The following is a 57,671-nucleotide window of genomic DNA, read 5'->3' as shown; positions in this document are numbered from 1 at the left end:
CGGCATCGTGGTGGCCAGCCCCGCGACCCTGGTCACCGTCGGCGACTTCACCAGCCCCGGCGTCGTACTCGCCGCGCTCTGCTTTATCATGATCGCCGTGCTGTCCTACTTCCGGGTCTTCGCCGCCATCCTGCTCAGCATTCTCGTCGTCACCGCCATCGGCGGCGCCTTCGGACTGGTCCAGTTCAATGGCATGGTGGCCATGCCGCCGAGCATCGCACCGACACTGATGGCCCTCGACATCGCCGGTGCGTTCGATGTCGGCATGATCAGCGTCATCCTCGCCTTCCTCTTCGTCAACATGTTCGACACCGCCGGCACCCTGATGGGCGTCGCCCACCGTGCCCACCTGGTCAACGAAAACGGCCGCATCGAAAACCTCTCCCAGGCCCTGAAAGCCGACAGCAGCTCCAGCGTCGTCGGCGCCTTCATGGGATGTCCACCGGTGACCAGCTACGTCGAAAGCGCCTCCGGTGTCGCCGCCGGCGGCCGAACCGGACTGACCGCCATCGTCGTCGGCGCCCTCTTCCTGCTCGCCCTCTTCTTCGCCCCGCTGGCCGGCATGATCCCCGCCTACGCCACCGCCGGCGCTTTGATCTACGTCGCGATGCTGATGATGGGCGGAATGGCGAACATCAACTGGAAGGAAAACACCGACGCCATCCCCGCCATCGTCACCGTCGTGATGATGCCACTGACATTCTCGATCGCCGAAGGGATCGCGCTGGGCTTTTTAACCTACGCGTTCTTGAAAGTGTTTACCGGGCAGTACAAGCAGGTATCGGTTGCGTTGTATGTGTTGAGCGTGTTGTTTATCGCGAAGTATATTTTTCTGTAACTTATAAAAGTAGGGCAGAAGAGCCGAAGGCGTTATCTGCCCTACCGATTACACAGTCCGCGTTTTCGGTTTTGGAGCTGCACGGCTTTCCGGCGGTTCCAAACCACAGCCCCGCAAAATCAACGCACTGACCTCATCGCCGATACGCTGAATATCCTCCGGCTCATACTCCTTGCGGTTCAACAACGTCAACACCTGAGCTTCGAAATCCGCATAATGCTGCGTCGTCGCCCAGATCATAAAAATCAACTGTAACGGATCCACCGACCGCATTTTACCGGCCTCAATCCAGGCCCGAATCACATCCGCCCGCTGTCGCACCCAGGGCCGCAACTCCTGGCGCAAATAATCACCGTGATGCGGCGCCCCCTGCAGAATCTCCATCGCAAAAATCCGCGACCGGCGCGGATTACTCACACTCTGCTGCAACTTATGTCGAATAAACCGATCCAACACCTCCGCCGGATCATCCTCCTCCGTCGCGTGCTCGAACACATCGTTCCACGTTCGCGTAATCCGACCCAGCACCTCCCGATACAACGCCTCCTTGGTCGAGTAGTAATACACCACATTCGCCTTCGGCACCCCCGCCGCCCGGGCGATATCCTGAAAGCTCGTCCCGCCGAAACCGTTCAGACTGAACGCCTCCTCAGCCGCATCCAGAATTCTTGCCTGAACCTCGGCGCGATTTTTTTCTCGTTTACTCATTACTCTTCCTAACTCACTTCAGGATTCTGGATCGAAAACACATTTATTACATCGAGCATGAAAAAGGGAACTGTGAAATATAAAGGGGCAACGAACCGAGCACCCTGGGGCCGGGTAAGACACTCCAGGGAAGTGGGCAGCATGGATGCTGCCGTCTAGCCTACATGGACGTATTCACGGCGACCCGGGAGGGTCTTACCCGGCTCCAGGGTGCGGACCATCACCACAAAACCCTAACCGACCGGTTCAAATTGTAACGCAAAAACCTCACAGGATGCTTGTATTGCACCCAGACCTGCCCTACCATAAAAACTAACCGATCGGTCAAACTTAACAATAAACAGACACCTTCGAACGTGTAAACACGAGAGTGCAATCACCATGACTACCAAAAGCCCCATCACCACCCACGTGCTGGACACCGTCACCGGTCGCCCGGCCGCCGGCCTGAACGTCACCCTCTCACGGCAAACCGGTGGCGACTGGACCCAAATCGCCCAGGGCACCACCAACAGCGACGGCCGCATCACCGACTGGCTCAGCGGACAATCCCGGGAAAAAGGCACCTACAAAGTCGACTTCGACACCGGTGCCTGGTTCGAATCCCAACAACGGCCTAAGTTCTACCCCCAGGTCAGCATCGTCTTCGCCATCGAACAACCGGACGAGCACTATCACATCCCCTTACTTCTGAGCGATCACGGATACACCACCTATCGCGGCAGTTAATATCGACCTTTTTTTATTGAGTTTGGTAAAGGCTAGCGACAGTTGGCGGGTGTGTTCCTGGAAGGGGCATCTGAGACAGGATGTCGAAGTTAAGCGCCCATGGATGGGTTCACAGCGGCCCCTGGAAGGAACACACCCGCCAACCGTCGCGGGTTCAACCCTCAGGTTTTAAACTTTCACCGAGGATAACAACAATGACATTGGCTTATTTTATGGACTGGCTGCAGATGTTTTTCCGCTGGTTCCATGTGATCGCGGGCATCGCCTGGATCGGTGCGTCTTTTTACTTCATCTGGCTCGACAACAACCTCGAAGAGCCACCGCAATGGAAAAAAGACAAAGGCATCAAAGGCGACCTCTGGGCCATCCACGGCGGCGGTTATTATGAAGTCGCCAAATACGCCCTGGGTCCCGAAGAGTCCCCCAAACACCTGCACTGGTTCAAATGGGAAGCCTACACCACCTGGCTCACCGGCATGGTCCTGATGATCCTCATCTACTACGTCGGCGCCCAGATCTACCTCATCGACACCACCAAATTCGCCTTCAGCACCGGCCAGGCCATCGTCCTGTCCCTGTTCTCCCTGGCCGCCGGCATGGCCGTCTACGAAGGCCTGCTGCGCACACCACTGCGCCACAACGGCCTCGCCTTCGGGCTCGTCCTCGCCGTCCTGCTGACCTTCTTCGCCTGGGTCATGTCCGCCCTGTTCTCCGGGCGCGGCGCCTACATCCAGGTCGGCGCCATGATCGGCACCATCATGGCCGCCAACGTCCTGCTCGGCATCATGCCCGCCCAGCGCGCCCTGGTGAACGCCGTCGAAAACGGCGAAGAACCGGATCCGGAACCCGCCAAGCTCGCCAAGCTGCGTTCCACCCACAACAACTACCTGACCCTGCCGGTCATCTTCATCATGCTCAGCAACCACTATCCGATGACCTACGGTCACGAATGGAACTGGGCCGTACTCGCCGCCATCGGCTGCATCAGCGCCTACGCACGGCATTTCTTCAACCTGCGCCACCAGGGTAAGGTCCAGCCGATGATCCTGGCCACGTCTCTGCTCGCCCTTGCCGTACTGGCCTGGCTGATGACTCCGTCACCGCGTCCGACCGTCGAATCCGCCAGCGCACCGGTTGAGCAAACCACGGATCAAACAGCTTCGGCGGAAGCGTCAGCAGCAGAGGAAGGTGGCGGCACTTCGGACAGCAGCGACTCAGTCGTCGCCGCCAGCGCGGACCCTAACGAATCGCAACGCGCCCACATGGACGAAATCCTCGAAACCCGATGCGCCACCTGCCACGCGCAACAACCGTCAGACACCATGTTCAACAGCCCACCGGCCGGTTTGATTCTGAACGACACAACCAGGGCGTTACCACTGGCCGACCGGGTATTGAACACCCTGCGCACCGGTTACATGCCCCTGGCCAACCGCAGTGGCATGACGGACGAAGAACGAGCCGACCTGATCGCCTGGCTGGAGGCCAATAAATAGCCCCTTCAAGACTGTCGGCGCTTCCCGTTCAGGATTGTCTCAGATAGGGATACTTGGCCAGGAAGTCGCCGATACGCTCGACGGCTTCGGCCAGGACGGGGATGTCGGCGGTGTAGGCGAAGCGGACCGCCGTGTGCTCGGTAGCACCGCCAAAATCGATGCCCGGCGTGACCGCGACGCCGGTTTCCTCCAGCAGTGCCTGACACCAGAGCGCCGCATCGTCGCAGACGCCGGAGACATCGGCGTACAGGTAGAAGGCGCCATCCGGTCGGGCGAGCAGGGGCAGCCCGAGTAATTCCAGTTCCGGTGCCAGGAAATCCCGGCGTTGCCTGAGGATATCCCGACGCGCGAAACACTCGGTTTCCACCGAGGGTTCAAACGCCTTCAGCGCAGCTACCTGAGCCACCGCCGGAGCGGACAGGTAGAGGTTCTGCGCCAGACGGGCAATCGCCGTCTGGGCACCCTCCGGCACCACCAACCAACCCAGCCGCCAGCCGGTCATGCCGTAAAACTTGGAAAAACTCTGCGTCACCCAGGCCCCGTCGTCGATTTCCAGAGCCGAGGGCGGCAGCGCTTCGGTAAAGGTCAGGCCGTGATAAATTTCATCGGCGAACAGCGCCAGATCGTGACGTCGGCAGAAGTTCGACGCCTGCTGCCATTCCTCGGCGGTTAACACCTGACCCGTGGGATTACACGGCGACGCGAGCAGCACACCTTGAGCGGCATCGCTGTAGGCCGCCTCAAGCGCGGTTTGCGACAGACGCAGACCGTCGTCGGCCAGCGGCACCGACACCGGCACGCCATTGATGACTTCCAGGAAATTTCGATTGCACGGGTAGCCCGGTTCCGGCAGCAGTACCTGCCGGCCGGGGTCGATGGTCGCGGCGAACGCCAGCAGCAAGGCGCTGGACCCGCCGGGCGTCACCACGATTCGATCTGGCGCCAGGTCCAGCCCGTGCCAGCGCCGATAGCGGTCGGCAATGGCCTCCCGCAGGGCCGGAATGCCGGTAGCCGCCGTATATCCGGTGTGTCCGTCGCCGAGCGCTCGCTGCCCGGCCCGGACGATGGCGTCCGGCGTGCCGAAATCCGGTTCGCCCACGTATAAACCGATCACCGACCGGCCCTCGGCCTCGAGCGCTTTGGCACGAGCCAGAATCTCCATGACGTGGAAAGGTTGAATGCGCTGAGTACGGGCGGCCAGTTTCATGGGCGTTCCTGTGGCTGGGCTTGAGGCCGGGCATAATGCAAAATGTGGGTTTGTTTGTGAAGCTGTCGGTGATAAAACCCTGACCATGTCTCAATACCCAGCCTACATCGGTCGATTCGCGCCCTCGCCCACCGGGCCGCTGCACCACGGTTCCCTGCTCGCCGCCGTTATCAGTTATCTGGATGCGCGCAAGCACCAGGGGCGCTGGCTGGTCCGCATCGAGGACCTGGACCCGCCGCGTGAACAACCGGGCGCCGCAGCATCCATTCTGCACAGCCTGGAAGCACACGGTCTGCACTGGGATGGGGAAGTTCGCTATCAAAGCGAACGTGGCGACGCTTTCGAGGCCGCTCTTGCCCGGCTGGCGGACAAAGGCCGGCTGTTCTGGTGCCAATGCAGCCGCAAGCAACTCGGTGGCCAACCCGTCTATCCGGGCACCTGCCACGCCTACGACCGGCCCCGGCCCGATTGCGCCATTCGCTTTCGGGTGCCGGACCGGGAAGATCGCTTCGACGATCTGTTGCAAGGCTGGCAGTCCGCCCACCTGGGCCGGGACTATGGCGATGTCGTTGTCAAACGCCGCGACGGCCCCTATGCCTACCAACTGGCGGTGACCGTCGACGATCTGGATCAGGGCATCACCGATGTCATCCGGGGCATCGACCTGCAATCCTCCACCTTCTGGCAACGCGCCCTGTTCGATGCCCTCGATGCCGAACCACCCCGCTACGGGCATTTCCCGGTGCTGATCGGACCGGACGGCCAGAAATTGAGCAAACAGAACCGGGCGCCGGCGATCGACGACACACGGCCGAGTCACAACCTGCACCAGGTCTTACGCTTTCTCGATCTCGATGTGGCCGAGGACCGACCCGACATCATGCTGGCACAGGCGGTGAATGCCTGGTCACGGGCGACGTTAATGAGCCGGGACGCCATTATCCCCTGATTTTAATCGGTCAAACGCCGTTAAACTGGCGAAGACCCGATGTCGGGTTTAGGCTTGAAGGAATGTAAAGACAGCCGACACACTCGCTATGCCCAGGTTCAACGCCTATCTTGCCAGACGCCTCTTGGTGGCCATTTTCATCGGTGTCGCGTTCGCGCTGCTGGCAACCGTTTTCATGCAGTACACCACCCTGACCCGCACCATGGAGGGGATGCGCGACCGGAACGTCGACGCCTCGCTGAGCAACATGATGCCGCTGATCAGCGAATCCATGTGGGCGTTCGATATCGACAGCGTGATCCGTGCCGCCGAAGCCCTGTTGCGCGACCCCTACATCTCCGGTGTCGCCGTTCGCTCGGTCGAGGGCGAGATCAGCCTGCAACTCGGAGACCTGAAGGACATCCCCCGGGAACGACTGCAACCGACTGATCAGCGACGGGAAGTCATGGACCAGGATTCGCTGATGCTGGCCACGCCCGTCAACCACATCTTCAACGAGGAACAGACCAACATCGGCTGGATTTACCTGCGCAGCGACAATCGCCTGATCAGCGATCAGGTCCGGCTGGTTCTCGGTGGCGTGCTGATCTCGGCGTTCGTCGCGCTGATTTTATTGCTGGCCGTGCTGTACGGCGTGGTCCAGCGACTGGTGGCCGAACCGATTCAGCGTTTCTCGGACTACGTCGACCGCATTGCCCCGGACGACTTTTCGCAGTGGACCGAATACCGCGACCCGCGTCTGGAACGGCGCGAAGACGAAGTCGGCCGACTCTACCAGGCCTTCAAGCGCCAGCACCACACACTGATAGAACGCGACAAGGCCCTGCAGGAACATCGCAACACCCTGGAACAGACGGTCGAGCAACGCACCCTGGAGTTACAGGAGAGCAACACAGAGCTGTCCGAATCACTGGAGAAACTCAAGATCGCCCAGCAGGAACTGCTGCAAAGCGAAAAACTGGCCTCGCTCGGCAACCTGGTCAGCGGCGTCGCCCATGAAGTGAACACGCCGCTTGGCATTTCCATTACCGCCGCCAGCCACCTGACCTCGGAAGTGCGGCTCGTGAACCGGGCCCTGAACAACAACAGCCTGAAGAAATCCGACCTTGAGCGATTCCTGGACGAATGCGGGGAAACCAGTGATCTGCTGTCCAGCAACCTCGACCGGGCCGCCCGCCTGATCAGTTCCTTCAAACAGGTTGCCGTGGACCAGACCAGCGAGGAAAAGCGTCGCATCAATCTCAAGAGCTATGTCGACGAAATCCTCGCCAGCCTGCGGCCGAAGTACAAGCACACCCCCGTTGAGGTCACCAACGCCATCGATCCGGAAGTCGAACTCATGCTCACCCCCGGCGCCCTGTCCCAGGTGATCACCAACCTGATCATCAATTCCCTGCTGCACGGCTTCGACGATGGCCAAGCGGCCGGCTCCATCCGCCTCGGGTCCGCGCAAGGCACCGACAGTACGATCCTGCTCACCTACGAAGACAACGGTCGGGGCATGAGCGAGGAAACCCTGAAACACATATTCGATCCTTTCTACACCACCCGACGCTCGAGCGGGGGTAGCGGACTGGGCATGAACATCGTCTTCAACCTGGTCACCGGAAAACTGGGTGGACGCATACAGGTGGACAGCCCGCCGCATCAGGGCTGCCACATCACGATACGACTGCCGCTGACCGAACCCGTGACCGAACCCCTGGAACCACAGACATGAGTGACGAACTGATTTTCGCCGACGAACAGGACAGTCGCGCCGAGCAACAGACACAGATCCCCTGGAAGATCCTGATCGTCGACGACGACGAGGAAGTGCACACCATCACCAAACTGGCCCTGCGCAACTTTCAGTTCGACGGCCGCCCTCTCGTCTTCCTGCACAGTCACAGTGCGCAGGAAGGGCTGGACATGATCCGCAAACACCCGGATGTCGCGCTGTGCCTGCTCGATGTCGTCATGGAAAGCGACCACGCCGGTCTCGACATGGTGCCGAAGATCCGCGACGAACTGCGCAACACCTTTGTGCGCATCGTCCTGCGCACCGGACAGCCCGGCCAGGCGCCGGAAGAAACCATCATCGCCGACTACGACATCAACGACTACAAGGAAAAAACCGAGCTGACCCGCGGAAAACTGCATACCCTGCTCTACTCCTGCCTGCGCAGCTACCGCGACATCCTGGCTTTGGAACGCAACCGGCAGGGGCTGGAGCGTATCCTGCTCGCCTCCACCCAACTGCAACAGAAAACCTTCGTCCAGGACTTCGCCCGGGGCATTCTCGAACAGATCTCCGCCATCCTCGCGCCCGACGAAGACGCCCTCTACGCCCAATGCGAAGGCGTCGCCGCGCACGAAGAATCCGGCCGGCTCACCGTCGTCGCCGGCACCGGAACCTACCAACACGACATCGGCAAGGCCGTCACCGACCTGTTACCGGACAGCGCCCACGCCTTTATCGCCGGCGTCGAAACCGGTTTTCACGCCCAACACCTCGACAGCGGCTATTTCTGTCTCTACCGCTCCAGCGAACTGCATCTGAGCCTGCTCTACCTGAAAGGCCTCACCGCGCGCAACGCCATGGAGAAGCACCTGCTCGAAGTGTTCTGCCAGAACGCCCTCACCGCTTTCGAGAATCTCTCGCTGCGCACCGAACTCGAAGACAGCCAGCGCGAAATCGTCTTCATCCTCGGCGACGCCGTCGAACACCGCTCACGCGAAACCGGCCAACACCTGCGCCGCGTCGCCGAAATCAGCTACATCCTCGCCAAAGCGAGCGGTCTCAGCCAACACCAGGCCGTCCTTATCCGCGAAGCCGCCCCGCTGCACGACCTCGGTAAAATCGCCATCCCCGACGCCGTCCTCAACAAACCCGGACCGCTCGACCCCGATGAATGGGCCATCATGCAGACCCACGCCCAACACGGCTACGACATGCTCCACCAGTCCGACAAACCCATCCTATGCACCGGTGCGCAAATCGCCCTCGACCACCACGAACGCTGGGACGGCAAAGGCTATCCCAACGGACTTGCCGGCACCGACATCAGCCTGGCCGGGCGCATCACCGCCATCGCCGACGTCTTCGACGCCCTCAGCAGTCGCCGTTGTTACAAGGACGCCTGGTCGCTGGATCAAGTGAAAGCCTTGTTCCAGAAAGAACGCGGCGCGCACTTCGATCCCGATCTTGTGGATTTGTTGATGGAGCGGTGGGATGAGATTGCGGACATCAAGGCGCAGTTTCCGGATCGGTAAGGGTAGGTTAACGAGTAGGTCGAATTAGACCCGAAGGGTCGTAATCCGACATTAAGCGAATACCTTATTGCCGGATCCTTGCTCACGGCCTGAATTGTTGGATTACGATCCTTCGGATCTAATCCAACCTACTCATCACTATTCAGCCTTCTCTGGTGGGCGGTGCCCACCCTACGGAGTCCAGGGGCATAGTTGCGAGTGCCCGGTGGCGGGGGAGGTCTCCAGGGGGAGTCGGCGGCATGGATGCCGCCGTCTAGCCTACATGGATGTATTTACGGCGACCCCTGGAGACCTCCCCCGCCACCGGGCGCGGACCCAGGCACAATTCCAATCAACGAACCACGGGCACAAACCAAAACCTTACCAAAGCCGCTAACACACAGTAACATGACGCCCGCATTGTAACCCGACCCAACCATGTCCCTGTCGCTACTGCTTAAACTGCTGATCATGCCGGTCTACCTCCTGTTACCGTTCACCCTCGAACTGAACGGCAGTCCGACCGCTTGGATCCTCCCGTTCCTCATCTGGGCCACCCTCATCCTCATCAACGGCCTGGCGGAATACCTGAGGAGCAAGCGATGATGGTGTTCAACTGGGAATGGTTGCTGGCCGCCGGCCTCGGCTACCTGTTTCTCCTGTTCCTGACCGCCTATCTGGCCGAAAAGGACTGGATGCCCAAGGCCCTGCTCAAGCACCCGCTGGTCTATATCCTGTCCATCGGCGTCTACTGCAGTGCCTGGGCCTTTTACGGCAGCGTCGGCATGGCCTACGAATTCGGCTACGGCTACCTCGCCTATTACGTCGGCGTCTCCATCGCCTTGCTGTTCTCCGCCGTCATCCTGAGGCCCGTTCTCGACCTCGCACGCAGCTACCAACTGGCCTCACTGGCCGATCTGTTCGCCTTCCGCTATCGCAGTCGCTGGGCCGGTCTGCTCACCACCGTCGGCGTCCTGTTGGCCATGCTGCCGTTGCTGGCCTTGCAGATTCAGGCGATCACCGACGCCATCACCTTGCTCGACCCCAACACCCGCGCCTGGCTGGTCGCGCTGCTGATCTGCGCCATCCTGCTGCTGTTTTCCGTGCTGTTCGGCGCCCGCGACGTCGCGCCCACCGAACAACACCCCGGCCTGATCTTCGCCCTGGCTTTCGAATCGCTGTTCAAGCTGGTGGCGTTGCTCATCCTGGGCGGCGCGGCGCTGATCGAGGTCTTCGGCGGCTGGCCGGAGCTGAACCAGCTCACCATCCCGTTGCCGGAACACCTGACCGAGGCCACGCCCGATTTGATGCCGGTGCAGTGGTTTTCCCTGCTGCTGATGTTTCTCTCCGCGCCGCTGGTTCTGCCGCATCTGTTCCAACTGCTGTTCCGGGAAAACACCGAGCTGCCGCGTCTGCGACTCGCCTCCTGGGCCGTACCGATCTACCTGTTGCTGATGGCGTTGCCGGTCATGCCCATCCTCTGGGCCGGTTTGTCGCTCGGCAGCACCGTGCCGCCGGAATATTTCAGCCTGGGGCTGGGTATGGCGCTCAACAAACCCTGGATGGTCTGGCTCGCCTTTCTGGGCGGTCTGTCCGCCGCCGCCGGCATCACTGTCCTGGCCTCCATCGCCCTGGCCAGCATGGGGCTGAACCACCTGGTGCTGCCGTTCTACAAGCCGCGCTTCGATGCCGACGTCTACCGCTGGCTGCTCTGGGTCCGACGCGTCCTGATCGGTGTGGTGATTGGCCTGTCCTATTGCCTGTACCTCTTTTTGAATCAGGTACAGAACCTGTCGTCGCTCGGCATCACCGCCTTTACCGGCCTGCTGCAGTTGCTGCCGGGCATTCTCGGCCTGCTGTTCTGGTCCGGCGCCAACCGCAAGGGTTACATCGCCGGGTTCCTGGTGGGGCTCGGCGTCTGGGCGACCAGCCTGCTGATTCCGATGCTGGCCGACAGCTTCAAGCTCGGTTATCGCCTGCCGCTGCAGTTCGCGCTGAACCGTGACCAGTGGTCGATGACCACCCTGCTGTCACTCGGTCTGAACACCCTGGTGTTCATCCTGGTGTCGGTGTTCACCCGCACCAGCCGGGAAGAACAGGAAGCCGCCCAGACCTGTGTCATCACCTCCGTCGACCGGCGCCACCGCCTGCCGTTGAAGGCGCGCAATGCCGGCGAGTTCATCGAAGCACTGAGTCGCCCGCTCGGCCGCATCATGGCCGAACGCGAGGTCAAACGGGCGCTGAAATCCCTCGGTTTCCCGGTCGGCGAATACCGGCCGTACGCCCTGCGCCGGTTGCGCGACACCATCGAGGCCAATCTGTCCGGCCTGATGGGCCCCAGCGTGGCCCAGGCCCTGGTGCAACGGTACCTGCCGTACGACCGGCAGGAGTCGATCGACCGCGATGACATCCACTTCTTCGAACAGCGCCTGGACGGCTACCACCACCAGCTGACCGGCATGGCCGCCGAACTCGACCGGTTACGCCGACACCACCGGGAGACGCTCTACAACCTGCCGATCGGCGTCTGTTCGCTGGCCAGCGACGGTGAAATACTGCTGTGGAACCGCGTCATGGCCGAAATGACGGGCATCAGCGAGGAGGAGGCCATCGGCGCCCGACTGGATTCACTGCCGGCCAACTGGTACGACCTGCTCGACAGCTTCCTCAAGGGCACGTCCAACAAAATGACGGTGGAACAACCGAATACCGAAGGCCACGGCAAGCGCTGGTTCAGTCTGCACCGCAACCAACAACCGGTGCGCGGCGAAACACCGGCCGAAGGCCATGTCATCCTGCTCGAGGACGAAACCGAACATAAAATGCTGGAGTCCGAGCTGGTTCATTCGGAGCGGTTGGCATCCATCGGCCGGCTGGCGGCGGGTGTGGCCCACGAAATCGGCAACCCCATCACCGGCATCGATTGCCTGGCGCAAGACCTCAAATACGTCTCCGCCCCCAACGAACAGCAGGAAATCGCCGACCAGATCCGGGAACAGACCAACCGTGTCACGAAAATTGTACGCTCGTTGGTCAATTTTGCGCACGCAGGCCAGGAAGACGGTAAAAACGACCACCAGCCCTGGCCGCTGCGACAGGTGGTTCAGGACGCCATCGACCTGCTGTCACTCTCGCGCAACGCCAACCCGGTCATCTTCGTCAACGACGTCGGCGAGGACCTGGTGCTGCTGTGCGAGCCGCAGCGCCTGAGCCAGGTGTTCATCAACCTGCTCGGCAACGCCCGCGACGCCAGTCCGGCCAACGAAATCGTCCGCATCAAAGCGACCGCCGAGGGCGAAAGCGCCCTGGTCGAGGTCATCGATCGGGGCAGCGGTATCAACCCGGCCGATATCGATCACATCTTCGACCCCTTCTTCACCACCAAGGAAGTCGGCAAGGGCACCGGGCTGGGGCTGTTCCTGGCCTACACCATCGTGGAAGAGCACTACGGCCACATCACGGTGGAAAGTCCTGCGTTCACTCAGGAGGGCATTGGCACTCGTTTCTTAATTCGGTTACCCTTGCACACCCTGTTACCTGAGGTAACATCGTAGGTGTGCGTGAGTGTCCGCCGTTGGCGAGCGCCACGACGCAGTGACGGGGTTCCGGCCCCGAGCCAAGACGTAAACCCAACACCGATGCGCCCCCATGCGGACGCTGCGGTGACGGAGGCGATCCATGAGTGACATTCTCGTTGTTGAAGACGAAAGCATCATCCGCTCCGCTCTGAAACGACTGCTCGAACGACATCAATACACTGTCACCGAAGCCGAATCTGTTACCGAAGCCAGCCAGCACGAACTCAACCGTTTCGACCTCATCATCACCGACCTGCGCCTGCCCGGGGCTCCCGGCACCGAACTGATCGACATGGCCAAGGGCATACCGGTGCTGATCATGACCAGTTACGCCAGCATGCGCTCCGCCGTGGACGCCATGAAAATGGGCGCGGTCGACTACATCGCCAAACCCTTCGATCACGAGGAAATGGTTCGTACCGTCGGTCGCATCGTGGACGCTCAGCGCAAACAGAAAGTCCGCATCGAAGGGGACGACACCGAGGAAGGCGACGAACACCAGCCGCATTCAACCCTGGGTGACCTGGTGGGCAGCTGCGAAGCCATGCAACGTCTCTACCGTCGCATCAAGCGGGTCGCCCCGGCGGATGTGACCGTCCTGATTCACGGTGAATCCGGTACCGGCAAGGAACTGGCCGCTCGCGCCATCCATCAGCTCAGCCCGCGCCACGACCAGGCCCTGGTCAGCGTCAACTGCGCCGCCATTCCCGAGAGCCTGATCGAATCCGAACTCTTCGGCCATGAAAAAGGCGCCTTCACCGGCGCCACCGCCACCCGTCAGGGTCTGGTGGAAGCGGCCGAGGGCGGCACCCTCTTCCTCGACGAGATCGGCGAACTGCCGATGGAAGCCCAGGCCCGTCTGCTGCGTGTACTGCAGGAAAACGAAGTGCGCCGCGTCGGCTCCGTCCACGCCCGCACCGTCGATGTCCGCCTGATCGCCGCGACCCACCGCAATCTGAAACAACTGGTGAAAGAAGGCCGCTTCCGCGAAGACTTGTACTATCGCCTGCAGGTCATCGAAGTCACCCTGCCGCCGCTACGCGAACGCGGCCAGGACGTCATTGAAATCGCCGAACACCTGCTCGCCAAGCATTCCCGCCGCCTGAAAATGGAACACCCCGTCGTGCTGACCAAAACCGCCCGCAAGGCGCTGGTGAAGTACGACTGGCCGGGGAACGTGCGCGAGCTGGAGAACGCCATTCAGCGTTCGCTGATCCTCTGCGACAACGGCGAAATCGGCACCGAGGAACTCGGCGTCGACCAGGGTGACTGGCAAATTCCGGACACCCTGGTCAACCAGGACACCGACACCCCCGAATCCCGAGCCGCCAACGGCAGTAACAACACCGCACCCGACACCGACGAACTCTCCCTCGAAGATTACTTCCAGCACTTCGTCCTCGAACACCAGGACAGCATGTCCGAAACCGAACTGGCCCAGAAACTCGGCATCAGCCGAAAATGCCTCTGGGAACGCCGCCAGCGACTCGGCATCCCCCGCCCCAAGAAAAACGCCAACGGCAGCACCGCAAACGCCACCCAATAAACCTCACGGCTGGCGGGTAGGTTGGATCGGCCGACGCTTCGGTCGGTCCGCAGGTTCCTAATCAAACATCCCCCCGGCCTCTCCCGTGGTTATCGGACAATCCCGCTGTTGGCAGGCAGAACCAAACAGTCGCGCACAACCGACACCGGGGAACCGGCCCAAACGACCGGTCCAACCCACTCAGAACCCGATAACAGACGTTGTTACCGCTAACCGCACATTCGCCGGTAACACTTATTCTGCCGTCGTAACACCGTCATTCCCCGCCAGCCCCAACCTGTTACGTAACAAACCCCAAACATTCGTAACAAGCCTGACACCTTAGGTAACAAGAGCCCGTTTACCAACTGTTTACAGATTAACCACACCTTTATAACTTATTGTTTTTAAAGGATTTTCTATTTCTGGCACACCACCTGCAATCATAAGCGCGCAATGCAGGAACGGCCCTCAACAAAAACAACAACGGGCCACTAAAAAAGCACCCCCGCCCAAAAACAAAAACAAGGGGGTAGCATCACCAAAACCGGGCAATGTATTGAAGAATAAAAAGAACAAGAAGAAGAACAATAACAACAAGAAAAAAAGCAACTAAATAAAAAGCGCAATAACAAACAACAAGAAGAATAAGCCCACATTCCTGTAGTCATGCTGCTAAGAGCCGGCCCCGAGCCGGCTTGCTCGTCTTTAACCTCCCAGTTTTCCCGCTTTGCCCCTCTCGCTTGTACCTCCAATGGGTTTTTTACACCCAAGCCGGATTACGCCTGCGGCTACCGAGACCGGGGTGCCGAACCAGACGTACCATTCCGACCTACGAACTATGTATGTGATTGATGGCTTTGTACCGGTGCTACCACGAATGGCTAGTGTGGGCGGCCAGGGGGTGCTTTGGAAGGGACATCTGAGGCATGGATGCCGAAGCTAAGCGCCCATGGATGGGTTCACAGCGGTCCCCGGAAGAGACTCTCCTGGCAGTCCACACGGGTTAAGCCACAGGTCATACCCCACGAACGTAGAGAATCCGAGCCTCTTCCGCTAAACTGCGCGCTTTCGAACCAAAGCGAGACACAACAATCACCATGGTAGTGGAATGGATCAAACGCTGGTTACCCCAGAGAGCGAACGGCTCCGCTCTGGTATCCATCCCTCGGGACAAACACAGCATCTCCCGTAAGGACATCAGCCACAACGCCCTCAAGGTCCTCTATCGCCTGCAAAACGCCGGCTACGAAGGCTACCTGGTCGGCGGCTGCGTACGGGACCTGCAACTCGGCCTGAAACCCAAGGACTTCGACGTCGCCACTGACGCCACCCCCGAACAAGTCCGCAAACTGTTCAGCAACTCCCGGCTGATCGGCCGCCGCTTCCGCATTGTCCACGTCACCTTTGGCCGCGAAATCATCGAAGTCACCACCTTCCGTGGACGCGCCGACGACGGCGAAGCCGACCCCAACCAGCAAAAACAGTCCGACGAAGGGTTGCTGCTGCGCGACAACGTCTACGGCAGCCTCGAAGAAGACGCCGAACGGCGCGACTTCACCGTCAACGCCCTGTACTACACCCCCAAGGATTTCAGCCTCCAGGCCTACGGCACCGGTCTGACCGACCTCGATAACCGCATCCTGCGCATCATCGGCGACCCGGAAACCCGCTACCGCGAAGACCCGGTCCGCATGATGCGAGCCCTGCGCTTCGCCGCCAAACTGGATTTCGACATCGACCCGGCCACCTGTAACTGCATCCCCGAGCTGGCCCCCCTGCTCAGCCACGTGGCTCCGGCACGCCTGTTCGACGAAGTGCTGAAAATGCTCATGTCCGGGCACGGCCTGTCCACCTGGCGGAAGATGCGCGAATACAACCTGGTCGAACCCCTGTTCCCCGAAACCTTCGCCGCGCTCAAGATCGACAGCGACCGCTACTTCGAAGGCTTTATCGAACAGGCTTTGATCAACACCGACGACCGCATCAACCGGGGCAAACCGGTCACCCCCGCCTTCCTCTACGCCGCCCTGCTCTGGCCGGCCGTGCGCGAGGACGCCGAACACCGCATCGACATGGGTACGCCCGAACAGCCGGCCTGGCAGCAGGCCATGTCCCAGGTCGTCAGCAACCAGGTCCGCAGCATCGCCATCCCCAAGCGCTTCTCCATCCCCATGAAGGAGATCTGGGAACTGCAATTGCGCCTGCCCAAGCGGACGCCCAAACGCGCCGAACAACTGCTCGGCCACCCGCGCTTCCGTGCCGCCTACGACTTCCTGCTGCTGCGCGACAGCGCCGGCGAGAAGCTCGGCGACCTGGCCCAATGGTGGACCGACTACCAGGAACAAAACCCCGACAAACGCGCCACCATGGCCAAGGATGCCAGCCCCAAACGACCAAGACGACGCCGTCGCCGGCGCGCACCCACCGAGGACCAACCGTGACCCGGGCCTACATCGCGCTCGGCAGTAACCTCGGAGTCCCCGAAGACCACCTGAGCGGAGCCCTCGATGCCATCGACGGGCTCCCCGACACCACCCTGGAACAGACTTCTCGCTGGTACCGCACTGCCCCCATCGGCGGCCCGCCCGACCAGCCCGACTTTCTCAACGCCGTCTGCCAAATCGATACCCGGCTCGCCCCTTACGATCTGTTGCACGCCCTACAGCGCATTGAACAGGATTTTGGTCGAGTACGCCTCGAACGCTGGGGACCGCGCACACTCGACCTCGACATCATCCTCTACGGCGACCGGATCCAGAACGACCCCGAACTCACCCTGCCGCATCCCCGGGCCCAAGAGCGAGCGTTCGTGCTGGTGCCATTGGCCGACCTCGATCCGACGGCGGCCATTCAGGGAAAGCCCGTCACAGATTGGTTCTCCAAGGTAGCTGACCAGGCCATCACCCCCATTATTGCCTGAACCTCAAAACTGACACCCGATCACACCCTCAAACCCCACCTCCAACTTGACTTACCCCCACCAAATGGCAACCATTCGCCTCCACCGCGAGAACAGAGCGAGCGAACATGGCCAACACCAAAACCGTCGCAACCATCCAAAAACAGGTTGCCGAAGGAAAGAAGTTCACCGTCCTCACCGCCTACGACGCCTCCTTCGCCCACTGCTTCTCAAAGCTTGGCGTTGACGTATTGCTGGTCGGCGACTCCCTCGGGAACGTCATCCAGGGCCAGGACACCACCCTGCCCGTCACCATGGACGACATGGTCTACCACACCGCCGCCGTAACCCGCGGCAACCAGGGCGCCCTGATCATGGCCGACCTGCCGTTCAACAGCTACGCCAACCTCGACCAATGCCAGGAGAACTCCGGACGCCTCATGCGCGCCGGCGCCCACATGGTCAAACTCGAAGGTGGCGCCTGGCTCTGCGACAGCGTCATCGCCCTCGGCCGGGCCGGCATCCCCACCTGCGTCCACCTCGGCCTCACTCCCCAGTCCGTCAACAAATTCGGCGGATTCAAGGTCCAGGGCCGCGACCAGGACGCCGCCCAGCAAATGATCAACGACGCCATGGCCCTCAGCGACGCCGGCGCGGACATACTCCTGCTGGAATGCGTCCCCTCCGACCTCGCCCGCGCCATCACCGAAGCCGTCCACGTCCCCGTCATCGGCATCGGCGCCGGCCCCAGCACTGACGGTCAGGTCCTCGTCAGCTACGACATGCTCGGTTTCAACCAGAACCGACTGCCCAAATTCGTCAAGAACTACATGGCCGAACCCAACACCCTCGAAAATGCAGTGACAGCCTTTATCGACGACGTCCAAAGCGGGGCGTTTCCGGCGGCGGAACACTGTTTCGACTAGTACGACGAAGCAGTGCCACCGACACCCGGGGCTAGCGCGAGGTGACGAGTGGGACACTGCAATAGATTTGGCGACCATGGCTAGTGCCGGGTGTCGGGTAAGGCACTCCAGGGACGTGGGCAGCAGGGATGCTGCCGCCGAGCCTACATGGATGTATTCACGGCGACCCAGGAGGGCGTTACCCGACATCCGGCACGGGTTCACGGCACCATTCAAACAAGCCTGGGAAAGAACACCATGAAAACCGTAGCCACCTTAGAAGACCTTCGTGCCAACCTGAATGATCTCAGAGCGGGCAACAAGACCGTCGCCTTCGTCCCCACCATGGGCAACCTCCACGAAGGCCACATGAAACTGGTCGACCAGGCCCGGCGCGAAGCCGACATCGTCGTCGCCTCCATCTTCATCAACCCGACCCAGTTCGGCGAAAACGAAGACCTCTCCGGCTACCCGCGCACCCTCGAGGAAGACAAAAAAAAGCTCATCGCCGAAGGCTGCCACCTGCTCTACACCCCCAACAACGCCATCATGTACCCCGAGCCGGACCTCACCCGGGTCGAAGTCAAGAAAATCACCACCCTGCACTGCGGCGCCAGCCGCCCAGGGCACTTCGTCGGCGTCGCCACCATCGTCCTCAAACTGTTCAACCAGGTACAGCCAGACGCTGCCGTGTTCGGCCTCAAGGACTTCCAGCAATTCACTGTCCTGAAAACCATGGTCGACAACCTGTTTCTGCCCATCCGGATGGTCGGCGTCGACACCGGCCGGGCCGACGACGGCCTCGCCCACAGCTCGCGCAACAACTACCTGACCTCCGACGAGCGCGAACGAGCACCGCAGCTCTACCGCATTCTCAAGCAGACCAAGGCGGCCATCGAAGGCGGTGACACGCACTTCGCCCAATTGACGCGCCAGGCCAAGGAAGCCCTGACCCAGGCCGGTTTTACCCCGGATTATTTCAACATCAGCCGCCGACTGGACCTGGAACCGGCCACCGAGGACGACCGCGAACTGGTCATCCTTGCCGCGGCTTTCCTGGGCAAGGCCCGTTTGATCGACAACATCCAGATCGACCGTTGAGACCCTGACCCAAAACCGTCATAATCCGCTCGCCGTCGAACGGGATGGCGGGGAGCCTCGGCACACCCCCTGAAACCGAGGTTCGCAAGCCGATTTTTTGTTCATCGACAACGAGGTATGCGATGGAACTCATCATGCTCAAGGCCAAACTGCATCAGGCCCGTGTGACCCATGCCGTTCTCGACTATGAGGGCTCCTGCGCCATCGGTGGCGACCTGCTCGACATGGCCGGCATTCGCGAATACGAACAGGTGCAGATCTACAACGTCAGCAACGGCGAGCGCTTCACCACCTACGCCATCCGCGGTGAAGAAGGCTCCGGCATCATCTCCGTCAACGGCGCCGCGGCTCACAAGGCCAAGGTCGGCGACACCGTCATCATTTGCGCCTACGCCAACCTGGACGAAAAAGAGCTAGACACCTTCAAGCCGCGCATGCTCTACATGAACGCCGACAACACCGTCAGCCATACCAGCAACGCCATTCCCGTCCAGCTCGCCTGAACCCCTATCTTGTAGGAGCGCACGCCGTGCGCGATCGACTCTGCCGTGACACCGCCGGTGTCGCGCACAGCGTGCGCTCCTACAGTACGCAATTCTCTTTCTTTGTCGCAAACTTCCAAAAACCAGTGGTTTTTAGCCCTATTTTGTAATTAAATTACACACTTCCCAGCAAATTCTCACTTGAAGACGGCCAACCCGACGTCCATACCGTCTCTAAAGCCAACAAGAACCCTGGAAGGTACCGATGTCATATAACCCCACCGATTTGTCGACCTGGAAAAAACTGACCGAACACCACACCACTGTCGAACCCCTGCACCTGCGTGATTTATTCCGCGAAGACAGCCAGCGTGGCGAGCGCTACACGCTACAAGCCGCCGGCATCGAACTGGACTACTCCAAGAACCGCGTCACCGACGAGACCCTGAACGAACTGATGGGCCTCGCCCGCGAAGCCAAGCTGCCCGAGGCCATCAAGGCCATGTTCGAAGGCCAGGTCATCAACCGCAGCGAGAACCGCCCGGCCCTGCACATCGCACTGCGCAACCGCAGCAACCGCGCCATTAACGTCGGTGGCGAGAACATCATGGACACCGTCAACGCCACCCTCGCGAAGATGCGTTCATTCGCCGAGGCGGTGCACAGCGGCGAATTCGCCGGTCACACCGGCAAAAAACTGCGCACCATCGTCAACATCGGCATCGGCGGTTCCTTCCTGGGTCCCAAAGTCGTCTCGGACGCCCTCAAGCCCTACTGGCAGGACGGCTACGACCTGAAGTACATCGCCAATATCGACGGCACCGACGTCACCGAGGTGTGCAAGGACCTGGACCCGGAAACCACCCTGTTCATCGTCGCCTCCAAGAGCTTCGGTACCCTGGAGACCCTCAAAAACGCCAAGGCCGCACGGGAATGGTTCTTCCAGCAGGGTGGGAAGCCCGAACAGGTCAGGAACCACTTCGTAGCCGTCTCCACCAACATCGAGGCCGCGACCGACTTCGGCATCGATCAAGCCAACATGTTCCCGATGTGGGACTGGGTCGGCGGGCGTTACTCGCTCTGGTCCGCCATCGGCCTGGCTCAATCCATCGTGCTCGGCTTCGACACCTTCGAACAACTGCTCAGCGGCGCCCACACCATGGACGAGCATTTCCGCACTGCCGGCCTCGAACACAACCTGCCGGTCATCCTCGGCATGTTGGGCGTCTGGTACCATAATTTCTTCGGGGCGGAATCACACGCTGTTCTGACCTACGACGAATACCTCAAAGACCTGCCCAACCACCTGCAGCAGGTCGACATGGAGTCCAACGGTAAAGCCGTCACCCAGGCTGGCGAAGCGGTGGACTGGCAGACCGGCCCCATCATCTGGGGCGGCACCGGCACCAACGGCCAGCACGCTTACCACCAACTGCTGCACCAGGGCACACGCCTGAACCCGGCCGACTTCATCATGCCGCTGCAAAGCCACAACCCGGTCGCCGACCACCATCAGTGGCTGTTCGCCAACTTCCTGGGCCAGCAACAGGCCATGCTGGAAGGCAAGACCGAAGCCGAAGTGATGGACGAACTGAAGGCCAAAGGCCTCGGCGACTCCGAGGCCCGCGAATTGGCGCCGCACAAGGTGATTCCGGGCAACCGCCCCTGCAACGCCATCACCTTCGAGAAGGCCACACCGGAAGTCGTCGGCGCCCTGATCGCCATGTACGAACACAAAGTGTTCGTTCAGGGCGTCATCTGGGGCGTCAACAGCTTCGACCAATGGGGTGTGGAACTGGGCAAAGTCCTCGGCAACAGCGTCTTCGAAGCGCTCGGAAACGGCGAAACCGACGACTACGACAGCTCCACCGCCAACCTCATCCGCAAATTCCGCAAGGCCAACAACATCTAACGCCTCCACCGGTCTTATTCCCTCTCCCTCTGGGAGAGGGGTAGGTGGTCCGACACTTCGGAGAGGGTCTGCTTGAAGTTTTCACACTCCTGGATAGGGGCAGGTAGTCCGACACCCTGGAGAGGGAGAACTCCCAAGAACCTGCCCAAACAGGTCACATATTACTCACCAAACTCAACACCTACCCCAAAACCGTCAAAAACCCGTCATCGCACTTAAAGTAATTTCTAGATAAGGTTGCATCGCCAACAAAACCACATAAAATCAACCTAACTGCGATGTAGTTCACACAGTCAGCACGGACAGCTTGCGTTGTTCACAAAAAACACGCCCCACCGAACAGGACGCGAACAGGTCGACTACACTTAAAGCAGGCAAATACACTGTTCAAACGGGACGGATTTAGAATGATGAAACAACAGAAAGGTTTTACGCTGATCGAACTGATCATGGTGATTGTGATTTTGGGGATTTTGTCGGCGTTTGCTTTGCCTCGGTTTGTCGACTTAAGCAGCGATGCTAGAACCTCTGCGCTTGAAGGTGCGATAGGGTCTGTTAAATCTGCCCGAGGAATCGCTAGAGCTGCGTGTCTGTCTGATAGCGGTTGTGACGAATCAGCAAGCGGTGAGACAGTCACAATGGATGGTACTTCTGTTGATATGGAAAACGGCAACCCTGCCGCTGCCGCTGGTGGAATTGATGTAGCTGCTCAAATCGCTGACGATTTTGTATTGGGCACCCCAAGTGGTACAGCACCGAATAGAACCGTGGTTATTTCCGCTGATGACGGTTCAGGTAGTGCAGTGGCAAACTGCAATTTCACATATGACGAAAGCGACGGTTCAACTTCATCTGTAACTACAACCGGTTGCTAATAAACTGGTCGTACTTATGACGACCAATTTTATCTGGTGGGCAGTAGTTTCACTGCTCACCAGAGTATATCAAAATGACTTACTCTAGCCCCATTCACAAATCAGGCTTCACTATCATAGAATTACTGATAGTAGTTGTTTTATTGGGAATCACATCAAGCATTATCGTACCACTTTTCTTCAATTCAAGTTCCTCATTTAACGTACACCAAGAATTCCAAAGCGCCCTCACCTACACCCGTAACCGCACCCTTACCAGCCAATGTAGCCATGAAGTCCGCCTGACCACCAGCGGTTGGTCTGTCCTACGTGACAGCGACTGCCAGATTGACACTAGCGGCTGTCCGTTGGAATTGAACGTGTCCGTTTCAGACCCGTACGGTGACTCTTTGACCGGCGGCGCCAGTACAGCAAGCCTACAGCGATTAATCTTCACGCCGGATGGAAGGCTTTATCAACGGAACTCCGGCTCAGGGTGCACCACGTTGCCGTCAAGTGTAGTTAGTGCTGGCACTACACTCGCCATTACACCCAGTGCGACGCTTCGCCTGGATGGGTTAACCGCCTATGCTGCCATTCAATGATTCGACTACTGTGGAAACGGGCTCGGAATGCGATTTAGCCCAGAGACACTCCTTGGTTGGGCAGTCCCTCTCAAACTGCACTCCCATAATGGTACGGAAACAACTTGGTGTTTCGCTGGTTGAACTGATCATTGCGATCATCATCATCGGCATTTCCGCCACAGCGCTACTACAGAGTTTGGGATTTCAAGTGGTATCCAACGTCGATCCCATGCTCCGTAGCCAGTCGCAGTTGCTGGCCCGGCAGTTTCTCAGCGAAGTAACCTCCAAATCCTATTTCGATCCATCGTCCGACCCGCGCACCAACCCTACGCTTTCCAACGCCGCCGCTTCAGCCAGCCTCCAGGACCAAACCGCAAGTACGGCGGGCCAGCCGCGTAGCAATTGGGATAATGTCTACGAATACCACGGCTACGACAGCGGATCCGGCGGGATCGAGGATGTTCAGGGCAATTCGATCAGTGGCCTGGAAAATTATCGTGTAGCGGTGCATATCGACATCAGTGATGCGCTGCAATTGGGAGGCGTCCAAAACAGCAGCGGCTGTCCCGCCAAGGTGATGCAGATCGAAGTGACTACCACCGACCCGCGCGGTCAGACCACGACCTTGAACGGCTATCGGACCAGCTACTGGGAAGCGGATTCACCATGTTGATGCCGACCCACCAACACCGTGGCTTCACCCTGGTCGAACTGATCATGGTCATCGTTATCATGGCCATCATCGCGGCCGTTGTCGCTCCGTTGATTGGAGGAAAGTATGGCGCAGTCATTCAATCCACCGAACGGGCAAAATGGGTTCAACAGGCCGAGATCGGCTTTTTCCTAATGCGGAGGGACTTGGCTCGGGCGGTTCCGAACTCAGTATTCACCAGCGGAACTAGTGGCGGGAATGATCAGATTGCTGAATTCCTTTTCCGGGACTTGGGAGAACCGGATTTCGCATACCGCTACCGACACAGGCAGTTCAATCCCTGGGATCGTCTCCAACCCAACAATGACAGCAGTTTCGATGTATTTGGCTCTCCTGGCGAATACGGCCCCCATACGGGCCTTGCCCAACCGCCATTGTACGTCAGCATTGGTGCGGAGTCGGCTGCGGACGTTAGGTCGTCCTGGGAGAACCTGTTTACCAGCCCTGATGGCGATATTGCACCGGTTGGCGACATTACGAATCAAGCCGGCGAAAATGGAAATCCAATCGCCAACGTCACCATTGACCATGATGACGACGGCTCAGCGGACAATCACGACTTTGATGGTCATTCGCCGCACTATCGAGCCTACTTCACCAATGGCCCCGTCGCCTATCGGTGTTTAGATGGTCAGTTGCAGCGCATCCATGGCTACAATGTGCTTTCAAATCAACCACTGGCGACCCGACTCTCAAGTATCCGAACAGGAAACAACCCGGTGGTCAGTCGGGCTCTCGACAATGTGTTGTCTTGTTCGTTTCGGGTGATTCCCGGCCAGAGTTACCAGCCTCCGTCACTGGAGGTCATGCTGGAAATCGGAGAAGGTTCGGAGTCAATCCGTCTGATTGACACCATACAGTTGGAGAACGGCGCATGAACCAACCGAATCGTCAGTCCGGTGTAGCGCTGGTAGCCGCTATCTTCCTGATCGTCGTGATCGGAGGGGCCGTTACGTTGCTGGCCTCGCTAGCCGTTCGTAATACGGCTCAATCGACACAAACATTGTTAAGTATCCGGGCTCAATCTGCTGCGCAAGCTGGCCTTGAGATGGCCGTTCAACAACTGGTGGAATCCGAAACCTGTGGTTCGGTTACGAGCACACTGACACCTGCGGCTCTACCTGGCTTTACAGTCACCATCAACTGCAACAGCGCCGATTATGGTCGTCCGTCTCAGTCGTTCACCCTATTTTCGCTGACGGCAACGGCCAGCTATGGTAATCCAACCGATTCTGATTATGTTTGGACCGAGATCAATGCAACCGTTGAACTGTAAGACCGCGTCGCGCGCCGTGCGGTCTATCCCGAGCGGATCCCGAATCGCGTTAATGGCGTTGCTATTGCTGATGGGGGCTACCATTCAAGCGGCTACCTATACATTGCCATCGAGCACAGGCCCGTTCAACAACTGCACCGTCAACGGCGGCACGATGAACTGCTCGGGAAATCTCAGCCTGGGCAACGGCGACACCATACTGCTCAACCAGGACGTTTTCGTCGAAGTCAATCAGTCCATCAGTATCGGCAACAATTTCGAGGTCAATACCACCGGTGACTATTCGCTGACGTTTTATGCTCACGGGAATATCAACGTCGGCAACAGCCTGCTGGCCAACACAACCCTTCGCGCCGATGGAAGCATCAGTGTCGGAAATTCAGCCACAATCACCGGTGATATTCAGGCTGGCGGCGCTGTAAATGCCGGAAACAATGCGAATATCAATGGCGATATCACGGCAGGAGGCAATCTGAGCCTGGGCAACGGTTCTACAGTCAACGGAACCTGCAGCGCATCCAGCGGAAATTATCCACCCTATTGCTCGGCCTCGCTACCGGCCACGTTCGCTTATTTTCCCTTAAATGAAGATCAAGCCTGGAACGGCGCGGCTGGCGAAATCGACGATATGCTCGGCAATGCTAATGTCGCTCGGGCCATAGGTAACGCCCAAAACGGTAGCGTTGACGGAGCCTCTGCTTGCCGTGGCGGACAGATTCCCCTGAACACCTCGGACAATCAGGACGCACTGGATACCGGCATCGACCTCGATGCGTCACTCGGGAACACCGGCACCATCAGCTTCTGGTACCTCGGCAATAGCAGCAGCGGCGACCGTCAATTGGTGGATGCCTCGCAAGGAGACAAGTATTTCCACCTGACGTTGAATGGCAGCGGCGCGCCCTCCTTCCGCATGGAGGACAGCAGCGACGACGACTTCCAAGCCGATTCCGGCACCGGTCTGGACACTACACAGTGGCACCACTTCACCATCACCTGGGATTTGAATGCCGACGAAATCAACCTTTATGTCGATGGCAGTCTGGTAGCAAGCGATTCGTTCAACTCGAACAATACGATGCCCAATTTCGACACCGTCTACTTCGGCGACAATAGAAGCGGCTATGTGCCGGGTACATCAACCAACGACTCGGCAAATGGTTGGTTCGACGATATTCGTTTCTTCAACGACGTTCTCGATGCGAGCGAGGTTCAAACCGTCCGCGATATCAATCGAGATTGCACAACGCCGACACCGCCGAACCAGTGTTTCGACTTCGAGGACGGTTCCCTGTCCGGTTGGTCCGTCAACTCGTCGGGCGGCGATGCCGGCGTCAACACCGATACGGGTAGTAACGCCTTGTTTACCCAGGGTGGAGAGGTCGCCGTCACCAGCCCTATTTACGACACAACGGCCGGCGAAGTCACTGTTAGCATGACGGTCCAGCGCGGTGACGACGCGTTCAGCGAAGACCCCGACAACAATGAGGATCTTGAAGTCGGGTACCTGAACAGTTCAGGCACCTGGGTGACGCTGGAGACCTTCACCGGCAGTGGCACACCCGGCGAGGTATTCGACCGAACTTACACCTTGCCCGCGAATGCCCGTCACAATGGTTTTCAGCTCAGAATCAGGCAAACAGCCGGCAACAACGGCGATTTTGACTACTGGCATATCGACGACATTTGCATTTCGATCGCCAGCAGCGCGACACCCATCCGGGAATACCGTTTCGATGAGACCACCTGGAGCGGCACATCGGGCGAAGTGGTGGACAGCATCGGTGGGCTGAACGGCACGGCATTGAATAGCGCCGTCACGGTTGATCCGGGACAGATTTGCCGCGCCGGCGATCTGAGTGGCAACAATGTCGTGCAAGTACCAGAGCTGAGCGAACTTAGAACCACGGCTTCCCTGAGTTTCTGGATAAAAACAACGGCTGGTTATACCGGAAACAATACATCCTGGGCCGCACCCGCAGTGACGGGTGTCGAGGAATCCGGAGGTGGAGACGACATTTTCTGGGGCTGGATCGATGCATCCGGCCGTATCGGCATCACCAAAGGAAACACCAATGATGCCCGTTCCTCTACGGCCATCAACACCGGCAATTTTCACCATATTGTGCTGACCTGGGACCACACCAGCGGCGCTTCCAAGGTTTATGTCGATGGTCAGCTTGAGGCAACGGGTACCACCGAAGCGGGCAGCGTAACCAACACGTTCGATCAGATCGGCGCGGTCCCTCACACCAATGGCAACAATACCAACTACCTGGATGCCGAATTGGATGAAGTGTTGATTTATGACCAGATCCTGACCGATTCACAAGTGTCGGGCCTTTACGATTTACAAAATAACGGCCGGAATCTGGATGACACGGTACGCTCCTGCCCGACCGACGCCACTTGTGTGACCGACAACTTTAATCGGTCGGATCTGGGCTCTGACTGGGCGGTTACGGAGCGATCCTCCAGTTCGGATTATCTACCCGGCATCGTGAACGGTCGACTTAGAATCACTCCGGCTGTGGGATACATATCCACGGCTGCAACCCTGATGCGACTGTTCCCCAGCGCCGGCAACCGTGTTGAGGTTGAGTTCGATTACTACGCCTACGGCGGCGGCTCAAACGGCGCCGACGGCGTAACGCTGGCGTTTTCCGATTCCCAGATCACGCCTCAACCAGGCAGCTTTGGCGGGTCACTGGGCTACGCCCAACGCAATGGCAGCGACAACGTCGGCTTCGCCGGCGGCTGGGTCGGCATTGGCCTCGACGAGTACGGTAACTTCCTGACCAGCAACGAAGGCCGGCAAGGGGGATTCTCCAGTCGGGTTCGTGAAACCGTCACCATTCGCGGCGAAGGCTCGGACAACAGCGGCTACAACTACATCACCTCGAACGGTATCCCGCCCGGATCGAGCAGTCCGCCGTCCTCACTGAGTCCGTCGGTGCAAAATTCCAATGGCCATCGATATCGCATTATCATCGACCACAGCAATGGCACCAACGCCTGGCTCACGGTTGAACGGGATACCAACAACGACGGTACCTACGAAGAAACCGTGATTTCTCAGTTCGACATGCTGGACCACAATGCCGGTATCCCGAATAAAATGTATCTGACCATTACCGGGTCTACCGGCGGCAGCAACAACAATCATGAGATCGACAACTTCAGCGTTTGTGCAAACACCATTGAACCAGTCGAGCCGCAGATCCACCACTATGAACTCGAACGACAAACGGACCAGGGGCTAACCTGCGAACCGCTTCCCATCACGGTTAGAGCCTGCCTGGACGAAAACTGTACCACCCAGGTGTCCGACCCGGTGGATACCACATTTACACCGAGCGACGGCTGGGTCGGAGGCGCCGCCAAAACCGGCTACAACAGCGGCTCGACTTTCGACTTCGTTCGAAATACGACAGGGACATCCCAACTGGGCGTGTCCTACTCCAGCCCGTCAATTGCCCCCTTATCCACTGAACCGGTTCAGTGCTATCTGGGAGCGGCCAAACAACCGGACTGCAATGTGGACTTCGTCAATGCCGCTTTTCAGTTCTTCGACGGCAACATACCTGGGACCCCGGCAACCGGCGTTTTCGATCTGGTCGCCGGGGCGGCATCCAGCGATCTGTACATCCGAGCGGTCCGCACGGATCCAGACACCGGCGTGTGCCAACCGGCCTTTCCTGACGGTACGACTGTCGACCTGACCTTGGGCACTACCTGCACCCAACCCGGAAGCTGTGCATCGGGCCAGCAAGTATCCTGGAACAGCACGCCACTGCCGAATCCGGAGAATCCGATATCGGGCTCCAGTACACAGTCCGTGCCGGTCACCTTTCAGGGAAATTCAACAGCATCCTTTCAGTTGACCTCCCCGGATGTTGGGGTACAGACCTTATCAGCCGAATCTCCGCCTATGGACGATGCTGATGGCAACCCAACAGGGGATACGATCACGGGTGCCGTTTCTATCAGAACCCGCCCAGACCGTTTGTCTCTTATCGATTTAGTGGGAAGCCACGGAAATAACGATGGATCTTCAAAGTTTGAAGACGCTGGCCGACCTTTTTCGCTGGCACTTGAGGGCCTGGATATCAATGGAAACGCGACAGCGAGTTTCGGGCGATTAGCCGGTGATTTCGACATTGACTGGGGCGACACGACACTGAATGGTCCAACGGGCGGAAACCTGGGTGACTTGATCGGCGACAGCCTCAACACGTCCTCCAGCAGCCAATGGCAGGATGGTGGAGCCCGATTGATCCTTCCTCAGAGCAATGGACTGTCATATCACGAAGTTGGCTCCATTAGTCTTGTGGCCACACTCACGGATTTCCTGGGGTCAGGCGAGACCATTACCAGCCAACCGCAAACAACCGGTCGGTTCGTGCCCGCCTATCTCGACATTGCCCCAACAGCCGCCAGTTACAGCTGGGGCAGTACCGGCTCCGCGTATCAGGGCTACACCGAATCCATGACCAACATTACCGTAAACGTAAGGTCGTACGATATCGACGGTGATCCGTTAAACAACTACGACGGTAGTGCCTTTAACTGGTCGCCCTTAACCAACAACTGGCTTTCAAAGCCTGGAACCTTGGCAGGAACAGGAGACACCCTCGAATCGACCTTAACCTGGTCGATTGGAGACAACGGCGACTTTGACGGTGTCGTCACATTGTCGGCCAGCGACATAGAGGTCTTGTGGAATCGAAGTTCAGGAGCGGGAACGCCAGACAACGACGACACACCACAAACCGTCAGCGAATTCTTTGTATCCGAGGCAAACCTGACGGACAGCGACGGCGTGTGCTATCAACTGTCAGTGGGCGGCGCCTGCCAACCGCTGACACTGAACCTTACCGACAGGACGCTGTATTATGCGAGAGCTCGACTGCCTGAATTCGTCGATGCCTCATCCACCGATGCGTTCATACCGGTCGAGCTGGAATACTTGTCCGGGTTTGACAGCGGAGACGCTCTGTTCACTCTTCAAACCAGCGAAAACACCCTGGATTCTGCGGTATTTATGGGCCTGACCCATTCAGGGACAGACTATTGCCCCTCAGGGGAAGATACCACCTGCCAAGCGGTGGCGGATTCAGCGAGCTTTTCCGGGCCGGATGGCACGGGCTCGACGCTGTCGGGTGGCGCAGGTTTATTTTCAGTTTCAGCTCCCAGTGCCATCAATCACAATGTTGGCGTGACATTGGACACTCCTGACTGGTTGCATTGGGACTGGGATGGCGAGCCCCTCACTCAGATGTCAGACAGTTCTACACTTATCCTGTTCGGTAACTATCAGGGGCGTCCGCCTATATTGTTTACAAGGCCGGGATATCGATAAATAACGCTTGCCCCTCTCCGACGCAACACTAACCCCTCCCCCAGCGGGAGAGGGGAACCTACTCCCCATAGCCTAAGCCTCTCCCAGCGGGAAAGGGTTCTACAATTCTTCCATTGGGAGTGACTTCTACCCCAACGGCCACAACCGCCGCCGCCCCTCGACTGGCGGCTCACTGACGAACCGCACCAGGCCGTCGTAGTCGAACCCTCGCCAATCGGCCAGGTATTGTCGAATCAGGGACTCCCCCGGTATCCCGACCGGCACCAGCGCCTCGCGCCGGTCCTTACCGGTCAGATGCCAATAGCACTGCTCCCCCCGGGCGAACACGTCCACTTCGGCCAGGTCGGCCAAATCCAGCTCGGTGCGCGTGGAGGCATTGCGGGTGTAGATCATGTGGTCCTGGTTCAATTGCACGGCGGGTGCGGTTGGCGTCACGGTCGGGTTCCTCAGGGTCAATGCTCGGTTCATTGGGCGTCGAAATTGGGCAGGCCGTCGAGCGGATCCTCCGGCTCATCCTCCAGGCGCCTGACCAGAATGGTGGTCCGACGGTTTTGCGCCCGGCCTTCGGCGGTGTTGTTGTCGGCGACGGGGTAGCGGTCGCCTTGGTAATCGGTGAGGATCATGTTCGGGTCCAGGCCGTTGTTCACCAGGTAGTCGGTCACCTTGTTGGCGCGGCGTTCGGACAATCGGCGGTTGTCGTAGCGGGTGCCCACGTTGTCGCTGTGGCCCACCACTTCCAGGCTGAGAATCTTGTCATCGGCCTGAACATAAGTGATCAGATCGTCCAGAGTGGAACGGGCCGCGGCATCCAGAACGTCGCCGCCGCTCGGGTAGTTGATCACCGTGCGTTCGATCTGGGCGAAATTGACCGGCAGCAATCCTGCGCTGCAGGCTAGGTAGTCGTTGTAGTAGCCCTTGAAATCGACCGGCGACAGCTGCACCCGGATCGATTCGGAGCCGTACTTGGCCTGGCGCGTAAAGGTCGGCGCCATGCCATTGCCCAGTTCGGCCATCATGCGCCGGGCACGATCCGGTTCCACTCGGACGGTGATGCGGCGGTCACGTACCGGTACATACCCCAGTTCGCTGGTCAGGGCGCTGGACCGCCAGTCCGGTGCCTGAATGGTCAGGGCCGCATGCCCTCGGGCCATCAGCTTGCGAGTGGGCCGCAGGTAAAATTCCAGTTCTCGGCCCGCTTCGTGAAAGAACACCGCCATGCCGTACTGGGAAATCGGCTGGATGAACTTGCAATAGAACTCGTTGCCGTCGATTTGCCAGTCGGTATCGGTCAGTCCGGTACCAAACGAGGCTGCCCGGGTCGGCAATGCCAGGCATAGCCCGAACAGACACAGCAGGGCCCAACGGCCAGTTTTGGCCGTCGAACAGGGTATGCGGGACAGAGCTTGCCGTCCGGTCATCGAAACACTCCGAAAAAGTGACACTGTCGTTTTCCCCAGCAAACGCCTTGCCATCATCCCCCAGTTCATTAAGATGACCCCAAATTCCCTGGTCTGGAGCGCGCGTGTCGCACCCCGATGCCCACTGGCTGCTGTCGCAGCGTTTTCGCGGTTATTACCCTGTTGTTATTGATGTCGAAACGGCCGGTTTTAATCCCAAAACCGATGCGTTACTGGAAATCGCGGCCGTTACCCTGAAAATGGACGCCGATGGCTGGCTGGAACAGGACAAATGCCTGTTCTACAACGTCGAACCTTTCGAGGGGGCCAACCTGGAAAAGTCGGCCCTGGAATTCACCGGGATCGACCCGTACAACCCACTGCGCGACGCCGTCGATGAGGGCGCCGCCCTGAAGAGCATCTTCAAGATGGTCCGTCACGGCATGAAGGACAACGAGTGCAAGCGGGCCATTCTGGTCGGTCACAATGCCACCTTCGACCATTCCTTTGTCATGGCGGCGGCCGAGCGGGCCAGCATCAAGCGCAACCCCTTCCACCCCTTCTCGACCTTCGATACTTCGGCCCTGGGCGGCCTGGTCTACGGCCAGACCGTGCTGAAAAAAGCCTGTCAGATGGCGGGGATTGAATTCAGCGACCGCGAAGCCCACAGTGCGGAATACGACACCCGCAAGACAGCGGAACTGTTTTGCGACATGGTCAACCGCTGGAAGCAGTTGGGCGGCTGGCCGGTGGTCGAGGATGAATCCTTCATCGAACAACAGGAGATGCGCTCATCATGAAATGCATGGCCGATCTGTGTGTTATTCCCATGGGCGAAGGAGTCTCGGTCCGCAATGAAGTCGCCGCCTGCGAACGCATCCTGCAACGCTTTCCCATCGAGACCCATCTGCACGCCTACGGCACCAATCTGTACGGCGATTGGGACGATGTATTCGCCGCCATCAAAGCCTGCCATGAAGAACTGCATCAGGCCGGCGTGGTCCGGCTGACCTCCACCATCAAGGTCGGAACCCGGACCGATAAGGACCAGACACCGGACGAAAAGCGCCGTGTTGTCGAAGACTTGTTGAACGAGGGCCGTTGATACGGCCCCCTAGCGTCCCATCACCTTAGAAATCCGATAATCACACCCATCAGAATAAACGTCAGGCTCATGTAGCCGATGTTGATCAGATAGAGTTTCATCGACTGCCGCTCGAACAGATAATTGATCCCCAGCCCGATGGCGAAAAACATAGACGCCAGCGCTCCCACTTGAACGCCGTTGAAGGCGGAACCGTCATCGGCCATGAACAGGAAGATGATGGCGGCGATCAGCTCCAGCAGCGTCGCCGTGCCCATGATCAACCCCATGTTGGCATCCGCGATTTTCTCATCCGTCAATCCGGTCTCGGCTTGCCAGGCCTTACCCAGCAAAGGGCCGTACCAGAGGGCTCCCAGGCCCATGCCCACCACGGTTACGACAATCACCGCCACGATGTCCATCACCACGAGCGCTCTCCTCTTCGGCAAACAGGTGTTCGAACAGCATAGGAGGAAACGGGCGGGAGGGAAAGAGAGGGGTGGTGACCGCTAGGGCCACCACCGGTTGGATCAGTCCGGGGAGGATTCGGACGCGGTTTTCTTGGCCGGGGCCTTGGCCCGCGACTTGGCAGGACGGCCGTTGTGCCAGACGATCTTGCTCTTGTTGCGGGCGAATTCGTCAAACGCGAAGTCGTCCACGGTCAGCATCTCCAGCACTTCGGCTTCATAGCCGGCCATGAAGTCCCGGTCTTCCTCGCTGATCAGGCCGGCCTCATTGGCCGCCTCAAAGCGTTGCTCCGGGTGCAGCGCCGTCATCGGCAGCTCGCCTTTGGCGTAGGCTTTATCGACCGTCTTGTACAGCTCGGCCGCGCGCTTGTTGTTCTTCAACAGGGCATTGTAGTGGGCCAGCGGGTTGGACTGCTCACCGTCGTCGGCCTGCCAGGTATCTTCCAGCAGATAATCCCGCAGCGGGCTGTCGTTGCTGACGTCGCGCGCGATGCGGGTCGCCAATTCATCGGATGGCATCTTCCAGCGTTTGCCGAACGGCATGACGATCGGCCGCACCAGGCGGGCGACACCGCGATTCGGCAGGTTGTGCAACACTTCGTCCAGCGCCAGTTCCGACCGGTGCAACAGGAACTCGCAGCTGTAGCGCATGATGGCTTCCTCGCCCGGCACCTTGCGGCCCTCATGCCACTGCTTGAGCACCATGGACGTCATGTACAGGTTCGACAGCACATCGCCAAGCCGGGCCGACAGCATCTCGCGCAGCTTCAGGGAGCCGCCCAGGGTACCCATGGCCACGTCCGACATCAGACTGAAGGCGGCGCTGAAGCGGTTGACCGCCTTGGCATAGCGGGCGGCGTCGCCGTAAAACGGGTTCTCGCCAGCCCCGACACCCAGGGCACCGGTCAGGGCCCGGGCCACGTTGCCGGCCGCCATGCCGATGTGACCGAAAATCGCCTTGTCGAAGGCGCGGATATCGTTCGCATCCTTGGCTTCCAGCTCTTTCAGCACCCAGGGGTGACAGCGGATCGCGCCCTGACCGAAGATCATCAGGCTTCGGGTCATGATGTTGGCGCCTTCCACGGTGATCGAAACCGCCGAAGACGAGTAGCCAATGCCCAGGTAGTTGCGCGGCCCCAGCGTGACGGTCTTGCCGCCATGCACGTCCATGCCGTCGGAGAGGATGGTACGCTGGAATTCCGTCAACTGACTTTTCAGAATCGCCGACGGTACGGCGGGTTTCTCGCCGTTGTCGATCATGTTGGCGGTGTGCAGGACGGTTGCCCGTGCGATGTAACTCATCGACGCCATGCGTGCCAAGGGCGCCTGAACGCCTTCCATATCGGCCACCGGCAGGTTGAACTGGCGGCGGATGCGGGTAAAACCGCCGGAGAGACCGGTGACGTAGCGCCCGGTACCGCTGGCGCCGGACGGGAGTGTGATGCAACGCCCAACCGACAGGCATTCGACCAGCATGCGCCAGCCTTGGCCGGCCATGTCGGTTCCACCGATGATCCAGTCCAGCGGAATAAAGACATCCTTACCCTTGATCGGCCCGTTCATGAAGGGGCTGCCGATCGGGAAGTGGCGACGGCCGATTTCCATGCCGTCGGTATCCCGGGGAATCAGGGCGGCGGTGATGCCGATGTCCTCGGTATCGCCGAGTAATTTGTCCGGATCGAACATGCGGAACGCCAGGCCAACCACGGTGGCGATCGGCGCCAGGGTGATCCAGCGTTTTTCGAAGTTGAGCCGCACACCCAGCACTTCCTCGCCGTTGTGCATGCCTTTGCAGACGATGCCGGTATCCGGAATGGAGGTCGCGTCCGAGCCGGCGCGCGGACCGGTCAGGCCGAAACAGGGTATCTCGCGGCCATCGGCCAGGCGCGGCAGGTAGTAGTCTTTTTGCTCCTGGGTACCGTATTTGACCAGCAGCTCGCCCGGGCCCAATGAATTCGGTACGCCGACGCACACCATCAGGGTTTCGTTAAAGGCCAGCTTCTGCAATACGGCCGATTGCGCTTTGGCGGAGAACCCGAGACCGCCGTATTCCTTCGGAATGATCATGCCGAAGAACTTTTCTTTCTTCAGAAATTTCCACAGGTCGGCGGGCAGATCGGCGCGTTCGTAGGCGATGTCCCAGGGGTTGCACATGCCGGCCGCGACGCTGCACTGATGGTCGAGAAAGGCTTGTTCTTCTTCGCTCAATATCGGAGTCCGATTGCTGAGAAAGGTTTCCCAGTCCGGCTGGCCGGAAAACAGCTCCCGGTCCCAACTGACGGTACCGGCTTCCAGAGCGACCCGCTCGGTGTCGGAGACTTTAGGTGCGACCTTTTTGAATGTTGAGAACAGGCGCGGGGTCAACCAGCTGTTGCGAACGCCGGGCAGGCCGGCCACGACGACGGCTGCACCGGCGAGCAGAAAGAGCACGCCCAGCAAGGGGCTGTTGAACAGAAAGGCGACCACGGTCAGGCCCGCCAATGCCACAACCGAGGCACCGGCACCCATTTCGCGGCGCAACACGGCCAGCATGACCACGGCGGCCACGATCAAGACCAATAGATGATTCATATGAGACTCCCAGTCAGACAATGTCCACTAAAACAACTGTTTGAAACTTAGCGACTTAAACGGGAAGTTGCCAACATCCAGATCAACTTTTTAGTGTTTTTTGACGGGAGGGAAAGAATGGAAATGAGGAAACCGTAGGAGCGCACGCCGTGCGCGACAGTTCGGCACTTCGGATGCCTGGTCGCTCACAGCGTGCGCTCCTACGACAAATGAACGATCACATCAAGCGGTGTGCTCACCAATAAAGGTTTTCAACGCACTGGCCGGCTGTGCGCCGATACGGGTTCCGACCGGCTTGCCGTTTTCGAACATCATCAGGGTTGGCAGGCCACGAACGCCGTACTTGGACAGCACTTCCGGGTGGGCGTCGGCGTCGAGCTTGACGATGGTTACTTTGCCGTCGTACTCGTCGGCCAGGTCTTCCAGGACCGGGGCGATCATCTTACAGGGGCCGCACCAGTCGGCGTAGAAGTCGACTAGGGTCAGGCCTTCGCCCGCTTCGACGGTCTTGGCAAATTCATCGGCGCTCAGCATGGTTACTTTCGACATGACAGTTCCTCCATCGGTTAAGTCTCATTGACGAAGTCCATGATAAGGCTTGCCTTGAATGATACTAGACCCGAGAATTGAGTAGGTTTGTGCCATTTTTGGAACAATCTAGCCATATAACCACTGCGTAAGGGGGCTGATTCATGGAATTGGACGGGCTTTCACTGTTTATCGATACCGTTCGCGCTGGCAGCATCACCGGGGCGGCCGAGCACCGGGGCATGCCCAAATCGACCTTGAGCCGCCAGTTGCGTCAGTTCGAGGAGAAAATGGGGGTGCGTTTGCTGGAGCGTTCGACCCGCAGGCTGGACCTGACCGAAGCCGGCGAGGCTCTGTTCAACAACGCAGCGCCTTTTTTGGAGGAGCTGGAAGACATTCAGGATTCCGTTCGCGCCTACCAGCGACACCCCAAGGGGCGACTGGCGATTCAGATGCCTCAGGAGCTGTTTACCACGCAGATGGGCGAGCTGATCAGCGAATTTCTGCAACGTTATCCGGAGATCAGTCTCTGCTGTACGCAATACAGTGGAGTTCTGCCGGCGCCCTCCCCTGAATTCGATCTTCAGTTCGTTCTGCACGACAGTCCGTTACCCGCCAGTGATTGGATCGCGCGAACACTGATGAGTATTCCTCAGGGGTTGTTCATTGCCTCGCACTGCCGGGAGCGGGCCCCGACACAACTGTCCGATCTGGCCGATTGCCGTTGCATTCTGCAAAGCGGGGAGTCGATGTGGTCTTTCCGGGTCGGTCGTCATATCGAGACCGTGCCGGTCAATGGCCGGCTGGTATTGAACAGCCCCGACATGCAACTGCAGGCAGCCATTCGCGGCCTGGGCCTCGCCCGCCTGGCTCGGTACCAGGCGGATCCGGCGGTCAGGCGAGGGGCATTGGCGGAGGTCGAACTCGAAGGAAAACCGGTGGCCCAGCAGTTGACGGTGCTGTATCGCAGCCGGCACCTGCCGTTGAAAACGCGGTTGTTTCTGGATCATTTCCAGAATCATATCGGGCGGTTGTATAGCGTACTGTAGGAGCGCAGGCCCTGCGCGACCCGTTTGGAAGCACGATCCGCCCTGTCGCGCAGAGGCCTGCGCTCCTACAGGCCCGGTCAATCGATCTTCAAAAACTCGGCCCGGTAATGCTTCAACTCCCCGATCGACTCTTTAATATCATCCAGCGCCCGATGACTCCCCTGCTTCTGCACGCCTTCCAGCACTTCGGGCCGCCACCGGCGCGCCAGTTCCTTCAAGGTCGACACATCGATGTTGCGGTAGTGACAAAACTCATCCAGAGACGGCATGTACCGAATCAGAAAGCGCCGGTCCTGCCAGATAGAGTTGCCGCACAGGGGTGACGCCCCCGGCTCCACCCATTCCTTGAGGAAGTCCAGCGTCTGCTGCTCCGCCTGGGCTTCGCTCAAGGCACTGTCCTTCACTTTCTGGGTCAGACCCGATTCGCCATGGTGCTGGGTGCACCACTCATCCATCGCGTCCAGCGTGGCATCGGATTGATGCACCACCAGATTCGGCCCTTCGGCAATGATGTTGAGATCCTTGTCCGTCACCAGAGTGGCGATTTCGATGATGCGATCGGTATCCGGGTTCAGACCGGTCATTTCCAGATCGACCCAGATCAAGTTCGTTTTTTTGTCCATTCGGCTCAACCTTTCACAACTATGCGGGTTAGAATAGCCGCCACAGTATATCCACGTCGATTCATGAGCAAACGTAACCTGAACCGCCGCCAGCGGCACCGCATTCAAAAAGTCCAGGAAGAACGTCTGGAACGCGCCCGCAAGAAAGACCAGGCCATCGATGCCCAGGCCGAGGAAGGCGAACTGGGCGAGCCGCAACCGGGGTTGATCGTCGCGCATTTCGGCGTCACCACCGATGTGGAAACCCAAGACGGCCGCGTCACACGGTGTCACAAGCGCAGCAACCTGCCCGCCCTGGTGACCGGGGACCGGGTCATCTGGCAGGAGGATTCCCAGGGCAGCGGCGTCATTGTCGCCTGCGAGGATCGCACCAGCCTGCTCAGCCGGCCGGACGTGCGCGGTCAGTTACGCCCCGTGGCGGCGAACATCGACCGCATCATCATCGTCTGCGCGCCGGCGCCACGCACCCCGGTCAACCTGATCGACCGCTACCTGGTCGCCGCCGCTCACCACGGCATACGCCCCATTCTGGTCCTGAACAAATCCGACTGCCTGGAACAGGCACCGGACATGGCGCGTGAAATGGAGGAATACCGGGATCTCGGCTACGAAGTCCACACCCTCTCCGCCCAGACCGAGGCCGGTATGGCCGAGATCCGCACCCTGTTGGCCGCAGGCAACTCCGTGTTCGTCGGCCAGTCCGGTGTCGGTAAGTCCTCGATCATCGCCGCCCTGCTGCCGGAGGAAGAGATCCGCGTCGCGTCCATCTCAGAGTCGACCGGCAAGGGCCGCCACACCACCACCACGGCCAGGTTGTACCATATCCCCGGCGGCGGCAACCTGATCGACAGCCCCGGCATTCGCGAATTCGGTCTCTGGCATATCGAGCCGGAAGACCTGTTCCAGGCCTTTCCGGAGCTGTCCAACTTGTCCGGTCACTGCAAATTCCGTGATTGCTCGCACGAAAACGAACCGGGCTGCGCGGTGCGTGATGCGGTTGAATCCGGTAGGATATTGGAAAGACGTTATCGCAGTTTCCTGGCGATCCGGGACTCCCTGGATGAAGTCGCGATGCGGGAACTGCTCTAAAGGAGCTTCCATGACCGAATCGAGCGAGACCGGTGTCATCCGCCTGGACAACACCGACGGCTTTGTTCAGCACACCGTCGAGTTGATCAACCAGAGCATTCGCAAGGTAACGGTACTGACCACCGACCTGGAACCGGAGTGGCTCGGGGCTGAACCGGTGGTCGAGGCACTGCGGCAATTCGCCATTAAAAACCGCCGCAGCCAGGTCCGAATCCTGACGACCGACCCGACGCCCGCCGTTCGTTCGAATCACCCCTGGCTGGAACTGATTCGACGTCTGTCTCGCGTGGAAGCCCGGGTGATCAAATCCGAGATCCTGGACAGCGAACCTCTGAAAGGCACCTTCGTAATCAGCGACTTGAGTGGCATCGTCTACCACGCCACCGACAGCGGCGCCTGGCAGGGCTTCGCCCATTATGACGACCGCGCCACCGTGCGCCAGCAACTCGATGTCTTCGAGCAATACTGGCGCTACAGTGAAGAGTCGCCCGAATTCAGAAAGTTGGTTCTCTAGGTTTTTAGCGGGTTCCGGACTCACCCGGAATTCCCGGGCCGGACGTCCGGTTCGAGTACCGGACCGGGTTCTGGATCCGCCAGACTGTCTCCCCTTCCGGCAGCGGCATCATGAAACGCACCAGATGCGGTGCCATTCGGCACATATCCCGTTGTGTACGCCGCACCTCGATCTCTTCGCCTTTTACCCGGAGGTAGACATGGTCTTCCTCGGTACACCCGGTGGACACCACGGAAAATTCCAGTCCCTGTTCACTGATCGACGGATTGAACACGACCTCGGGCGCATCCGGCTTGAAAGGGTTGGAGGAACAGGCGGTCAAGCCGACAGCAACTAGAATTGCGAGAGGGAACCGGGTGCGAACGGAATTTCGGAAGACCACCAAAGGACTCAACAGAAACAGAAACCAGGGCCCCAAACTGCCGCCCGAGGATCCAAATCGATTGGAACTTTCTTTAAGAACCTCGGCAAAGAGTGCAATTTCCAGTGGTACGCCATTCGCTTCGAATGTAAACCGAGAATCGTAATTGCCCACTGTGGTGAAATTGGCTTTGATCGCGACGTCGCAACTTTGATCGTCCGATAACGTTACACCCCCGCACTGATCCAGAACGACGCTGTAACCACTGATGCTCGGGAAACTGAAGTTATCCAGAGTGACGCTGGATCCACTTCGATTTTCGAACGTCCAGGTCAGTGTTTTGACCAGACTTTCGGTCGAAGAGCCGAAATTGAGTGTCAGCGGGAAACTGTAGTCACTGGCAACCGCGTTAACCCAGGCTTTTAACGCGAAGACATCCGAATACACACCGTTGAACTTCGCACACTGACCGCCCCAACTGACTATACCGACCAAGGTGTTTCCGTCCAATAAAGGGCCGCCACTGTCGCCCTGACAAGAGTCCTCTCCCAGTGAGGGGCTGGTGGAATTGGGTTGGCCCGCGCACAGCATATTGTCGGTGTTGAAATTACCGCCATAGTCGTTGATACAAGCCTGATCGGACTTGGCCGGAATACTCACTTCCAATAGATCGGCACTGGGAATGTATTCCGATGTTGTAACTGTATTGCCATGCCCGATCACAGTGACTTCCTGGCCTCCCGAAACCAACGTCGGAAAGACATCGGTTGCGGGCAGATCGGCGGCAGTGGCCGTTCCAGGCGCCGAAACCTTGATGATGGCAATGTCGTTGTCGAACGTCCCTGACCGATAATTGGGATGGATGAGGATACTGGATGAGGTAACGTCGAGCGTTACTTGTTCGGTGCCGTTGTAGGCCAAATAATCGGTGAAATGATAGCCGGAGACATCGTCATCGGGGCTGTCCCGACGGATGCAGGTTTGGTTGGTTGTGTTGTCGGAGCAGTATTCATATTGCATTTCGTCCGAGTGATTACCAAACAGCAATGCAATAGTACTTCCGGCGCCGATTTTATCAACACAATGGGCCGCCGTCACAACAAGGTTGTCGCCGATATAGGTACCACCACAGAACGGATTCCAGTGATCACGATCCCCGCCACCACCGGGCCAGCTCCAATATGACATCAAAGCGACGAAATGGGGATAGGCGTTGAGGTCCGTGACTTTGTCGCCACCGATAATCCTCGGCTCGGGCCGCTCATACGCCAGGGTTGCAGACGCCAGTGTTCCCAGCCCAAGAACCACCAGACACCCTTTAACCCACATTGAAAGCCCACTCTTCACGATACATCCTCCTTAAACCGATGCCCGAAGCCTAATTCAAAGCACCGTTCCAGGCCAGAAGCGGCGCCGGAAATAAGACGTACGTCTCAGTCTAGAAGATCGTCAGCCCATGCACTGTTCGGTTTCCGTCTTATTTGTGTTTAACAACCCCAAAACGCAAAAAACCCGGCCAACATTGACCAGGTTCTTTGTGCTTACGGCGTTTGACTGCTGATGTTACAGCTTGTCGGAGTTGCTGCCCAGGTATTCGGCTACGCCATCAGGGGTGTTAACCATGCCGGCGTCGCCTTTCTGCCAGCCAGCCGGGCACACGTGGCCGTTTTCTTCGAAGAACTGCAGCGCTTCGACGACGCGAACCAGTTCGTCGATGTTGCGGCCTATCGGCTCGTCGTTCATGTGCTGGGCACGGACAACGCCCTGCTTGTCGATGACGAAAGAGGCACGGAACGCCACACCGGCCGGGTAGTAGCTGTCGCCACCTTCGGACTCGACACCGAACGACTTGCAGATGTCGTGGTTCATGTCGCCGACCATGGTGTATTTGACCGGGCCGATTCCACCTTCGTTAACCGGGGTGTTGCGCCAGGCGTTGTGGGTGAAGTGGGAATCGACGGAAACGGCGATCACTTCGACACCCAGTTCCTTCAGCTTGTCGACGCGCTTGTCCAGAGCGATCAGCTCGGACGGGCAGACGAAGGTGAAGTCCAGCGGGTAAAAGAATACCAGTGCATACTTGCCCTTGATGCTTTCGGCCAGGCTGTAGCTGTCTACGATCTGACCATCGCCCAGTACGGCCGGGGCGGTGAAGTCGGGGGCTTTACGTCCAAGAAGTACGCTCATCTAATCGCTCCATTCTCACAGTGGATGGGTGTTACGACGGTTTTTAAGGATGCCGGGGCAAGCCGACTTAGAACGGGTCAGTTTACGGGCCGACGCCCGGGAATTCACGCCATAGCTGCCTATGAATTCGATAGCCAGCAGCTATTATGGCCTTAAAACTAATCAAAGCCTTTTACGTTGATGTGACAAGATGGGGGTCGGATCAACCCCCTTCAAGGGTGAGCATTGACCGGCGTGTGAACGCCGGTCAGACGGTACGCAACACAGCCATGGGCGGCACCCGGATCACCCGGCGGGTCGAGACCACGCCGATCGCGCCGATAACAACCCCGCCCAGCACCGGGCCACCCAGCCATAGCAGCCAATGCGGTGTCCAGGCCAATTCCAGCATCTCGGTCTGGAAATAGGCCAGCGCGGCCTCGGCGCCGATGGCCCCGAGAAACCCGGCCAGCGCCCCCAGGGCCGCGAACTCGATCCAGAGCCCGCCACGCACCAGGCCGGCCCGGGCACCCAGAGTCCGCAGAATGGCGCTTTCGACCAGACGGACGTCCAGGGTCGCCTGCACACTGGCGAGCAGAACGATGAACCCGGCCACCAACACCAGCCCCAAGATGAATTCTACCGCCAGAGTCACCTGGCCGACGATGTCCTGAATCTGGTTGATGATCGCATCCACCTCGATCAGCGTCACGGTCGGGTACTGCCGCAACAGCTGTGACAACAGTGGCTTTTGGTCCTCGGCCAGGTAGAAACTGGTCAGGTAGGACGCCCCGGCCCCGTCCAGTATTGGCCGGCTGAAAATGATGTAGAAGTTCGGCGCCATGCTGTCCCACTGGACACTGCGAATGCTTTTCACCTCGGCTTCGACATCCTGCCCACCGATGGTGAACGCCAGAGTATCGCCGATCTCGATAGCCAGCTCCCGGGCGAAGCGTTCCTCGACCGAGACCAGGGTGCGTTCGTCGTCACCGCTCTCCCACCACTGGCCTTCGACGATGGCGTTATCCTCGGCCAGTTGATCGGACCAGGTCAGGTTCAGTTCACGACGGAAGTCGTCGCCGTCCGGGTTCAGCCGCTCCAGTCGTTCGGACATGGCTTCGCCATCCACTTCGACCAGGCGGCCGCGAATCATCGGATAGAAAGGTTCGCGATCGACATTGTTCTCATCCAGGAAGGCCTCGAACCCGCGCCGTTCGTCCTCGAAGATATTGAAGGCGAAGTGATTGGGCGCGCCCTCGGGCAATTGTTGCTGCCACTCGCTGATCAGCGACGACCGCAACAACGTCAGAATGAACAACAGCATAAGGGCGATGGCAAACACCATGATCTGGAAGGCATTCTGGCGACTGTGCCGTTGCAGGTTGGCCAACCCCAGACGCCAGGTCGTACCCAGGCGGCTGCCATAGCGGCGAATCACCCAGATGAGCACGGCCGCCATCACCGACACGCCCAGTATCGTGACCAGGCCGCCGCCCAGCAGCGCCCCGGTCAACCAGACATCCCCGCTGTACAGCCACACCAGGCCGATCACGGCGACCGCCCCCAGGCCAAGCATCACGCCCTGACTGAGCGTGCCGCCCTCCAGTTCGGAGCGCAGCACCTTGGACGGTGGTGTCTCACGCAGCACCCAGACCGGCGGAAAGGCAAAGGCCATGAGGCAAACCAGGCCGGTGAGCAGCCCGATCCAGACCGGTTCCCAACCCGGTGCTTCCAGTTCACGCGGTAATAGATCCCCCGCCAGCTCCAGGAACGCCCAGTGCAGGAACCAGCCCAGCAGCAGGCCGGCGGCGACCACCAGAATGCCCAGCAGGACCAGATTGCCGGCGTAGAGGCGGGAGATCCGCCGGGGTGTCAGGCCCAGTGTCTTCAACAGGGCGACATGGCTCAACTGGCGCGAGGCATAACGGCGCGAGGCCAGCGCCAGGGCCACGCCGGCCAGCATGACGCCCAGCGAGCCGGCGAGCAGCAGGAAGCTCTCGGCCCGGTCCAGCGCCGAGGTGATGTTCTCGTTGGCATCGCGCACGTCCACCCAGCGGTGCCGGGAGCCCATCAGGTCCTCCACCTCGGGCCGGAAGGCTTCGACGTCGCCGGCCAGCAGCAACCGATAGCCCACCCGGCTGCCGACCTGCACCGCGCCGGTCTTGTCGACATCGGCTGTATTGATCAACACCCTCGGTCCCACACCGAAGAAGGAGCCGGCATTGTCGGGTTCGGAAATCAACGCGGCACCGACCCGGAACTCCGCTTCGCCAACGGCGATGGTGTCGCCGACCTCGATGCCCAAAGACGGGAACAACCGGGACGTCACCCAGGCTTCGCCGGGTGCGGGCGCTTCGGTCACCGCCCGGGCCTCGCCGAACGGTTCGTCGGCGATCTTGACCTCGCCTTTCAGCGGGTAAGCATTGGAAACCGCTTTGAGCGAACTCAGTTGCATGGCGTTGTCCGCGCCGAACGCCATGGCCTGGAAGGTCACCATATCGGCGGTTCGCAGCCCGAAATCCTCGGCCTGTTGACGCAGCTCGTCGCTGACCGTCTCCCGGTTGCGAGCGCGAATCTGGGCGTCCGCCGCGAGCAGGGTCCCGGCTTCGTCCTCGATGGAGTTGCGGATCCGGTCGGCGAACAGGCCAATGCTGGTGACCGTGGTCACGGCCACCAGCAGGGCCGCAATCAGGATGTTCAGTTCACCACCGCGCCAATCGCGCCACAGCAGCTTGAGCGACAGATTCATACGCGAACCTGCTCGGCGGTGGAGTGAGCCGTCTTCGCGGGCGGCACTTCGGTCAACTGCCCGTCTTCCATTTCCAGTTGTCGCTGGCAACGGCTGGCCAGCTTGGTGTCGTGAGTCACCAGAACCAGGGTCGTCTGGCGTTCCTGATTCAGTTCGAACAATAAATCGGCGATCTTCTCGCCGGTGCGGGTGTCGAGGTTACCGGTCGGTTCATCGGCAAACAGGATCGGCGCCTCGCTGGCAAAGGCCCGCGCCACGGCTACACGCTGCTGTTCGCCCCCACTCAATTGCATCGGGTAATGGGTCTCGCGCCCATCCAGACCGACTCGCCGCAACCATTCCATGGCACGCTCTTGCGGCCGATCCACGGATTTGACCTCCAGCGGCAGCATGACGTTTTCCAACGCGGTCAGGCTGGGCAGGAGCTGAAAATTCTGGAACACGAAACCGACCAATTCGCCGCGCAGCAAGGCCCGCTGCTCTTCGTCCAGCGCGGTGATTTCCCGGCCACCGAGCCAGACCGACCCGCCGCTGGGGCGATCCAGTCCGGCGAGCATGCCCAGCAGAGTCGACTTTCCGGAGCCCGACACCCCGACGATGGCGACGGATTCGCCTTTGTGTATGGCCAGGTCGATCCCCTTGAGGATCGCCAACGTACCTTCACGACTGGCCACTTCCTGTTTAAGCTCTCGGGTCTCTATCATGATGTTGGACGAATCTGTCATGCGAATCACTTCTCTGTTCAGCTCGGGTTGTCGGGTCGCCGCCCTGATGGCGACACTGCTCTGGGCGAGCCTCGCCCAGGCGCAAACCCTTCTGGTGTTGGGCGACAGCCTCAGCGCCGGCTACGGCATGTCGCCGGAGTCGACCTGGGTCCATCTACTGGATGAAAAACTGGGGGATGATCACACCGTCATCAACGCCAGCATCAGCGGCGAAACCTCACGCGGGGGCCTCGAACGCCTGCCCGGCTTGCTGGAGGAGTTCGCCCCTTCGGTCGTGGTGCTCGAACTGGGCGCCAACGATGGCCTGCGGGGCTATCCCATCCAGCGGACGACGAACAACCTGAGCGAGATGATCGAACTGTCCCAGCAGGCCGGCGCCAACGTCATCCTCCTGGGAATACGGCTGCCGCCCAATTTCGGTTCTCGTTACACCGAACCCTTTTTCAACCAATATGCCCACCTGGCGGAGGAATACGATGTGCTGTATCTGCCCTTCCTGCTGGAAGGCGTCGCCCAGTATCAGGACTTGATGCAGGACGACGGCCTGCACCCCACCGCCGAGGCTCAACCGGTTATTCGGGATAATGTATGGCCCCTGGTGCGGAAAGCCCTGGGTGATTCGTCATCTTGACGGAAAGATTACAGTCACGGTTTGGTGCCAGAACCCGCACCGGCTACCGGGTAGACCTATTCGGGGTCGCCGTGAACCCATCCATGGGGGCTTGACGGCCGCCGTCCGGGCGGCCGACATCCCCGAATAGGTCTACCCGGCATCCGGAGCTAGCCAGCGGTTACCGCCAGAATTTGCGTATTACAGAGCCCGGTTGTGCCAACGGAAATCGACGCGCCAGAGCTTCTGTTTGTCTTTGGGATAGGCCGCCCAGAGTTGGGCGTAGGTGAAATCCGACCCCGGTAATCGGGTATCGGGCAAGAGGTCGGCCATAGGTTTGAGGACGAAGGCGTTTTTCGCCGTTTCTTCTCGTGGCAGTTCAATGCCTTCAACCGTGCCGACGGCGTCTCCGTAGGTCAGCACATCGATGTCCAGTGTCCGGGGGCTGAATTTCGGACCCTGGCGATTGCGGCCGTGATCGTCTTCGATGCGTTTGAGCACGGCGTTGATGTCGCCAAGGGGGCGCTCGGTGTGGATCACCACAACCGAATTGAGAAAATTGCTACCGTCGAAGCCGACGGATTCGCTCTCATAGACCGGCGAACACCACAGCTCGCCGAACGCCTCCGCCAGGGCGTCGAGCGCGCCGGTGAGATTGCGGTAACGGTTGATGTTGCTGCCCAGGCTCAGCGCGACCGGAGTCGCTTGGTTTTGGCTCACGTCAAAAAGTCCGTCTGATGTGGATTCCGACACCGCCACAGTCTGCCACAGCGCCGCGTTTGTTGATGCGCAGATCGATGTCGCGCACCCCGCAGAATTCGTAAATCAGAACGCACAGCCGCTCGCCGAAGGTCTCGATCAGTTCGAACGACTGTTCGGCCGCCCAATCGCGGATGTGGCGGCTGAGCGCATCGTAATCCAGCGCCTTGGAAAGATCGTCGGTGGTCCCGGCGGGTTTGCAGTCGAACGCCAGCGACAAATCCAGCCAGAGATTCTGACGAATGGAGCGCTCCCAGTCGTAGGCACCGATCACCGTTTCGACCTTCAACTCCTGCAAAAACACCCGATCAGTCATGCACGGCCTCCAGCGAATCCAGCGGCCAGCGCGCCCGTACTTCAATACCCAGATCCGACCGCTGGCCGGCCAGCAGCCGCTGGCAACCGGCGTATGCGATCATGGCGCCATTGTCGGTGCAGAATTCCAGTCGCGGGTAAAACAGCTTGCAGTGCCGCTCCTCGGCCATCGCGGCCAGTTTTTCGCGCAAACGCCGGTTGGCGCTGACGCCCCCGGCGATAACCAGAGCCCGGTGTCCGGTTTCCTTCAGCGCCCGGCGACACTTGATCACCATGGTATCGATCACGGCTTCCTGAAAGCCGCAGGCGATGTCGGCCATCACTTCCTCCGGTACCGTCTCGTCCACGGCGTGTTCGGCGACTTTCAGCCGCACCGCCGTTTTCAGGCCGGAAAAACTGAAATCCATACCCGGGCGGTCGACCATGGGACGCGGGAACTCGAACACGCCCGGCTTACCCTGATCCGCGAGCTTGCTGAGCATCGGTCCGCCGGGGTAAGGCAATCCCATCATCTTGGCGGTCTTGTCGAAGGCTTCCCCGGCGGCATCGTCCAGGCTTTCGCCGAGAATCCGGTATTGGCCGACGCCCTGCACATCCACCAGCATGGTATGACCACCGCTGACCAACAGGGCCACAAAGGGAAAGCGCGGCGGCCGGTCTTCCAGCATCGGCGCCAGCAGGTGCCCTTCCATATGGTGTACACCCAGAGCCGGCACGTCCCAGGTCCACGCCAGAGAGCGCGCGACCGAGGCGCCGACCATCAGGGCGCCGATCAACCCGGGGCCGGCGGTATACACCACGCCATCGACCTCGCCGAATGGCACTTCGGCCATGTCGAACACCTTGCGAATCAGCGGCACCAACTTACGCACATGGTCGCGCGAGGCCAGTTCCGGCACCACACCGCCGAATTCGGCGTGCATGGCCACTTGGCTGAATAAGGTATGCGCCAACAAACCCCGTTCGGAGTCATACAGCGCCACACCGGTTTCATCGCAGGACGTTTCAATTCCCAGAACGCGCATTCACATCTCGGCCGGTCATAAAGAGTGGGGCGGGAGTTTAATCATTGGCTGGTTCCAAGGCCAGTTTGAATCTGTGGCTTTCGTGGAGTTGGGTGCCTGGTTTTACCGTTGCCAAGGCCCAATACGGAGGCTATGGCCCGCACCCGCTGCCGGGGGTATCCCAGCCAGGGTCGCCGTGTACCCGTCCATGGGGGCTTGGCGGCCGCATCCCTGCGGCCGACATCCCTGGCTGGGACACCCCCGGCATCGGGCGCTTGAGGTGGTGCCACTGCTCCTTCCGGATCCTGTAGGTCCGTTGTCCGGGGCCATGGATTAGCTTTTAGGGTTTCAATGTATCCTGTCGCGCACTGCGTGCGCGACTTATCAAAACCGGGCTCAGAACCAACTGTGGCACAAATTCCGTAGGTCGGATTAGCCGAAGGCGTAATCCGACGATTGTGGCCTGGGCATGATATCGTGCCACCGGCGCATTGTTGGATTACGGCAATCGCCTAATCCAACCTACTTTCGAGGGTGGGCGGTGCCCTCTCTACCGAACGTTCGCGCACGGCGTGCGCTCCTACGGGACAGGGGTCTGTCGAATACGCAGGCACAACACACCAGCCCCAGGGGGCCGGGTTAGGCACTCCAGGGGAGTGGGCGGCATGGATGCCGCCGTCTAGCCTACATGGAGGTATTCACGGCGACCCAGGAGGGCCTTACCCGGTCTCCTGAGGCGGGTTCCTGGCGAGTACTAATCCCTGCCGGTAGCATACCCAGCCTCCAAACAAACCACTGGCACAAACAAGCAAAGCCACCAAGCTTTACACCCCCACCCCAAAACAGTAAAATTGCGCGCCTCAAAAATACGGGTAGGGCTTGACCGAGAGGTGGCCCAACCCCATTTGAGCTGTCAAACCCACAATCAAAGGTCTGTTTAATGCCTAGCGTAAAAGTAAGAGAAAACGAGCCGTTCGACGTTGCTCTGCGTCGTTTCAAGCGTTCCTGCGAAAAAGCCGGTGTCCTGTCCGAAGTTCGCCGTCGCGAGCACTACGAGAAGCCGACCTGGGTCCGCAAGCGCAAGGCTGCCGCTGCTGTTAAGCGTCACGCCAAGAAGCTGCAGCGCGAAAACAAGCGCATGCTGCGTCTCTACTAAGAACGACCGAACTCTTAACTACGTGGGTTGACCAGACATGTCTGAGCTCAAGCAAGCGATTACCGAAGCCATGAAAAACGCCATGCGGGCCAAAGAAAAGGCCCGCCTGGGGACCATTCGGATGATCCTTGCCGAGCTCAAGCGTGTCGAAGTCGACGAACGCATCGAACTCGATGACGCCCGCATCCTGGCGATCCTCGATAAAATGAACAAACAGCGTCGCGATTCCATCGAACAGTATGAATCGGCCGGACGCGAAGACTTGGCCGCAATCGAGCGAGAAGAAATGGAGGTGATTGCCACTTTTCTCCCCGCGGCTCTCTCGGATGACGAAATCAATGCCCTGGTGGACGACGCCATCGCCAAGAGCGGCGCCAGCGGCATGCAGGACATGGGTAAAGTCATGGGCCTGCTGAAACCCCAGTTGCAGGGCCGGGCCGACATGGGCGCGGTCAGCAAGACGGTCAAAGCCCGGCTGGGCTGATCACCACGCCGGTCAGGCGCTACAAGCCGTATTACCGGCGGGACCGTCGCAACGACTGTCCATTTCCAGATTCTCCGTGATGCCGCTATGCTGAGCGGTCGCGACACCTTCGGTTGAGGAACTCATGGCCGGTCTGATCCCAAACGATTTCATCGATGATCTGCTCGAACGGACAGACATTGTCGAGATCATTGGTCATCGTGTTCCGCTGAAGAAAAAGGGCAAGGACCACTGGGCCTGCTGTCCCTTCCACAACGAAAAATCCCCTTCTTTCTCCGTCAATTCCACCAAGCAGTTCTATTACTGCTTCGGTTGCGGCGCCTCGGGCACGGCGTTGAAGTTCCTGCAGGAATACGAGCGCCTGAGCTTCCCCGAGGCGGTGGAGGAATTGGCCAGGGCCGCCGGGGTCGAAGTACCCCGTGAAGAACAGAGCCCGGCCCAGAAGGAAAAACAGCGCCGGCGGCGCACCCTGTACGATCTGATGGACAGCTGCACGGACTACTTCGGACACCAGCTCTACAACCACCCGAGCGCGCCCGAAGCCCAGCAGTATGTGCTCGGCCGGGGGTTGAGCGAGGAGATCGTTCAGCGGTATCGCATCGGCTACGCCCCCTCCGGCTGGCAGAATCTGATCCAGCATTTCGCCAGCGCCGATCAGGGCCGGGAGCAATTACTGGCCACCGGCATGATCATCCGCAACGACAACGGCCGTGAATACGACCGCTTCCGGCATCGGTTGATGTTCCCGATCCGGGACATTCGCGGCCGCACCATTGCGTTTGGCGGGCGGGTTTTAACACCGGACGACAAGCCCAAGTACCTGAACAGCCCGGAAACGCCGATCTTTCACAAGGGTCATGAGCTCTACGGCCTGTACGAGGCGCGTCAGGCGCTGCGCAATTTCGACAACATCATCATTGTCGAGGGCTACATGGACGTGGTCGCCCTGGCCCAGCACGGCGTCAAGAACGCGGTGGCGACCCTGGGCACGGCCACCAGTCGCACCCATGTCCAGCGATTGTTCAAGCTGACGCCGGAAATCGTCTTCTGTTTCGATGGGGACGAAGCCGGGCGTCGGGCGGCTCTGCGGGCGCTGGAAAACACGCTGTCGGAAATCCGGGACGGGCAGCAGGCGCGCTTCCTGTTCCTGCCCGAAGGCGAGGATCCGGATACCCTGGTGCGCAAGGAGGGCTTCGAGGCTTTCATGCGCCGTGTCCGTCAGGCCCAGAGCCTGCCGGATTTCCTGTTTCAGCATCTGCAGACCCAGGCCGATGTCTCCACGCTGGACGGGAAGGCTCGGCTGGCCAGTGTAGCCCGGGGCTGGATCGACCAGGTGCCCGAGGGGGTACTCCACCAATTGCTGCTGCAGCAGTTGTCGAACCTTGTCGGTCTGCCGGTCGATCAAATCCTGAAGAGCTATGAACCGGTCAAGCCGGCCCTACCGGAGCAACGACGCGATTCCGGCTCGCAGCCGCCGGACTTTCCGCCCGACGAGGCCATGCCCGCCTACGCGGACCCCGGTTACGGGGCCTACGAGGACCCGGATGGCTACGAAGCGCCGGTTCGCCGCAAGGGCCTCGGGGTTCAGTTTTCGATCGTGCATCGCTGCCTGGCCTGGTTGATCCGTTACCCGGAACTGGCCCGGGAGCTGGATCTCGAACGATTGACACAGGTTCCGGAGCAGGAAGGCAAGCCGCTGCTGACCCAGGTGGTCAAGCTGCTCCAGGAGGCGCCACGGGCGGATGTGTACCACGCCTTTGACTACCTCTGCCAACACGGTTTGCGCGCCACACTGGCGCCCATCGCCGCCTCGGACTATCTTTGGCTGGAAGAACACGCCCATGGGGAGACCGACCCCGTGACTTTGGCCCGCACGGAACTTGAAAAACTGATTGGCGCCCTTACCAAGAGGGCTCCCGATGCCGAGTACGAATCCTTGAAGCAACGCATCATCTTCGACCGCGATCCTTCCGTCACGAAGGAAGAAAAGCAGCGCTTCCTAGAGCTGCAGAAGAAACGCAAGTTATGACGCACCCGGGTGTCCCACCAACGACTGACTTCGGCCAGGGCGGGACCTGCGTATCGTCACCGGATGAGGCGTGCTTACCGAGCGCCCATCCCGGCCTAACACCGATCCAAGCTGGTTAAAAATTGGCTAACTCGTTGATATACGGTAAACTAAGCGGCTATTTGCCTCCGCCTGATCCACCACTGAACTGACAGGGTTTCTATGGCTGAAAAATCTCAGCAACAGTCACGCCTCAAAGAATTGATCGCCCGCGGTAAAGAGCAGGGCTATCTGACGTATGCCGAAGTGAATGACCACCTGCCCGAGGAGATCAACTCGCCGGACCAGGTTGAAGACATCATCGCGATGATCAATGACATCGGTATTAACGTATTCGAAACCGCGCCGGACGCCGAGCAACTGCTCATGGCCGAGGAAAGCGGCACCGAGGACGAAGACGCTACCGAAGAAGCCGCCGCGGCACTGGCCGCGGTGGAAACCGATACCGGCCGCACCACGGACCCGGTACGGATGTACATGCGGGAAATGGGCACCGTCGAGCTGCTCACCCGTGAGGGCGAGATCGTCATCGCCAAACGCATCGAGGAAGGCACCCGTGAAGTCATGCAGGCCATGGCTTACTACCCGGGTGTGATCGAGGACATCCTGGCTTCCTACGAGACCATCACCTCCTCCGAGGAAGGCGGTCGCCTGTCCGACATCCTGACCAGTTTTCAGGACCCGGACCAGGCCGACCCGGCACCGGCGGCGGACTCGCCGGACGCCATTGTCGAGGAAAAGGTCGCCGACGATTCCAACAAGGACGACGACGATGACGACGATGAATCGTCCGATGGCGGTCCCGATCCGGAACTGGCGCGCGAACGCTTCACGCTGCTGGCCAACCAACTGGCCCATGCCAAGAAAGTCATCGAGGAAAAAGGCCGCTACAGCCAGGAGGCGAACGACGCCCTGAACGCCATGGGTCAGACGTTCTGCTGCTTCAAGCTGGCACCGCGCCAATTCGATGAATCGCTGGACATGATCAAGGCCACGGTCGACAACATCCGTGCCCAGGAACGCAACCTGCTGAAGATCTGCGTGCGTCAGTTGAAGATGCCGCGCAAGGAATTCATCAAGATGTTCGTCGGCCACGAAACCGAGGAAGAGTGGCTGAACAACCTGATCGAAGACAGCCGGTATTCCGACGAAGCCTTCAAATACGAAGTCGAGTTGCGTCGCGCCCAGCGCAAACTGCGCAATGTCCAGAAGACCACCGGCATTACGCTGGCGGAAATCAAGGACATTCACCGCCGCATCTCCATCGGCGAGGCGCGTGCCCGTCGTGCCAAGAAGGAAATGGTCGAGGCCAACCTGCGTCTGGTGATCTCCATCGCCAAAAAGTACACCAACCGTGGCCTGCAGTTCCTCGACCTGATTCAGGAAGGCAACATCGGCCTGATGAAGGCGGTCGACAAGTTCGAATACCGTCGCGGCTACAAGTTCTCGACCTACGCCACCTGGTGGATTCGCCAGGCCATCACCCGCTCCATCGCGGACCAGGCGCGCACCATCCGGATTCCGGTGCACATGATCGAGACGATCAACAAGCTGAACCGCATTTCCCGGCAGATGCTGCAGGAAATGGGTCGCGAGCCGACGCCGGAAGAACTGGCCGAACGCATGGACATGCCGGAAGACAAGATCCGCAAGGTGTTGAAGATCTCCAAGGAGCCGATCTCCCTGGAAACGCCGATCGGCGACGACGAAGACAGCTCGCTGGGCGACTTCATCGAAGACAACACCATGGAAATGCCGATCGATGTGGCCACCGTTACCGGTTTGCGCGAAGCCACCCGCGAGGTGCTGGCCGGGCTGACCGCGCGCGAAGCCAAGGTGCTGCGCATGCGCTTCGGCATCGACATGAACACCGACCACACCCTCGAGGAAGTCGGCAAGCAGTTCGACGTGACCCGCGAGCGGATCCGTCAGATCGAAGCCAAGGCGTTGCGTAAGCTGCGCCACCCCACCCGCAGCGACCACCTGCGCGGCTTCATCGACGAGTAAACGCTCGGATCGATCCAGAAAACCGGCCCCAGGGCCGGTTTTTTATGGCTCCTACAAACACTCCTCCCTAAAGCTTCCAGCTCTCTTTCCGATACAATCCTTACCACCCGGTCAAAACAACAACAAACGGCAAGCCGACCGGAGCTGGTCTACCCTGAACAACGCCCTTGCTGTCGGAGTCTGACCGTGAACAACCTCACCATTGCCCAGAAATTGATGCTGTGCATCGGTTTGACCCTGGTGGTCATCGTCGGTGGCACCGCCATCGTCCAGTATCGACTGTTCGGGAATCTGATCACCGATCGGGTGACGCAGTCGGAGCTGCCGGCGACGCTGGACAGCATTCGCAACGACATCAACGCCACCCTGACCGGCCCGGTCACCACCGCCAGGGGCATCGCCACCAACCCCTATCTCAAGAGCTGGCTGGCGGACGGCGAACCCGACAGCGGGCTGCAGGACGCGGTCGCCTACTTCAAAGCCATCCAGCAACAGACCGGCGCCAACACCGTCTTCTATGTGTCCGAACAAAGCGGCAATTACTACGGTACCGGCGGCGTGGAGCGCACCGTGGAGCGCGGGGTCGACACCTGGTTCTACAATCTGGTCGACGAAAGCAACCGGGTGCCGTTCCGTCTGGACCTCGATACCGAGGGCGGCCAGCTCAAGGTCTTCATCAACTACATCATCGAACTGAACGGCGAACGGGTCGGTGTGGCCGGGGTCGGGTATACGCTGGCCGAGATGGCCGACACCATTCGCAATTATCAACTGGGCGAGAGCGGCATCCTCTTTTTAACCTCGACCGAGGGTCAGGTTACCGTCCACCCCGATGGCGAGGCGGTGGCCGGAGAAACGGTCGCCAACTTACCCGGCCTTCGCGAGGTGGCGTCCGAGCTACTCGATGGCGAAGGCTATCGTTCGACCACCACGACCGGCGCGGACGGCGTCGAGTACTTGGTCGCCGCCACCGAAATACCGTTGGTAAACTGGGTCGCCTTCGCGCAGATCCCCCGCGCCGAGCTGTTCGCGGACCTGCGCGGTGCCTTCAGTGCCATCGCCCTCGGTGTGGTCCTGATCATTGTCGCCAGCTTGGTGCTGATTGGTGTGCTGCTGCGCACATTGCTCAAACCCATTCGCCGCACAGCCGATACCATGCGAGACATCGCCCAGGGCGAAGGCGACCTGACCCAGCGGCTGCCGGTTCACGGGCGGGACGAGATGAGCTACCTCGCCAGCCAGTTCAACGCCTTCGTCGAGAAAGTGCAAAACGCCATCCGACGCGTGGGCGAGTCCACCGAACAACTGGCCACCTCGGCTGAGGAACTGACCCGGGTGGCTTCGGAAACGCGCGGCGGTGTGCAGAAACAGTCGATGGAAACGGACCAGATCGCCTCCGCCATCAATGAAATGACCGCCACGGTTCAGGAAATGTCACGCAACGGCAGCGAAGTCGAGGCCGCCGCCTCGGAAGCCGACAAGCATGCCCAGGAAGGCAGCCGGGTGGTGCAGACCACGATCGATTCGATGCGCGATCTGGCGCGGGAAATCGAGGACACCGGCAACGCGGTTAACGACCTGGCCGAACGCAGCAAGTCGATTGAAACGGTGCTCGACGTCATTCACGACGTCACCGAGCAGACCAACCTGCTGGCGCTGAATGCCGCCATCGAGGCCGCACGGGCCGGCGAGCACGGACGGGGGTTCGCAGTGGTTGCCGAGGAAGTACGGGCGTTGGCGCAACGCTCCAGCGACTCGGCCGAACAGATCCGCACCATGATCGACGAACTGGTCGACGGCACCCGCAGCTCGGTGGAGCGCATGAACCGCAGCCGGGAACGCTCCGATTCCACCATGAGCCAGGCCGGCGAAGCCGGCGAGGCGTTGCACACCATTCAGGAAGCCGTTGGCCGCATTCACGACCAGGTCACCCAGATCGCCACGGCCGCCGAACAACAGGGTCAGGTGGCGCAGGAAATCAACCGCAACGTCACCGGCATCGTCGAGATCTCCGCGCACAGTAGCGAGAGCATGGAACAGACCGAGGTCGCCAGCGCCGAACTGGCGCGCTTGGGCGAGCAATTGCGGGAGATGGTGTCCCAGTTCAAGGTGTAATCGGTCACTGTAGGAGCGCAGGCCCCTGCGCGACAGTTCCGTAGCGTAGGTTGGATCGGCCAGCGCTCCGGTGGCCGAAGGCGTAATCCAACAGGTTCATCTTTGGAACGGTCTGCTTCACGGGCACGGTTTGGATGTTGGATTACGCGCTCACGCGCTACCGGAGCGCCGGCCGATCCAACCTACCGACTGCACTCCTACAGGATCACGCTGTGGCTTCCACCCGCTGCCGCATAACCTTCGCCGCCGACACCATCGCTTCCAGCGCCGGTTTCACCTCCTCCCAGCGACGGGTCTTCAGCCCGCAATCCGGGTTCACCCACAGCCGCTCGGCCGGAATCACCCGCCGGGCTTTCTCCAGCAAATCGATGATCTGCTCGACGTTCGGTGTGTTCGGCGAATGAATGTCGTAGACGCCCGGACCGATGTCGTTCGGGTATTCGAAGCGCTGGAAGGCCTGCAGCAGGCGCATGTCCGAACGCGAGGTCTCGATGGTGATGACGTCGGCGTCCATGTCGGCGATGGATTCGATGATGTCATTGAACTGCGAATAACACATGTGGGTGTGGATCTGCGTTTCGCTGGCCGCGCCGCTGGCCGCCAGCCGGAAGGCGCCAATGGCCCAGTCCAGATAAGCCGGCCAGTGCCGACGACGCAGCGGTAGCCCTTCGCGCAGAGCCGCCTCGTCGATCTGGATGATGCCGATGCCGGCCGCTTCGAGGTCGAGCACCTCGTCCCGCAGGGCAAGCGCCAGTTGGCGGGCGGTATCCGAACGCGGCTGGTCGTCGCGCACGAAGGACCAGTTCAGAATGGTCACCGGACCGGTCAGCATGCCCTTCATCGGCTTGTCGGTTTGAGCGGCGGCGTATTGCGTCCAACGCACCGTCATCGGCTCGGGCCGGCTGACATCGCCGAACAGGACCGGCGGTTTCACGCAGCGCGATCCGTAGGACTGCACCCAGCCGAAGCGGGTGAATGCAAAGCCGTCCAGTTGCTCGCCGAAATACTCGACCATATCGTTACGTTCGGCTTCACCGTGGACCAGAACGTCCAGGCCCAATGCTTCCTGGGCCGCCACGGTGGCCTGAATCTCGGCTTCGATGCGGCGTTCGTAATCGGCGGCATCGAGCCGACCCTGGCGATAGTCCCGACGCACCTGACGGATATCCCGGGTCTGCGGGAAGGAACCAATGGTGGTGGTCGGGAAACGGGGCAGATTGAGACGCTGTTGTTGCCGGTCACGGCGAACGGCGAAGGGTTCAGCGCGATCCAGGGATAGCCGCTCGCTGTCCTCTATCCGACGGCGGACCTCCGGGTGGCGCAGTCGCGGCGACCGCAATCGGCTGGCCGCTGCCGTGGCGGCGTCCTTCAGCGCCTGGCGAGACGCCTCGTCCAGGTTGTCGTCGAGACCGCGTTTCAGCAGAACAACCTCATCCAGTTTCTGTACCGCGAAGCTCAGCCAGGATCGCAACT

At 59.8% G+C, this 57,671-nt stretch carries 48 protein-coding genes (2 of these 48 only partly in view); 32 read left to right on the top strand and 16 right to left on the bottom strand.

Annotated elements, in window-relative coordinates; genetic code table 11:
• Positions 1 to 838 carry the 3' portion of an NCS2 family permease gene (locus IE111_RS05470; protein ID WP_229805260.1) on the top strand. The gene continues 506 nt to the left of window position 1, outside the view, so only the last 838 of its 1,344 coding nucleotides appear in the window; the start codon falls outside the window, past its left edge; the stop codon is at positions 836 to 838.
• 48 nt (positions 839 to 886) lie between these two features.
• Here the strand turns inward: IE111_RS05470 and IE111_RS05465 are convergent, their stop codons facing one another.
• Entirely contained in the window at positions 887 to 1,546 is a 660-nt protein-coding gene (locus tag IE111_RS05465) for a TetR family transcriptional regulator C-terminal domain-containing protein (protein WP_189607482.1), read from the bottom strand.
• A 381-nt stretch (positions 1,547 to 1,927) separates the two neighbouring features.
• On the opposite strand from IE111_RS05465, the gene uraH reads away from it, so the two are divergent.
• Both uraH and IE111_RS05455 read left to right on the top strand, forming a co-directional pair.
• Complete coding sequence (gene uraH, locus IE111_RS05460; protein WP_189607481.1) at positions 1,928 to 2,275, top strand: hydroxyisourate hydrolase; 348 nt, start codon at positions 1,928 to 1,930, stop codon at positions 2,273 to 2,275.
• A gap of 194 nt (positions 2,276 to 2,469) precedes the next feature.
• The gene (locus tag IE111_RS05455; RefSeq protein WP_189607480.1) at positions 2,470 to 3,771 is read left to right on the top strand and encodes a urate hydroxylase PuuD; all 1,302 of its coding nucleotides are present in this window, start codon (positions 2,470 to 2,472) and stop codon (positions 3,769 to 3,771) included.
• A 28-nt stretch (positions 3,772 to 3,799) separates the two neighbouring features.
• Here IE111_RS05455 and IE111_RS05450 read toward each other — a convergent pair whose 3' ends face one another.
• Positions 3,800 to 4,978 (bottom strand): aminotransferase class I/II-fold pyridoxal phosphate-dependent enzyme, encoded by a 1,179-nt coding sequence (locus tag IE111_RS05450; protein WP_189607479.1) that lies wholly within the window; start codon positions 4,976 to 4,978, stop codon positions 3,800 to 3,802.
• An 85-nt stretch (positions 4,979 to 5,063) separates the two neighbouring features.
• Here IE111_RS05450 and gluQRS point away from each other — a divergent pair, with 85 nt between their 5' ends.
• The 18 genes from gluQRS (at position 5,064) to IE111_RS05360 (ending at position 30,357) form a co-directional block, all read left to right on the top strand.
• Positions 5,064 to 5,927: a tRNA glutamyl-Q(34) synthetase GluQRS gene (gluQRS, locus tag IE111_RS05445; RefSeq protein WP_189607478.1), complete on the top strand. Its 864-nt coding sequence runs from the start codon at positions 5,064 to 5,066 to the stop codon at positions 5,925 to 5,927.
• An 88-nt stretch (positions 5,928 to 6,015) separates the two neighbouring features.
• Positions 6,016 to 7,647, top strand: a complete 1,632-nt coding sequence (locus IE111_RS05440) for a sensor histidine kinase (protein ID WP_189607477.1) — start codon at positions 6,016 to 6,018, stop codon at positions 7,645 to 7,647.
• Complete coding sequence (locus IE111_RS05435) at positions 7,644 to 9,182, top strand: response regulator (RefSeq protein WP_189607476.1); 1,539 nt, start codon at positions 7,644 to 7,646, stop codon at positions 9,180 to 9,182. Before IE111_RS05440 ends, IE111_RS05435 begins: the two co-directional genes overlap by 4 nt.
• A 417-nt stretch (positions 9,183 to 9,599) precedes the next feature.
• Entirely contained in the window at positions 9,600 to 9,767 is a 168-nt protein-coding gene (locus tag IE111_RS05430) for a hypothetical protein (protein WP_189607475.1), read from the top strand.
• Positions 9,764 to 12,715, top strand: a complete 2,952-nt coding sequence (locus IE111_RS05425; protein WP_229805238.1) for a sensor histidine kinase — start codon at positions 9,764 to 9,766, stop codon at positions 12,713 to 12,715. Before IE111_RS05430 ends, IE111_RS05425 begins: the two co-directional genes overlap by 4 nt.
• Positions 12,716 to 12,839: 124 nt before the next feature.
• A complete protein-coding gene (locus IE111_RS05420) occupies positions 12,840 to 14,285 on the top strand; it encodes a sigma-54-dependent transcriptional regulator (RefSeq protein WP_189607474.1) in 1,446 nt (481 codons plus the stop codon).
• A 1,079-nt stretch (positions 14,286 to 15,364) separates the two neighbouring features.
• The gene (gene pcnB, locus IE111_RS05415; RefSeq protein ID WP_189607473.1) at positions 15,365 to 16,708 is read left to right on the top strand and encodes a polynucleotide adenylyltransferase PcnB; all 1,344 of its coding nucleotides are present in this window, start codon (positions 15,365 to 15,367) and stop codon (positions 16,706 to 16,708) included.
• On the top strand, positions 16,705 to 17,187 hold the full coding sequence (gene folK, locus IE111_RS05410) for a 2-amino-4-hydroxy-6-hydroxymethyldihydropteridine diphosphokinase (protein ID WP_189607644.1): 483 nt from the start codon (positions 16,705 to 16,707) through the stop codon (positions 17,185 to 17,187). The genes pcnB and folK (IE111_RS05410) overlap by 4 nt, the downstream gene beginning before the upstream one ends.
• Positions 17,188 to 17,294: 107 nt before the next feature.
• Entirely contained in the window at positions 17,295 to 18,092 is a 798-nt protein-coding gene (panB, locus tag IE111_RS05405) for a 3-methyl-2-oxobutanoate hydroxymethyltransferase (protein ID WP_189607472.1), read from the top strand.
• A 237-nt stretch (positions 18,093 to 18,329) separates the two neighbouring features.
• Complete coding sequence (gene panC, locus IE111_RS05400; protein WP_189607471.1) at positions 18,330 to 19,172, top strand: pantoate--beta-alanine ligase; 843 nt, start codon at positions 18,330 to 18,332, stop codon at positions 19,170 to 19,172.
• 122 nt (positions 19,173 to 19,294) lie between these two features.
• Positions 19,295 to 19,675 (top strand): aspartate 1-decarboxylase, encoded by a 381-nt coding sequence (gene panD / locus IE111_RS05395; protein ID WP_189607470.1) that lies wholly within the window; start codon positions 19,295 to 19,297, stop codon positions 19,673 to 19,675.
• Positions 19,676 to 19,919: 244 nt separating this feature from the next.
• Complete coding sequence (gene pgi, locus IE111_RS05390) at positions 19,920 to 21,566, top strand: glucose-6-phosphate isomerase (RefSeq protein WP_189607469.1); 1,647 nt, start codon at positions 19,920 to 19,922, stop codon at positions 21,564 to 21,566.
• Between the two features lie 407 nt (positions 21,567 to 21,973).
• Complete coding sequence (locus tag IE111_RS24710; RefSeq protein WP_189607468.1) at positions 21,974 to 22,441, top strand: type II secretion system protein; 468 nt, start codon at positions 21,974 to 21,976, stop codon at positions 22,439 to 22,441.
• A gap of 74 nt (positions 22,442 to 22,515) precedes the next feature.
• Complete coding sequence (locus IE111_RS24780) at positions 22,516 to 23,025, top strand: GspH/FimT family pseudopilin (RefSeq protein ID WP_189607634.1); 510 nt, start codon at positions 22,516 to 22,518, stop codon at positions 23,023 to 23,025.
• A gap of 88 nt (positions 23,026 to 23,113) precedes the next feature.
• Positions 23,114 to 23,680 carry a prepilin-type N-terminal cleavage/methylation domain-containing protein gene (locus IE111_RS05375; RefSeq protein WP_189607467.1) on the top strand — a complete coding sequence of 189 codons (567 nt, stop codon included), beginning with the start codon at positions 23,114 to 23,116 and terminating at the stop codon, positions 23,678 to 23,680.
• Positions 23,674 to 24,597 (top strand): PulJ/GspJ family protein, encoded by a 924-nt coding sequence (locus IE111_RS05370; RefSeq protein ID WP_189607466.1) that lies wholly within the window; start codon positions 23,674 to 23,676, stop codon positions 24,595 to 24,597. The genes IE111_RS05375 and IE111_RS05370 overlap by 7 nt, the downstream gene beginning before the upstream one ends.
• A complete protein-coding gene (locus tag IE111_RS05365) occupies positions 24,594 to 24,995 on the top strand; it encodes a hypothetical protein (RefSeq protein ID WP_189607465.1) in 402 nt (133 codons plus the stop codon). The genes IE111_RS05370 and IE111_RS05365 overlap by 4 nt, the downstream gene beginning before the upstream one ends.
• A gap of 52 nt (positions 24,996 to 25,047) precedes the next feature.
• Positions 25,048 to 30,357, top strand: a complete 5,310-nt coding sequence (locus IE111_RS05360; protein ID WP_189607464.1) for a LamG-like jellyroll fold domain-containing protein — start codon at positions 25,048 to 25,050, stop codon at positions 30,355 to 30,357.
• Positions 30,358 to 30,483: 126 nt separating this feature from the next.
• On the opposite strand, the gene IE111_RS05355 is transcribed toward IE111_RS05360, so the two are convergent.
• Together IE111_RS05355 and IE111_RS05350 are read right to left on the bottom strand one after the other, a co-directional pair.
• Positions 30,484 to 30,792 carry a hypothetical protein gene (locus IE111_RS05355; RefSeq protein WP_189607463.1) on the bottom strand — a complete coding sequence of 103 codons (309 nt, stop codon included), beginning with the start codon at positions 30,790 to 30,792 and terminating at the stop codon, positions 30,484 to 30,486.
• Positions 30,793 to 30,821: 29 nt separating this feature from the next.
• Complete coding sequence (locus IE111_RS05350) at positions 30,822 to 31,775, bottom strand: flagellar protein MotY (protein WP_189607462.1); 954 nt, start codon at positions 31,773 to 31,775, stop codon at positions 30,822 to 30,824.
• 104 nt (positions 31,776 to 31,879) lie between these two features.
• Here IE111_RS05350 and rnt point away from each other — a divergent pair, with 104 nt between their 5' ends.
• A complete protein-coding gene (gene rnt, locus IE111_RS05345; RefSeq protein ID WP_229805236.1) occupies positions 31,880 to 32,554 on the top strand; it encodes a ribonuclease T in 675 nt (224 codons plus the stop codon).
• Entirely contained in the window at positions 32,551 to 32,859 is a 309-nt protein-coding gene (locus IE111_RS05340) for an MTH1187 family thiamine-binding protein (protein ID WP_189607461.1), read from the top strand. Before rnt ends, IE111_RS05340 begins: the two co-directional genes overlap by 4 nt.
• Positions 32,860 to 32,879: 20 nt before the next feature.
• Here the strand turns inward: IE111_RS05340 and IE111_RS05335 are convergent, their stop codons facing one another.
• The 3 genes from IE111_RS05335 to trxA all read right to left on the bottom strand — a co-directional run bounded on the left by IE111_RS05335 (position 32,880) and on the right by trxA (position 36,425).
• Positions 32,880 to 33,260 carry a DUF1761 domain-containing protein gene (locus IE111_RS05335; protein ID WP_229805259.1) on the bottom strand — a complete coding sequence of 127 codons (381 nt, stop codon included), beginning with the start codon at positions 33,258 to 33,260 and terminating at the stop codon, positions 32,880 to 32,882.
• A 108-nt stretch (positions 33,261 to 33,368) separates the two neighbouring features.
• On the bottom strand, positions 33,369 to 35,876 hold the full coding sequence (locus tag IE111_RS05330) for an acyl-CoA dehydrogenase (RefSeq protein ID WP_189607459.1): 2,508 nt from the start codon (positions 35,874 to 35,876) through the stop codon (positions 33,369 to 33,371).
• 222 nt (positions 35,877 to 36,098) lie between these two features.
• The gene (gene trxA / locus IE111_RS05325) at positions 36,099 to 36,425 is read right to left on the bottom strand and encodes a thioredoxin (protein ID WP_189607458.1); all 327 of its coding nucleotides are present in this window, start codon (positions 36,423 to 36,425) and stop codon (positions 36,099 to 36,101) included.
• 143 nt (positions 36,426 to 36,568) lie between these two features.
• On the opposite strand from trxA, the gene IE111_RS05320 reads away from it, so the two are divergent.
• Positions 36,569 to 37,453, top strand: coding sequence for a LysR family transcriptional regulator (locus IE111_RS05320; RefSeq protein ID WP_189607457.1), 885 nt, complete (start codon positions 36,569 to 36,571; stop codon positions 37,451 to 37,453).
• Positions 37,454 to 37,530: 77 nt separating this feature from the next.
• On the opposite strand, the gene orn is transcribed toward IE111_RS05320, so the two are convergent.
• On the bottom strand, positions 37,531 to 38,076 hold the full coding sequence (orn, locus tag IE111_RS05315) for an oligoribonuclease (protein WP_189607456.1): 546 nt from the start codon (positions 38,074 to 38,076) through the stop codon (positions 37,531 to 37,533).
• Positions 38,077 to 38,139: 63 nt separating this feature from the next.
• Between orn and rsgA the strand changes: the two genes are divergently transcribed.
• Positions 38,140 to 39,165, top strand: coding sequence for a small ribosomal subunit biogenesis GTPase RsgA (rsgA, locus tag IE111_RS05310; RefSeq protein WP_189607455.1), 1,026 nt, complete (start codon positions 38,140 to 38,142; stop codon positions 39,163 to 39,165).
• A 10-nt stretch (positions 39,166 to 39,175) separates the two neighbouring features.
• Positions 39,176 to 39,679, top strand: a complete 504-nt coding sequence (locus IE111_RS05305) for a DUF7931 domain-containing protein (RefSeq protein ID WP_189607454.1) — start codon at positions 39,176 to 39,178, stop codon at positions 39,677 to 39,679.
• 4 nt (positions 39,680 to 39,683) lie between these two features.
• Here IE111_RS05305 and IE111_RS05300 read toward each other — a convergent pair whose 3' ends face one another.
• The 4 genes from IE111_RS05300 to IE111_RS05285 form a co-directional block, all read right to left on the bottom strand.
• Complete coding sequence (locus IE111_RS05300) at positions 39,684 to 41,387, bottom strand: S1 family peptidase (RefSeq protein WP_189607453.1); 1,704 nt, start codon at positions 41,385 to 41,387, stop codon at positions 39,684 to 39,686.
• Positions 41,388 to 41,603: 216 nt separating this feature from the next.
• A complete protein-coding gene (locus tag IE111_RS05295) occupies positions 41,604 to 42,227 on the bottom strand; it encodes a peroxiredoxin (RefSeq protein ID WP_189607452.1) in 624 nt (207 codons plus the stop codon).
• A 247-nt stretch (positions 42,228 to 42,474) separates the two neighbouring features.
• Positions 42,475 to 44,955 (bottom strand): ABC transporter permease, encoded by a 2,481-nt coding sequence (locus tag IE111_RS05290; protein ID WP_189607451.1) that lies wholly within the window; start codon positions 44,953 to 44,955, stop codon positions 42,475 to 42,477.
• The gene (locus IE111_RS05285; protein ID WP_229805234.1) at positions 44,952 to 45,680 is read right to left on the bottom strand and encodes an ABC transporter ATP-binding protein; all 729 of its coding nucleotides are present in this window, start codon (positions 45,678 to 45,680) and stop codon (positions 44,952 to 44,954) included. Before IE111_RS05285 ends, IE111_RS05290 begins: the two co-directional genes overlap by 4 nt.
• Here IE111_RS05285 and IE111_RS05280 point away from each other — a divergent pair.
• On the top strand, positions 45,679 to 46,311 hold the full coding sequence (locus IE111_RS05280) for an arylesterase (protein WP_189607450.1): 633 nt from the start codon (positions 45,679 to 45,681) through the stop codon (positions 46,309 to 46,311). The genes IE111_RS05285 and IE111_RS05280 overlap by 2 nt on opposite strands.
• Before the next feature lie 180 nt (positions 46,312 to 46,491).
• Here IE111_RS05280 and folK (IE111_RS05275) read toward each other — a convergent pair whose 3' ends face one another.
• From folK (IE111_RS05275) to tsaD, 3 genes are read right to left on the bottom strand one after another with little or no spacing between them, the layout of a single operon-like run.
• On the bottom strand, positions 46,492 to 47,010 hold the full coding sequence (gene folK / locus IE111_RS05275; protein ID WP_189607449.1) for a 2-amino-4-hydroxy-6-hydroxymethyldihydropteridine diphosphokinase: 519 nt from the start codon (positions 47,008 to 47,010) through the stop codon (positions 46,492 to 46,494).
• A gap of 1 nt (position 47,011) precedes the next feature.
• Positions 47,012 to 47,365 (bottom strand): dihydroneopterin aldolase, encoded by a 354-nt coding sequence (gene folB / locus IE111_RS05270; protein ID WP_189607448.1) that lies wholly within the window; start codon positions 47,363 to 47,365, stop codon positions 47,012 to 47,014.
• Positions 47,358 to 48,389, bottom strand: coding sequence for a tRNA (adenosine(37)-N6)-threonylcarbamoyltransferase complex transferase subunit TsaD (gene tsaD, locus IE111_RS05265; protein WP_189607447.1), 1,032 nt, complete (start codon positions 48,387 to 48,389; stop codon positions 47,358 to 47,360). The genes folB and tsaD overlap by 8 nt, the downstream gene beginning before the upstream one ends.
• Before the next feature lie 919 nt (positions 48,390 to 49,308).
• Here tsaD and rpsU point away from each other — a divergent pair.
• The 5 genes from rpsU to IE111_RS05240 all read left to right on the top strand — a co-directional run bounded on the left by rpsU (position 49,309) and on the right by IE111_RS05240 (position 56,198).
• Positions 49,309 to 49,524, top strand: a complete 216-nt coding sequence (gene rpsU, locus IE111_RS05260) for a 30S ribosomal protein S21 (RefSeq protein WP_189607446.1) — start codon at positions 49,309 to 49,311, stop codon at positions 49,522 to 49,524.
• 37 nt (positions 49,525 to 49,561) lie between these two features.
• The gene (locus IE111_RS05255) at positions 49,562 to 50,008 is read left to right on the top strand and encodes a GatB/YqeY domain-containing protein (RefSeq protein WP_189607445.1); all 447 of its coding nucleotides are present in this window, start codon (positions 49,562 to 49,564) and stop codon (positions 50,006 to 50,008) included.
• A gap of 124 nt (positions 50,009 to 50,132) precedes the next feature.
• The gene (gene dnaG, locus IE111_RS05250; RefSeq protein ID WP_189607444.1) at positions 50,133 to 52,037 is read left to right on the top strand and encodes a DNA primase; all 1,905 of its coding nucleotides are present in this window, start codon (positions 50,133 to 50,135) and stop codon (positions 52,035 to 52,037) included.
• A gap of 201 nt (positions 52,038 to 52,238) precedes the next feature.
• Positions 52,239 to 54,083 carry an RNA polymerase sigma factor RpoD gene (gene rpoD / locus IE111_RS05245; RefSeq protein WP_189607443.1) on the top strand — a complete coding sequence of 615 codons (1,845 nt, stop codon included), beginning with the start codon at positions 52,239 to 52,241 and terminating at the stop codon, positions 54,081 to 54,083.
• Positions 54,084 to 54,269: 186 nt separating this feature from the next.
• On the top strand, positions 54,270 to 56,198 hold the full coding sequence (locus IE111_RS05240) for a methyl-accepting chemotaxis protein (RefSeq protein WP_189607442.1): 1,929 nt from the start codon (positions 54,270 to 54,272) through the stop codon (positions 56,196 to 56,198).
• A gap of 205 nt (positions 56,199 to 56,403) precedes the next feature.
• On the opposite strand, the gene metE is transcribed toward IE111_RS05240, so the two are convergent.
• Positions 56,404 to 57,671 carry the 3' portion of a 5-methyltetrahydropteroyltriglutamate--homocysteine S-methyltransferase gene (gene metE, locus IE111_RS05235; protein WP_189607441.1) on the bottom strand. 1,024 nt of this gene lie beyond the right edge of the window, so only the last 1,268 of its 2,292 coding nucleotides appear in the window; its start codon lies off the right edge, out of view; it ends in the stop codon at positions 56,404 to 56,406.

The sequence above is a fragment of the Saccharospirillum salsuginis genome (genome assembly GCF_014651855.1).
GTDB lineage: Bacteria > Pseudomonadota > Gammaproteobacteria > Pseudomonadales > Natronospirillaceae > Saccharospirillum > Saccharospirillum salsuginis.
The sequence above is the reverse complement of the archived record's forward strand: the minus strand, read 5'-3'. Positions and strand labels throughout refer to the sequence as shown.

Bases quoted from the DNA above. Each gene is read 5' to 3' on its own strand.
- rpoD (WP_189607443.1), top strand. From the start codon at position 52,239: ATGGCTGAAAAATCTCAGCAACAGTCACGCCTCAAAGAATTGATCGCC.
- dnaG (WP_189607444.1), top strand. From the start codon at position 50,133: ATGGCCGGTCTGATCCCAAACGATTTCATCGATGATCTGCTCGAACGG.
- IE111_RS05370 (WP_189607466.1), top strand. From the start codon at position 23,674: ATGTTGATGCCGACCCACCAACACCGTGGCTTCACCCTGGTCGAACTG.
- IE111_RS05450 (WP_189607479.1), bottom strand. From the start codon at position 4,978: ATGAAACTGGCCGCCCGTACTCAGCGCATTCAACCTTTCCACGTCATG.
- IE111_RS05360 (WP_189607464.1), top strand. From the start codon at position 25,048: ATGGCGTTGCTATTGCTGATGGGGGCTACCATTCAAGCGGCTACCTAT.
- IE111_RS05295 (WP_189607452.1), bottom strand. From the start codon at position 42,227: ATGAGCGTACTTCTTGGACGTAAAGCCCCCGACTTCACCGCCCCGGCC.
- IE111_RS05290 (WP_189607451.1), bottom strand. From the start codon at position 44,955: ATGAATCTGTCGCTCAAGCTGCTGTGGCGCGATTGGCGCGGTGGTGAA.
- tsaD (WP_189607447.1), bottom strand. From the start codon at position 48,389: ATGCGCGTTCTGGGAATTGAAACGTCCTGCGATGAAACCGGTGTGGCG.
- panD (WP_189607470.1), top strand. From the start codon at position 19,295: ATGGAACTCATCATGCTCAAGGCCAAACTGCATCAGGCCCGTGTGACC.
- IE111_RS05350 (WP_189607462.1), bottom strand. From the start codon at position 31,775: ATGACCGGACGGCAAGCTCTGTCCCGCATACCCTGTTCGACGGCCAAA.
- IE111_RS05420 (WP_189607474.1), top strand. From the start codon at position 12,840: ATGAGTGACATTCTCGTTGTTGAAGACGAAAGCATCATCCGCTCCGCT.
- panC (WP_189607471.1), top strand. From the start codon at position 18,330: ATGAAAACCGTAGCCACCTTAGAAGACCTTCGTGCCAACCTGAATGAT.
- pgi (WP_189607469.1), top strand. From the start codon at position 19,920: ATGTCATATAACCCCACCGATTTGTCGACCTGGAAAAAACTGACCGAA.
- IE111_RS05280 (WP_189607450.1), top strand. From the start codon at position 45,679: ATGCGAATCACTTCTCTGTTCAGCTCGGGTTGTCGGGTCGCCGCCCTG.
- folB (WP_189607448.1), bottom strand. From the start codon at position 47,365: ATGACTGATCGGGTGTTTTTGCAGGAGTTGAAGGTCGAAACGGTGATC.
- pcnB (WP_189607473.1), top strand. From the start codon at position 15,365: ATGGTAGTGGAATGGATCAAACGCTGGTTACCCCAGAGAGCGAACGGC.
- IE111_RS24710 (WP_189607468.1), top strand. From the start codon at position 21,974: ATGATGAAACAACAGAAAGGTTTTACGCTGATCGAACTGATCATGGTG.
- rpsU (WP_189607446.1), top strand. From the start codon at position 49,309: ATGCCTAGCGTAAAAGTAAGAGAAAACGAGCCGTTCGACGTTGCTCTG.
- IE111_RS05375 (WP_189607467.1), top strand. From the start codon at position 23,114: ATGGTACGGAAACAACTTGGTGTTTCGCTGGTTGAACTGATCATTGCG.
- IE111_RS05330 (WP_189607459.1), bottom strand. From the start codon at position 35,876: ATGAATCATCTATTGGTCTTGATCGTGGCCGCCGTGGTCATGCTGGCC.
- IE111_RS24780 (WP_189607634.1), top strand. From the start codon at position 22,516: ATGACTTACTCTAGCCCCATTCACAAATCAGGCTTCACTATCATAGAA.
- IE111_RS05455 (WP_189607480.1), top strand. From the start codon at position 2,470: ATGACATTGGCTTATTTTATGGACTGGCTGCAGATGTTTTTCCGCTGG.
- gluQRS (WP_189607478.1), top strand. From the start codon at position 5,064: ATGTCTCAATACCCAGCCTACATCGGTCGATTCGCGCCCTCGCCCACC.
- panB (WP_189607472.1), top strand. From the start codon at position 17,295: ATGGCCAACACCAAAACCGTCGCAACCATCCAAAAACAGGTTGCCGAA.
- IE111_RS05365 (WP_189607465.1), top strand. From the start codon at position 24,594: ATGAACCAACCGAATCGTCAGTCCGGTGTAGCGCTGGTAGCCGCTATC.
- IE111_RS05425 (WP_229805238.1), top strand. From the start codon at position 9,764: ATGATGGTGTTCAACTGGGAATGGTTGCTGGCCGCCGGCCTCGGCTAC.
- IE111_RS05320 (WP_189607457.1), top strand. From the start codon at position 36,569: ATGGAATTGGACGGGCTTTCACTGTTTATCGATACCGTTCGCGCTGGC.
- orn (WP_189607456.1), bottom strand. From the start codon at position 38,076: ATGGACAAAAAAACGAACTTGATCTGGGTCGATCTGGAAATGACCGGT.
- IE111_RS05285 (WP_229805234.1), bottom strand. From the start codon at position 45,680: ATGACAGATTCGTCCAACATCATGATAGAGACCCGAGAGCTTAAACAG.
- IE111_RS05335 (WP_229805259.1), bottom strand. From the start codon at position 33,260: ATGGACATCGTGGCGGTGATTGTCGTAACCGTGGTGGGCATGGGCCTG.
- IE111_RS05465 (WP_189607482.1), bottom strand. From the start codon at position 1,546: ATGAGTAAACGAGAAAAAAATCGCGCCGAGGTTCAGGCAAGAATTCTG.
- IE111_RS05305 (WP_189607454.1), top strand. From the start codon at position 39,176: ATGACCGAATCGAGCGAGACCGGTGTCATCCGCCTGGACAACACCGAC.
- IE111_RS05255 (WP_189607445.1), top strand. From the start codon at position 49,562: ATGTCTGAGCTCAAGCAAGCGATTACCGAAGCCATGAAAAACGCCATG.
- uraH (WP_189607481.1), top strand. From the start codon at position 1,928: ATGACTACCAAAAGCCCCATCACCACCCACGTGCTGGACACCGTCACC.
- IE111_RS05440 (WP_189607477.1), top strand. From the start codon at position 6,016: ATGCCCAGGTTCAACGCCTATCTTGCCAGACGCCTCTTGGTGGCCATT.
- trxA (WP_189607458.1), bottom strand. From the start codon at position 36,425: ATGTCGAAAGTAACCATGCTGAGCGCCGATGAATTTGCCAAGACCGTC.
- IE111_RS05340 (WP_189607461.1), top strand. From the start codon at position 32,551: ATGAAATGCATGGCCGATCTGTGTGTTATTCCCATGGGCGAAGGAGTC.
- rsgA (WP_189607455.1), top strand. From the start codon at position 38,140: ATGAGCAAACGTAACCTGAACCGCCGCCAGCGGCACCGCATTCAAAAA.
- IE111_RS05435 (WP_189607476.1), top strand. From the start codon at position 7,644: ATGAGTGACGAACTGATTTTCGCCGACGAACAGGACAGTCGCGCCGAG.
- IE111_RS05430 (WP_189607475.1), top strand. From the start codon at position 9,600: ATGTCCCTGTCGCTACTGCTTAAACTGCTGATCATGCCGGTCTACCTC.